Source organism: Pseudomonas sp. BNK-44-b (assembly GCF_047456245.1).
Lineage (GTDB): Bacteria > Pseudomonadota > Gammaproteobacteria > Pseudomonadales > Pseudomonadaceae > Aquipseudomonas > Aquipseudomonas machongensis.
The window spans coordinates 1,081,145-1,138,815 of the sequence record NZ_CP179908.1 but is presented as its reverse complement, the minus strand read 5'-3'; the positions used below and the strand labels follow the sequence as shown (position 1 = coordinate 1,138,815).

The window sequence follows — 57,671 nt, the reverse complement described above, 5'->3', positions numbered from 1 at the left end:
TTCGAAGAAAAAGCCCAGGCGCGCAATACACTGAATTACCTGAAGTCAGATCTTGGGATCGATGGGCTTGTGACGTGGCGATCGGTGTCGAGGGAGCAAGAAGCCTGAGCATTCGCGCCTCCACTGAAAGGTAAGTCCATTCGGGCTACGACATGAACTTTCAGCGCCCCTCAGACCTCAACCGGATAACCCCGCCATGAGGCCAAGCTCATGAACACTCTATGCCGCATCACCCTGCTCGCCACCCTGTCCTGCGCCCTGCCCGCCTGGGCCTGCACACCGGAAGAAGCCACGCAAAAGCGCGAGGAACTGGCCAAGCTGGTGACTCAACTGACCGAGCAGAACCCGCAGAAGGCCAAGGAGATCAACGACGAACTCCAGAGCATGGAGCTGGGGACGGCAAGCAAGGACTTGCCGGACAAATGCCAACTGATCGACAAGCGGGTGAAGGAGTTGAAAGAGGCGGAGCAAAAGGCGGGCTGAATCAAGCAGCCTGACAGCCTTTGTGGGAGCGGGGTTCGGCGCCCCGACTTGTCCCACGCTCGGACGCGAAGCGGCCGCAAACCAGGCAGCCGGGATGTTTCTGGAACACCACGGTGACTGGGTTGCGGCCGCTTCGCGCCCGATCGCGGCACAAGGCCGCTCCCACAGGGGTGGGGGGGGGTTATTCTGCCTTCGGCGTACGCTTCTTCAGCGGTGCCAGGCCATCGGAGCTGGCCAGCGGCGCGTTCGGGCGCGGCTTGGCGGTTGGTTTGCGCTTGGCGGCGGTCTTCTTCTCGCCGGTCTTCTTGTCGACCTTTTTCTTCTTCGCGCCCACTGCCTTGCCCGAAGCCTTGACCTTCTTCGGCCCGCTGTAGGTGCCCTTGACCTCCTTGATGACGCGGCGCTCGAACTGCTGCTTGAGGTAGCGCTCGATGCTCGACATCAGGTTCCAGTCGTTGTGGGTGATCAGCGAGATCGCCAAACCTTCGCCACCGGCACGGCCGGTACGGCCCACGCGGTGCACGTACTCGTCACCACTGCGCGGCATGTCGAAGTTGATCACCAGGTCCAGGCCGTCGATGTCCAGGCCACGGGCCGCCACGTCGGTGGCCACCAGCACCTTGGAGCTGCCCTGCTTGAAGCGCTCGATGGCCAGCTTGCGGTCCTTCTGGTCCTTCTCGCCGTGCAGGACGAAAGCCTTCACATCCTTGGCCACCAGGTGACCATAAATGCGGTCGGCCAGGGCGCGGGTGTTGGTGAAGATGATCGCCTTGTCGAAGGTCTCGTTGGCCAGCAGCCACTGCACGATCGCTTCCTTGTGCTGGTCGTGGTCGGCAGTGATGATCTGCTGACGGGTGCCTTCGGCGAGTTGCGAGACGCTGTTGAGCATCAGGTGCTCAGGATCCTTCAATACCTTGCCGATGATGTCGCGCAGCGCCGCACCGCCGGTGGTGGCGGAGAACAGCAGGGTCTGCTCGCGGTTCTCGCACTCCTTGCACAGGCGCTCCATGTCTTCGGCAAAGCCCATGTCGAGCATGCGGTCGGCTTCGTCGAGGATCATCACCTGCACGTGGGAGAGGTCGAGGTTGCCGGCATTGAGCTGTTCGAGCAGGCGACCTGGCGTGCCGATCAGCACGTCCGGCACCTTGCGCAGCATCGCCGCCTGTTCCTTGAAGTCTTCACCGCCGGTGACCAGGCCGGACTTGATGTAGGTGAACTGCGAGAACAGTTGCACCTGCTTGAGGGTCTGCTGCGCCAGCTCGCGGGTCGGCAGCAGGATCAGCGCACGGATCTCGACCCGTGGCCCGCTCAGGTCGACCAGGCGGTTGAGCAGCGGCAGCACGAAGGCGGCGGTCTTGCCGCTGCCGGTCTGCGCCGTGACCCGCAGGTCACGCCCTTGCAGGGCCAGGGGAATGGCCGCCGCCTGCACCGGGGTCGGCTCGACAAATTTCAGCTCGGCCACGGCTTTGAGCAGGCGTTCGTGCAGGGCGAATTGGGAAAACACGGGTGTACCTCAGACAGATGCGGACAATTCGGTTGCATAGGGTAACGTTTTCCGCAGCTGTAGCCGAATTTCTTTTGGCAACATTCGCGGTTTCCGCGCTCTAATGGCGCTCCGTTCGACCCACTGAATGCATTGATTACATGGATATCCAACGAATCTGGCACGACACCCTGGACCTCTGGGGCACCCTCGACCAACACCCAATGCTGCACGCCTCCCTCGGCGTGCTGGTCCTGCTGCTGGTCTCGCTGCTGGTCGGCCGCCTGGCGCGCTTCCTGCTGCTGCACAGCACCCGCCTGCTGGCCCGCCAGCCGCCGCTGCGCTGGCTCGACGACCTGCGCCACAACAAGGTCTTCCACCGCCTGGCGCAGACCACGCCGTCACTGATTCTGCAGTTCGGCCTGAAACTGGTGCCGGAGCTCTCGGCCACCGCCCAGCATTTTCTCGGCAACCTGGCCCTGGCCGTCACCCTGCTGTTCCTCACCCGCGCCCTGTCGTGCCTGCTCGACGGCCTGCTGGACATCTACGCCCGTACCGAACACGCCCGTACCCGCTCGATCAAGGGCTATGTGCAACTGGCGAAGATGGTGCTGTGGGTGTTCAGCGCCATCGTCATCGTCGCCACCCTGATCGACCGCTCGCCGCTGTTGCTGCTGTCGGGCCTGGGTGCGATGTCGGCGGTGCTGTTGTTGGTGTACAAGGACACCCTGCTGTCGTTCGTTGCCAGCGTACAGCTCACCAGCAACGACATGCTCCACGTCGGCGACTGGATCGAAATGCCCCAGGTCGGCGCCGACGGTGATGTGATCGACATCACCCTGCACACGGTCAAGGTGCAGAACTTCGACAAGACCATCGTCTCCATCCCCACCTGGCGCCTGATGAGCGAGTCGTTCCGCAACTACCGCGGCATGCAGCAGTCCGGCGGCCGTCGCATCAAGCGCAGCCTGTTCATCGACGCCACCGGCGTGCGCTTTCTCACCCTCGAAGAAGAACAGCGCCTGGGCGGCGTACGCCTGCTCGGCGACTACCTGGCCACCAAGCGCAAGGAGCTGCACGACTGGAACGAAGCCCAGGGCCTGGTCGCCGAACTCTCGGCCAACCGCCGCAAGCTGACCAACATCGGCACCTTCCGCGCCTTCGCCCTGGCCTACCTGAAAAACCACCCCGACGTGCATCCGAACATGACCTGCATGGTCCGCCAGATGCAGACCAGCGCCGAGGGTGTGCCGCTGGAGATCTACTGCTTCACCCGCACCACGGTGTGGGCCGAGTACGAACGGATCCAGGGGGATATCTTCGATTATTTGCTGGCGGTGTTGCCGGAGTTCGGCTTGAGTCTGTATCAGCAGCCTAGCGGCAGTGATATGCGCTCGGGGCTGGCGGCGCGGGTTGAGCGGATGAGCGAGGTCTGAAAGCCTCTGTGGCGAACATTGTGGGACCAACTGCCTTGTTCAAAATCTAAAGACCAGCCCAATCCCTGTGGGGGCGGCGGTTCGGCGTCCCGACTTGTCCCGCGAAAGAGCCGCAACGCGGCCCCCTGCAATCAAAAGCCAAGCATCACTAGCCAGGCTGCCCCACCAATTCAATCACCCTTCCACACTCCTCCGCCGTCAACCGACTGATGATGCGGATCGCCTGATGAATCCCCGCTGCACCTCGAACACTCAATTGCGGATTGTGCTCGCACTCCAGCAACTCATCCTGCTGAGCCAGGGCCTCGCCCAGTAGCTCCAGGGTCCACGCGTAAGATTGGATTGTGGAAAGCCGTTCATGGTCAGTCATGAGGCACCTGCTTCGCTTCGCGCGTGAACGGGCTGTGAGGGAGGTAGAAACGATGGGCTCGCGATACCGGAAGCGGTAAGCAGTGGCGGCGCGCGAATGCGAGGATCCTCGACGGATGTGCAGTGGTCATGCATGAGTTCCTTTCGTTGTGGAACTGCCACCGCTCGCGGCCAAGCAAGTTGAGGTGGCAGCAGTACGCGGGTTGGCCGACCGGGACGAAAGGAGCCCGGCACACCCGAAGGTGTCCCGCGCACCACTGCCATGACTCGACATCACGGGCACAAAAAAAGCGCCTGCGATGACGATTTGGCGCTGATGCGCCTTTCGATTCCGACCGGCCAAGGTCGTATCGCCGATGCTTCGGCGACTGGGGGAATTTATCTGGGTGTGGGGGATGGTGCAAGTTGGGAATGGTGAGGAGGGAAAGAATCGTCGCTCCAATCAAGTCAGGGCAGATGATGGCGTTTGGCCTTGCTTCGAGATAAGCTCGAGCTTCAGATCATTCAAGGAAGACTATGAACAAGTTCATTGCTGTGGTTGGAATGTGCCTTATGCTGGGTGCTTGCGCTACTTCCCATTACACCGCAGGCCGCGACTTTCCCTCGGCGAGTGTAGCGAGCATTACCAAAGGCAAGACCACGACTACTGAGCTGAAAGCGCTTTTCGGTGAGCCTTACATGAAGAGTGCCGTGAGCGAAACCGACGAGAAGTGGATCTATACCTACACAAGTGGCTCTGCCCATGCCCAGAGCTACGTGGTGACAATGAACGTCACCACCACAGGCACACAGAAGACACTCGATGTCTTGATCCGGAATGATGTAGTCATCAACTACACATTCAGCGAAGGCCCCGCTCCTGGCAGCAGTACAGCCACCTATTGATGAGGAAGGCACCGGATTGGACAGAACGTATGCCTATGTTGATGAGTCAGGAAACCCTGACCTAGACACATCAAAGGCTGGTAGCTCTGGCTTTTTCGTAGTTTGCTCCATTCTCGTGGCGGAGGAAGACCTCCAAGCGGCCTACAAACATGCCGAGGAGCTTCGCCACCAGCATTTCCAGACAGGCGAAATCAAGTCTAATAAGGTACGAGCCAAGGACGCTGAGCGACGTGCTCGTATCTTGGCCGACCTGGCAAAGCTTCCGATCAAACTCTATTTCTTGGTCGTTGATAAGGAGCGCATTTACAAAGACGGAGGGCTGCAATTCAAGACCTCATTCGTAAAGCATATCAACGGATTGCTATACGGGCGGCTTTTCAGGAACTGCCGTAATCTACAGATGGTCGTGGATGAGCATGGTGGAGTTGAGTTTCAGGAGAGTCTGAAGGCATACGTCCAGGATCGCTACGTAGATGACCTCTTCGGAGACGACCAAGCGTTCCAGACGAAATCCAGCAAAGACGATGTCCTGATTCAGGTCGCTGATTTCTTCGCGGGTTCGATAGCCCAAATCTACGAAAAGAAGACTGTTGGTGATATGGCTGAGGTCTACAAAAAGATACTCCGCGAGCAAACCCTAGGCCTTCTGGAATGGCCTCCAAAATTCAATTCGTTACTAGCTCCAGCGATGGATGAGTCCAGCTACGCGGACTACCAGGTACATCAGGAAGCTCTCCGCCAGGCAGGCCTCTTCATAGAGAAGGCCGGCCAGTACCCGGACGAGGATGAACGTCTGCAGATCAGCATTCTGGACTACCTTAGATTCCAGAGCGAGTTCGTCACGAAGGACTACATTCCTACAGCCGAAATTCTGGCTCATCTGGGTGAAAGAGGCTTTGGCGACCTGTCGGAACAGCGGGTGCGGTCAAGTGGTATTGCGAAACTTCGGGACGCTGATGTCATCATCACGAGTACATCTAAAGGCTATAAAATCCCCCAGACAAGAGCTGACATCAATGACTTCATGGAAATGGCGTCTGGTGTAGTAGTGCCGTATCCGATCCATAAACCCCACCTGCCCACCAGTGGCGTAGAGGTTTACCGTGGCATCTCTGGCGAGCAATTCCGTGGCAGCAGAGCTTCGTAGTCCGCTACGGACGAGGCGTGCGGCAAACGTTCCAGTACGTGGCGCAGCCACGTATACGGCTCTTGGCCATTGATCTTGGCGGTCTCGACCAAGCTATAGATCTTCGCGCTGGCACTGGCGCCGTTAACGGTATCGCTGAATAGCCAAGCCTTGCGTCCGATCACAAACGGCTTGATCGCTCTTTCGGCGGCATTGTTGTCGATCGGCAAGTAACTCGCTTCGACATAACGCTCCAGCCGACTCCAGTGGTTCGCCAGATAATGCACTGCCTTGCCTAATGCGCTCTGCGGCGTCACATGCGATTGGGTTTTGTCCAGCCAGCTTTTCAGTTGCGCCAGGATCGGCAGACTTTTCTCCTGTCGACCGGTAAACCGCTGTTCATCGCTGACATCCTTAAGCTCGCGCTCGATCCCGTAAAGCTTGTTGATCATCGTCAGCGCGATATCGGCACGTCCGGTTTTACCCTTGGGCTGAACTTTTTGAGCGTCCACGAACTTGCGTCGCGCATGAGCCATGCACGCCAAACGTTCCACGCCCGGCTGCAGCGCCAAGGCGTTGTAGCCGGCGTAATCGTTGGTCATGACATACCCGCGATAGCTTTCCAGCAGGCGCAGCGGCACGTCCTGCGCTCGACTGGAGGTGTAATCAAACAACACGACTTTGCGATCCGGTGGGCCGCTGGCCTGCACCCACATCCAGGACTGACTGGTAGGGTCTCGATCCGGTTCTTTCAACACCTGGACGCGGGTTTCATCGCAGTGGATCACCGGACTTTCCAGTAACCGATCACGCATCAGGTTCAGCAGTGGCTGAAAATGTTCGCTGCACTGGATCACCCAGCGAGCCAAAGTCTGTCGCGGGATCTCGATGCCGTGGCGGCTAAGTACCGTTTCAAACCGATGCAGCGGTAAACCGTCGACATACTTGGTGGTCAGCAGCATGGCCAGCACGCTGGGGCTGGCCATGCTTTTCTCGATCAGTTGAGCGGGCTTGTCAGCCGTGACCGGCGCTGCTTCGCAGCCCCGGCATGCGTAGACCCTGCGGATATGTTTGATGACGCGGATCTGCATCGGCACAATATCCAACTGTTCGCTCGTTTCTTCCCCGATGGCATGTTTGCGGCAACCGCAGGCACAAGTCAGTTCGTGCTCGGGCAGTTCGTGGATGACTTCGATACGCGGCAGATCGGCTGACAACGGCTTGCGTTTGCCCCGCCGTGCTGTCGGTACAACGACTTCCTCATCAGCGTCACCGACTGACGGCATCGGCTCGCTTTCAGGTTCGTTGAACAAGGCCAATTGCGGCGTATTGGGCTCCGCGGTTTGCTCGGACTTGCGCCCAAACAGGCGGTCGCGCAACAGTTTGATCTGTTCTTTCAGGTCGACGATGTGGGTCTGGTAAGCCTGAGCCGATTCCTGCTGGCGATTGAGCGCCTCAAGCAGCAGTTGCTTGAGTAAGACAGGATCATCAGGAAGGTCATCGGGCAGAGAAATCATGGCCCGGATTATACCGGGTCATGCGACGTAGCGCGGCGTCAAAACTTGATGAGGACGATTGCGCCAGAGATCAAAACCGTCGAGCAGCCAGTTGAGTTCCTGGGCGGTCAGAATGATCGGCTCGTCGGTGGCATCCGGCGATGTTTTGAAACGCTCGGACTCAAGGCGCTTGAGCCAAAGGCAGAAGCCGTTGCGTTCCCAATACAAGATCTTCACGCGGTTGCGAGATTTGTTGAGAAAGACGAAAAGCACCGGATCGAATACCGCCACTTTTATGTCCAGCTCGACCAACGCTGCGAGGCCGTCTATGGATTTTCGGAAGTCCACGGGCTTGGGGTAGAGGTACACTTTTCCACGTTGGTATCGGGTCGCATCATGGTGTGCGGGCTCCAGAAAGAGATCGGGAGCACAGCATCGGAGATCAGATGAGCGCTTTGAATGTGGGGTTCATGGAGCGCTTACAGAGCAAATGATGGGGTCGTACGGTGTTTACATCGAGAGGTTGACCAAGAAGGTCGAAGCGCGTCTGCAGGATATCGAAGCGATCTACAACCTCGACTTGGGCGTCGAATTCGAACTCGCCCTTTGCGCCTTGCTGGAGGATGTGTTACCTGCAAAGTATGGGGTTAGCTTGGATGAGTTTTGCGCGCTTTAAATGTCGGAACCCTGCATGCGAACCCGTTCGTACCGCAGCCAAGAACAGCTCTACGTCGAATGGCTTACCGCACACAGGCGGCCTACGCTCTGCGATGGTTAATGCTGGCCACACAATGGGAGAAGTGGAATGACGAAGGACGCCGAACACCCCCTCACTGAGCTGATCTCCATCGCAGCCAAGGCTGGAATTGGATTGCTCCCCGGAGGAGGTTTGCTGACAGCGGGCTATGAAGGGTTGCAGCTGCTTAGTAACCAAGCGGCTGCGCAGATGGAGCGCCGGGCTGAAAAACGTTACCAGGAATTTATCCAAAGCGTCTTCGCTGGGGAGGTTACTCCAGAGGTCACGGAGCACCTGACAGCAGATGACTACACCGCTTTGCTGTCAGGTTGCATGGCAGATATGGAAAACGAGAAGGCCAAGTACTATGGGCGCCTGGCTGCAGCCATTGGTCGTGGCGAGGTACGAGGGAAGAGCAGACGTTTCCTGATCATTACGCTCAGTCAGGTTTCGGAGGAGCAACTGCAGATGCTCCGCAGATCCTATGTCGCGATCCGCTTTGACCTGAAACCGAGCCGAGGTAACGGTCATGTTGATCCTGTTGATATACTGCACCTGAGTGACCCGGTACAAAAGCATGAATACGATGAGCTGGCTTCAAGGTTGATGTACGTTGATAAAAAACTGACTGAACTAGCTGAGGAATTGGTTCGGGCATGTTTTACAACTGAAGAGCTCAAACCATCCGCCATTGGATATGTTGCCTGGTTCCCAAAGCTTGTGGATATTATCTTCGACTCAAACCAATTCACTTTGGTTGAGTCGTTAATAAACGGTTTTTGGTTGGAGGCAATTCGCACCTCAAACCGTTCAGTTGCCGTAATTGATCGTCCTGCAATTGCGAATTTTGCCTCTCCGCACGTCATGGTGGTGGGATCGGAGGCTGCACCTGAATATCTGATAGCGCTCAAGGCACGCCTAAAAAATAATGATGTGTTGTTTGTATGCTTGCATGACCATGTGTTGCACATACAAGCCCATTATCCAGACAGCACCATTATTAATGCCGAAGGGTGGAGTATTCCTCAAATCACTGAAGCAGTGGTGGATCATGTGAAAACGACCAATGGCCTGTTAGAAGTCGGATAGCGAGGGCGCAGATGCTGAATCGCGGGCGTTGAGAAATAGATAATGCGAGGCGGGGAGGTATGCAGCTGTTAAGGGATTGCAGTTGGCATCCACCGCCCTATCCAATATCGGCCAAAAAGCAGCTCTTGATGCGACTGCGCTCTGCCGTTAGGAGCCCATCCTGACGGGCTTCTAGGGTCGATAGCGGACGTTTATGGGTTACCCCTCACTCCGCTAGATACCTGCATGAGACACTTCGACCTCAGCAGACCTAATCCTGCCGTGCGGCGTAACCCACTTGCAATAGACACGCTCAGTGCGAATCGAGTAGTTTCTTAGAGATCTTAGATTAATCGTTATGGACAATTTGATTCCGGAAAAGGAGTGAAGAAATTAGAAATTGGTATATCTATATTTTAAAGCTTGAGCTGAACTCATGGTACGTGGGTACAGCTAAAGGGTTGAGATCAAGGCTGCGAAGCCATGGTAAAAAAAGCCCTTACTCTACATTAAATAACAATGGCGCCATCAAATATACAGAGCGCGGCCTCACGGGAAAGAGAAAAGCAACTCATTTACATGCGGTCTTTAGATCAATTGGCGACTGTTACTGGGTGACAGAAATTGAAAATACCATCACTGTAGCCATGGGACAAAAGTATGGCTTCGATAAAGTTAGGGGCGGATCTATAATTCACCCTTGGAATCAAAGGCTAAGCGACATTAAAATGGAAGACCTAATTCGACGATTTAGTTGCAGTGATATTAGGCTTAAATACAAGCTAAACGAAATAAATTTAACTCAAGAAAAGCCATTTATCTTCCCGCTTACTCGGCGAAGGAATACATAGCAAGGCATTCAAGCACGCTCGCCGTACGCGCTTTCAGCGCGCCAGCCCAGTCCCAGTGAGACTGTCCGCCTTTGGCCGTTTGCCGCCCTGAACGAAGGGCAGCTTCGGGCCATTTCCTGCCGGTCAAGACGTAGGCGTGCGCTGGATACATCCGATGCAAATGGCTGATCAAGTCGAATGCAAACAGGTGGTCAAATCAGTGCAATTACGCTGCTAAGAAACCGTTCATAGAAATCCTGGGTTAGCTGGACGGCTTGATCATACTGAAAATGCTGTCAACTCTACGCACCTCAACGGCGCGTATCCGAGCCCACTGAGCAAGGCTCTGCTCCAGCGTATTCATTCGCAGCCAACCTTGAAGCGTAAGAACGTCGGTGGGTTCCAATGCAAAGGGAGCAATTGGACGAGGAGTGCCGGAACCATCTCAGGGCGCGGAGCGCACAGTATATCGTCACACGTAAGAAAATGAACTAACCGCTCACGACGCTGGCGGGGATACACCGAGGCACCGTCAATGCTGCCGTTTAACAACGGACGGGTATTTTCTAATAAACTCATATCAAGAGCTTATTGGAGTCGCCGCAATGCCCAAAGCATACGCCTACGTCAGATGGTCAACCGCCGAGCAAGGGGAGGAAGGCCGGGACAGTCACGACCGCCAGACCAACCCGCTCGGAGCCTTTACGAAGACCACAGGCATCCCCGTAGTAGAAACCATCATCGACAAGGGAGTCTGTGACTTCAAGGGTGCCAATGCCCGTATAGGCCAGCTAAAAGGTTTGTTGGAAAGGATCGAAAGCGGCGAGATCGACCGTGGTGAAACGATTCAGTTGAACTCATCCAGTCGACTCTAAAACAAGGCATTAGCCTACACACCGTCATCGATCAAAAGATCTAGCCTAACAACCGGTTCAAATCTTTCGCTACACTCACTGACACCGGCTAAAACCTTCCTGAAATTAGTACACACCGCATAGTTTAGAAGTGAGCCACTATGAACGTAGAAGATATTTTTGAAATAGCATTCGAAAATGCCGTAGAGAAGCACGGGGGATCTTCATGTGAATATATTTCCGACTGCCTAGAGCAATCCGGCTACATCGCAACATTCCACTACTACAGAAATGAAGATAATAAATCATGCGTAAAATTCTTGCTGCAGAATTTTAATCGAGATGATGTTTTTTTTGATAACTTTTACGCAACAAGAAAGTCAAAAGACGAAAAAAGGCAAGACACCATTGATTATTTAAAGAAAGAATGGGGCATAGGTCTTCCAACTTCGTATGAAGACATGAATGAATTGGATGGCATGGCAGGACTATCAAAATACATATCTAATTCATACTTAAGAAATACAGACCCCGATGAAATAGAATATCTATTTCTAGCAGTAATTCACCCTTTAATAGATTATATAAAAACCAGCCTAACTTACTTGAAAGATGGGAAAGAATTTTTCTCTGATTACGAAAAAATAGTAGGCATCTTCCTTAATATATACTTCATGTCCGAAGGCTTTAAAGTGATTCGGCAAGTGTCAGATGCTACGAGCCAGCACAGAAGAGACTTTCATGTACGTATAAAGGATACGGACAGCCGTCTTTTCAACAAGTTAATTGACGATACTGGATGTAAGTCAATAATCGTAGAATGCAAGAACTCGAAAAAATTAGAGCAATTGATGATCGCAGTAAATCAAATCAACCGATACTCAAACTCAGCTCGCTTCGGAAAATTCGGCCTTATATTTGTCAGGAGTAAAGGCAATCCATTTAAACTGACCGACTACGTACACAGCCCTTGCACCAATTTGATATTTGACGACCAGGACATACTAAATATACTGAATGACATTGAATCGGCACTTAATAGATTTAAACGCCACAAAGACAAAAACACTTTAAGTAGAGATATAAGTGCTTGCTCTGACATATATGATCGTTACCAAGAGCTTTGTGAAAAAGCTCATTAGCACTCTTTAAGAACAATTACTCCTGAATTAGTGAAAGAAAGCTTTATCTCACAGGCAGCAAGCCTCCGAGTTTCTAGTTTCCCGAGCTCTTGATTAATTATCTTTTTTTAATCACGCTCAGCTTTGCCATATGTACCGAGCTGATGATGGCCACTGCGGTTTTTGTCCACTTGAACGGCTTAGCTGAATGCTCGTTATGAGCACTGATGAACTGGCGGATCACACTGGTGAGACACCTCGATACAGCGCGCGTCTCTCCAGCTGTGAAAACCAGCCTTCCACCGCGTTTAGCCAGGACGCACTGGTCGGCGTGAAGTGCAGCTTAAAGCGTGGGTGTTTTTCCAGCCAGGCCTTGATCGCTGAGGTTTTGTGGGTCGAACTGTTGTCCAGGATCACATGGAGATCCAGCTCGGCAGGCGTGTTGTTATCAATCTGGCGGAGGAAATCCAGGAGCTCCTTGGCCCGATGCCGCTGGTTAATCCGGCCCATGACTTCACCGGTCATGATGTCGAACGCGGCGTTTAGGCTCGCCGTGCCATGGCGCTTGTAATCATGGGTTCGCCGCTCGATCTGTCCAGGCCGACGTTGCAGCATTTGCTGAGTACGATCCAGTGCCTGGATCTGAGTTTTCTCGTCAACCGACAGCATTATGGCGTTGTCCGGAGGGCGCAGATAGAGCCCGACCACATCAATGACCTTCTCAGCGAAATGCGGATCGTTTCTGATCTTGAATGTCTTCAGACGGTGCTGTTTGAGATCGGACGCAGCCCAGATCTGCCGGACTTGCCAGGTGGTGACGCAAGCGTACTTGGCCATCAACCGGACGCTCCAGTGCGTGGCTGCCTTGGGAACCCGACGTGTGGTCGGGATCAGGATTTCTTTGATTTTCTCAGCGCCCAGCTTCAAAGGCTGGCCGCCGCGCGGCAGGTCGTTCAGGCCCTCGATGCCCGCCTCCAGATAACGCTTTCGCCACTTGGACACGGTCGGTGTCATGATCTGTAACTGCCTACAGATGGCTATGGGCGTCACCCCGTCATTGAGCAAAAGCAGTATCCGAGCCCACTGAGCAAGCCTCTGCTCCAACGCACTCATTCGCAGCCAACCTTGAAGCGTAAGAACGTCGGTGGGTTGCAATGCAAAGGGGGCGATTGGACGAGGAATGCCGGAACCATCTCAGTGCGAAGAGCGCACAGTATATCGTCACACGTAAGACAATGAACTAACCGTTCACTACACCAGGCTGAAACTATAACTAATGGAGATAAATTAATAGAAAGCTGACGCCTCTGAAGCCAGTTACACAAGGCAGCTTGCAGTTGCAAGTTCAAATTCTTTGCACATCAAATTTTCCCTATAGAAAGCATCTTGCTAACAAAAATAGCCAACAGAATAAGGGTAACCAAAGAAAAAACCAAAAGAATCACTTTATCTCTCTTTGACATCTCCAAGTTTAATACCTGAAAGAAAGCGCGATTAATCCCCAACCAATAAACAACACCACCGATGCTCATTAAGGACAACCCGAGACCCCATCCATACCTAGCATAATATATAATGCATGACGCTAGAGAGACAAGCCCCATCCCGACGAAGAAATTTGTACACTTAATAACTCGTTCAAGAACATAAGTCCTAATTTTTCCTTTTGGAACCATGCCTATTATTAGGGCTACTAACATACACGAGGCTCCAATCACAGCGCCCCATGAAATCAATATTTCCGAGGCATTAGCCTCTACAAAACTTTCGAATTTTAAAAAAATGAACAACCAGCCTAAACCTATTCCGATAAGGAACGGCTTGAAGCTCACCAGAACGTATTTGTCTAAAAATTTTGACTTCATGACCATCCCTAGCTTTATTTGAATTTTCAGCATTATACCCATGATGATGGCATACCGGCAGCACATCGCCCTCATTGCGCAGGGCCTAGTGAATGGTTCCTAGTCTCGTATACGCACCCTGCTAACGCCCTGGGGGTCACTAGCTCCCGGTGGTGGACTGAATCGCCCCTGGTTTCGTAGACACCTCCAAGCCTCATAATGAGGCCCAAATAGGAGGTGCCATGAGTCGTCAGCGTCACCCTGAAGAATTCAAGATCGAAGCGGTCAAGCAAGTGACCGAAAAAGGCAAACCTGTCGCCGAGGTCGCCCAGCGCCTGGGCATGTCCGTGCACAGCCTTTACGCCTGGATCAAGGTCTACAGCAAACCCCAAGAGCAGCGTCAGCAAGACAATGATCAGCAGGCTGAACTGCGCAAGCTACGCGCTGAACTCAAGCGGGTGACAGAAGAGCGAGACATCTTAAAGAAGGCCGCCGCGTACTTTGCCAAGGAGTGCGGCTGAAGTACTCCTTCATCAACAAGCACTCGACGGATTACCCAGTGCGTCGCCTTTGCCAAACCCTCAAGGTGCATCCCAGCGGCTACTACGCTTGGTTGGCCGAGCCTCAATCTGCCCGAGCCAAAGAAGATCAGCGCCTGCTTGGCTTGATCAAGCAGGCCTGGTTAGGAAGCGGCGGCGTGTATGGCTATCGCAAGATTCACGATGACCTGCGAGAGCTAGGAGAGATCTGTGGGCGAAATCGAGTCGGTCGCTTGATGCAGGCAGAGGGGCTGCGTTCGCAAACGGGCTATCGCCGTCGTCCTGGGTTTTATGGCGGAAAACCAACAGTGGCATCGCCCAACCATCTGGCCCGGCAGTTCAAGGTCTGTGAGCCGAATAAGGTCTGGGTGACCGATATCACCTACATCCGCACCTATGAAGGGTGGCTGTACCTGGCGGTAGTGCTGGATCTGTTCTCTCGCCAAGTCATTGGTTGGTCAATGAAGCCCAGGATGAGCAGCGACCTGGCCATCGACGCCATGCTGATGGCCGTGTGGCGAAGCAAGCCACAGCAGCAAGTGATGATTCACTCAGACAGTAAGAATGTACTGGCCAGTGTTTCCATATGGTCTGACTCGCACAGCGATAGACCGATGATGGATGATCTGGTCGTGGAGTGTCCCGGGTGGACTGACCCACACTCCGATCGACCCTTGTGTCTTTCCCTGGACCTGTCGACCATCCGGGAACACTGCACGTCAAGGTGACCGCCTTGCCGATACGTGTGACCCAAGAAGGGCCTGACGCCACGTCACTTTACTGTCTTGTCCAGGTGTCCGGTTGGTGCGGTTTAGTTCGTGCTCGAGAACCGGAGCGGCCAGCCATGCGTAACGTTAAAGTCAGCTGTGTTTCCAGACAGGTCGTAGGCGGTGTAGATACCCATAAAGATCTGCACGTCGCAGCAATCGTAGATGAACAGGATCGTATCCTGGCCAGTGAGAGCTTTGCGACTACTCGTCAGGGCTACAAACAAATGCTGACGTGGATGCGCTCCTTTGGTGAGGTGGTGCGAGTGGGCATCGAGTGCACAGGTACGTACGGCGCTGGTCTATTACGCTACTTGGAACAGGCTGGAGTCGCCGTCCTTGAAGTGACTGCGCCTGATAGAAGTGATAGGCGCAAGCGGGGCAAGGATGACACCCTTGATGCTGGAAATGCCGCACATGCGGCCTTCGCTGGTATTCGTACAGTTACCCCAAAAAGACGAGACGGCATGGTCGAATCGTTACGTGTGCTCAAAGTGTGTCGCAAGACTGCCATACAGGCGCGGCGCATTACCTTGCAACTGATCCAGAACACTGTCGTTAGTGCGCCTGATGAGCTACGTGAGTCATTACGCACGTTGACCCGCATGCAACTGATCAGAACGCTGGCAGCATGGCGTCCAGATCTATCAAGCTATCGTCAAGTCGCGTCCGCCTACCGGATTGCCCTGAAGTCGCTGGGGCGGCGTTATCTCGAACTGCATGACGAAATAGCGGACTTGGATGTGATGATTGCAGCTTTGGTTGACGATCTTGCGCCAGAGTTGGTTTCCCGAAATGCCATTGGTTACGAGTCCGCTGCCCAACTGCTACTGACAGCAGGCGACAACAGCGATCGTTTCCGCTCTGAGTCCAGCTTCGCGGCTTTATGTGGGGTTAGCCCAGTCCAGGCCTCTTCAGGGAAGGTCACCCGACATCGCCTCAATCGAGGTGGTGATCGTGCCGCGAACAGTGCGCTGCATATCATCGCAATTGGACGGCTTCGGACAGATGCCCGAACCCAGGCTTATGTCAGTCGACGTCTCGCAGAGGGACATTCGAAGCTGGAAGCTATCCGCTGCCTAAAGCGCTACATCGCACGGGAGGTCTACGGCATCATCCAGAGGCGAAATAGCATCATCAACCAAAGCGCAGTATCCACTTGACACTTAGAAGGGCGTCCAAGGCAGTCAGTTCAGTAGCTCAGATTGGCAAAGCTTCCTGAAGGCCAACAATGTGATCAGCAGCATGAGCCGACGGGGAAACTGCCACGACAATGCCGTAGCCGAGAGCTTTTTCCAGCTTTTGAAACGGGAGCGAATCCGACGGAAGATCTACGCAACGCGTGACGAAGCCCGAAGTGATATTTTCGATTACATCGAGATGTTCTATAACCCCAAGCGTCGACACAGCAGTGCAATGCAGCTGTCTCCAGTAGAGTATGAGAAACGCTATTTCCTGAGCTTGGAGAGTGTCTAGGAAACCAGGGGCGATTCAGGTCATAGCTAGTACTTTCCTTATCTACTATCTTGCCCCTTCCCCCGGCCAACCTGAACAAGGCAACGCTTGGGTCAACGCCTAATGAAGGGGATGGATCAAATCCCGCAATCGATACGGTCAGTGTCTCTGAGCACAAATCGTCGAATAGGCGCATCGATTGCAGTGCTTGCCTCGGCTCGCTTTACGCTCACCAGCACGCAATGCCGCGATCGCCTTAAACACACTGGTACTGCTCGCTCTTGCAGACGGAACTGCGTCTTCAGAAAGGCCCGTGACGAGCGAATGAATAGACATTCGGTTGCAGCGTCTGCCTCCCAGGTTCTCCAGGATGGGTCGAACATTTCGCGCTACGGTACTCAGGCCTACCCCCGTGCGCAGCCAGATCACATCACCACTCGCATCACGAAGCATCCAAGGCATGGTTATGGCCTGGCCATTCACGCTGGCAGTCGTTTCGGGAACGTAAGACGCGCTGCCCGGCTGCCATGCAGCACCTCGACTGAAGGCGATCCAGGCATGCTCAATCAGCATTTTGTCCTCCTCCCATGTCGGCAACGGCTTCTCGCCCCACGCTTGCAGGAAGGCATCATCGGTCTTCATTCCATCGCGGTAGACGTACTCAAGCCCTGCCAGCACTGCTCGACGAGCCCGAATTGAGACATCCAACTCCTGCTCGATCGGAAGGCCCAATTCGTGGGCATAGTGATATTGCAGGGAGCAGGTCATGAATCCATTAAGGGCGGCGTAGGTCATCGCCACGGGTGGTGTCATGGATACGCGCGAGACAGGCGCCGCTACTGGAGCAGAGGCTCGCGCGACACTGGCAGGGATGGCTGAAGGATCACACAAGGGGTCGGGAATCGTCGCTGCGTCAGTGCCGCCGTAGACCTTCAACCGATCTTTCGCCCTGGACAGGCCAACGTACAACAGATTGTTCCGCTCGATTGCCTCACCTTGGAGCCGCAGGGCTTGCGTGCTGTGCAACGCTTCAGGGGGCAGCAGCAACGCCTGGCGCTCATCAAAACGTGGCGGTGCCTCTGCGCCAAACTTGCTCTTTTCCACGTTGGCCATGTGCACGACGTCGAACTCAAGCCCTTTGCTGCCATGGACGGTCATGAGCCTCACAGCGTCGATCGCAGCCGCCTCGGGTGGAAGCGCGCGCTCCGTCGAGCGTTGCCCGATGTAGCGCCGAAAATCTTCTCTGACCAAAAACTTCGATAACGTCGCCTGGCTACCTACGCCATCGCTGTTGCGAACCCCGTAGAGGAATTGCCACAACGCCAGGCGATTGATCTGCGCCGCAGCAGACTGGTCAGCCAGCGACTCCAACCCAAAGCCTTTTTCAAACAGGAGGTCACAGACAAACACCCAAGGGCGAGAGCTTCGCGTTGCACCTTCCAACAAATCACTCAACTCCTGGACAACCTGCCGCCCTTGCGCCGAGAGGCCTGCAGTGGGACGGCTCAGCCAACGACCACGCTGGTGGTTGAAACCGAGCTTAGACTGGTTCGTCAGCGTCTCGATGTCTGCCGCCGGCATCCTCAAGTTTGCACGCCCGAACAAGCCGAGGAGCGCTCCAGGCGAACGCTGCGTCAGCAGTTGCATCAGGCACATGAATTCTTTGACTTCAGCCCTCTGATTCAGCTCACCCAGGTGCAACACAGGAATGCCAGCCGCCTCGATGTCTTGAGCTAGCTTGTCTACTTGGGCATTCGTTGAGCTGATGATGCCTTGACTGCCGTACGAGTGCCCTGCCGCTCGACACTGAGTAATCTCGCCGACGATGACGCTGCTCTGAGCATCTCTTTGGGTGTGGAATAAAGCTGGCATGACCCCGCTCACGGAGCGAGAAGGTGATACAGGATCCAGGGGCACGAATGGCTGCAACACATGGTAGGTTCCAGCCCGCTCAACCAGACGAAGAATCTCTGGAGAGCTGCGCCGATTGATGTCCAAGCTGTACCGCCTGATAGAGGCGGCCTGTCCTCTAGCAACGTACGCCTCGTCAAACTTGAGCAAACTTTGGATCGACGCACCACGCCAGTGATGAATAGCCTGACGAATATCACCGACCACCCACAGGTAACGTTGCGGCGATCCGATCTTTTTGACGAACTCGATCATCACATGATTGACGTCCTGGTACTCATCTACCAAGACGTGATCGTACTGTTCTAGGAAGGCAGCCAGGGACGAACGATCATCACGAGCCTGTACAGTGGGTCGAACCAGAAGGTCTGCATAGTCCACCCACCCTTCCCGCCGTAGTACGGCTTCGTAGGCCCTGTAGAGGGTCACTATGTCGTTCCGCTCTCGCTCGACATCGGGCTCAACCGCCGGCAATGCTCGAACAATCGCAGCGTATTCGTCCGGGGTGACCAATTCTTCTTTGAGACGATGGATGATCCTCAACACATCAGGCAACCAGTCATACGGGTTGCTCAACCTGAAGAAATATTCGAGCTGCAGGGTGGGCAGTTCTTCGACCATCATCCTGACTTGCTGCAGCGCGTCAGCAATCTTGATCTGAGGTGTCAGACCGAAGAGAAGGTGGTGCTTTCGCAGGAGCTCAAGTCCGAACGAATGGAAGGTGCCAGCCCATACCTGTGAAGCATTCGGAACATTGGCTGCCGTCAGCCGCTCGACAAGCTCCTGGGCGGCGCGGTTAGTAAAGGTCATCACCAAAATTCTATTGGCGGGCACCCCACTGGCAATCAAATGGGCCACTCGGTGTACCAACGTCGTGGTCTTGCCGGTACCTGGGCCCGCAACCACGTTGACGAACTTCTCTGGAGCCTCAGCCGCAAGACGCTGGGCATCGCTTGGGGGATGTGCGGGAGCCGGAGGAACTGGAGGGACATCGGGTAGCAGCAGCGCGTCAGCCAATTGCTGCCTTACGACTTCTAGCGGCAACAGAAAGTGCGTCGCTATCAATCGAGAACGCCATCCTGCTGACCACAATGCCCTGGCCGCCGTCCTGGGGAGCAACAGCTCTCGCGCAAAGACGTTTGCTTGGAGCTCATTGCGCTCCCATGCACCATACCCCTCCACCACCGCACTTCCGGGACTAGTGCTGCTGGGGTTGCTAGTAGCAGTGGTGGTATCAGCTTCATCGTCGGGGTCGGCGATGAAAGACACGGTAGAGGTACCCGGAGCAGGTTGGGGTGAGTCGAGATACCAATGGCCCAGTTCGTGAGCCAACAGGTAAGCCTTCGCCTCCTGTCGAACGTCATCACGAATCAGGATCGTGCGCATCGACCGCTGCAGGAGCGCATCTGCCCCGCCCAGCGCATAGTCATCGGGTGACACCCACTCGATCGCAATGCCTAACGTCGCTTCAGCAACGTCAATCAGTTGCTGGCTGGTTGGATACTGTTCACCGCACGCAGCGATGATTTTCGCCCGTGCATTGATAGCCTGAATTCGTGCACGGTCGAAAGGATTCATATCAGTCCCCTAAGGCCAACAGTTGCGCCTCTTCGTCATGAGGTAAGTGGAGCGCCCTTACCGCCTCTTCCCAAGAAACAGGCTCTGTTAGCATCCTCGGCTGGCCATTGGGCGCTTTAAAGGAAGGTGCCGCTAGCTGACGGAAATTCAGACTCACCGCTTCATTCATCGCTTCTGGCGAAACCTGGAAAAACTCGGCGACATTTCTCATCAAGACGCCAGGAGCACGAACTATCCCAACCAGCACCTCGTTGACCAATCTGCGCTTGCCGGGCAGGCCCAGGTGATTGGCCAGCCCATTGGCTTTAGGGCCTACAAGACCTGCAATCGCGGCTTGAGCACGTACCACCTCAGCTGGATCAGCGATTACTCGGGCAGCAGTAGTAGAGACTGCCTGAGCAGTGCCGGAGGCTGCCTGGGCAGTGGCAGAGGCTGCCTGGGCAGTGGCAGAGAGGGATGAAGCAACCGTCTGGGCTTGTGGGCAATGAGAAAGCTCCTCAGCCAATAGCCCACCCACGATTTGAGAAGCAGACCGTCCGTATTCTTTCGCGGTCAACTTGAGCTCCAGACTGAGCTTGCGATCGAGTCGGGCCATCCATTGTTCGGACTGGCCATCATAGCTCGCCACCTTCTGCTCATAGCTGTCGAGCACCTTTCTCCCGCTACGTTCTTCGATCGCATCCTCAAAACGCTCGTAGCCACTCTCGACCATCTCTCGAACGAGCACAGAGAATTTCTTGCCCTGCTCCTCCGCAACGGCCTTAAGCGCTTCATGCATAGCTACCGGCACATATACACCTACCGTCTGCAATGTGCCCTTGGTGCTGGACACGGGTGCAGATCGCGGCGCCTGCGATGCACGAGGCAAAGCGGGTTCGTAATGACTGCGCATAGACACCTCCTGTGGCGACGCTTGGGTTTGTAGACCTTCGGGAATCATGGGCCTGGGTTCGTCCTGCCCTGGCTCAACTTGCTGCAGTTGCTGTTGCTCCTGGTGCTGCTCCAGTAGTTTCGGGTGTTTCGGTGCATCTTGAAGGGATGATGTTCCTGAGCGATCCATGGTCGGCGGTACCACCATGTTGGCAGTCAGGTCGGCCATGACCTGCTTGGCCAGAAGATCTGGAGTCGCTGCCTGCACCTCTAGGGTCTGTCCCTCCGGCATCGCAACCGTACACTGACAAACGCCGCCTACCATCTGAAAATCCGCCGTCGCAGACACCCATCCCAGGTAATCCGACCACGCCCTAAGCGGAGCGTTGAGGGCTGGAGACGGCAAATTGACATTACGTTTCATGGTAGACTCGGGGCATCTGGACGGAAGCAGTGGCGCGCCCAAAGGCGCTTGTATATCATCTTTATATCACTCGCGACGGTAGGGACACAATTGATCGACGCTCATTTTTCCAAGGCTATCCGAGGTTCAGTGAGCCAATGGATGCACGATAACTCGCTCGAATCCTGCCTCGCAGCGCTCGACAATCCAGTGCAGCTTGGCGCCCACCTGTTACCCCAGGTCATCGCTGCTCTCACGGCTGTCGACGTCGACCTGCACGACGTCCAGCGCAGTGCTTGGACGAATCCGTTGATCCATCTGCGCGCTGTTTTTGACATTCACGATCTGCCAGAAACACCAACTGCGTTCATCCCCGTGCCTGACATTGCCACCACCGTCGCCGCCAGGGCCAGCGCAGTGGTCTGCCTCGCCGCGCTCAATTCGGACACCATTTCCTATGGCTCCGAGAATGACGGCCACCTGTTCGTGAACCTGGTGGTGCTTCCGGGCGACGGTGACTTTGCTGACAAATCAAAGAGCAAAATGCGCGGCCACACCGACGGTGTGTCGTTCCCGGTTCGAGGACAGCCGCATGAGTTTGACCAGCGCGTAGCACCTTCCCCTGACTTCGTTTGCCTGAGCGGTCTTCGTAATCCCAACAGCACTGCCACCACGGTCATGCCCCTCTCAGCTGTCCTGCAGAAGCTGACGAGCGAGGAGATCGAAGAGCTGACGAAGCCTCAGTACATCCTCCGCCCCCAAAAAACTTTCAAACTTGGGCTGCGCAAGCTCTTGGGCAAGGACAGCCCTCTGCTGGAGGTAATGGTGGACATCCAGCTGCTGTTCGAAACCCAGGATGGACACTGGATTCGCTACAGCCACAGTGCGGCAGATACCGATTTTGACTCTGAGCTTGCGAGCCAAGCGATCAAGAGTTTCGAGCAGGCCTGCCAGGAATGCTCCGCGTCGGTGATCATTGCACCTGGCGATATCCTGCTCGTGAACAATCGCGTGGGACTGCATGGACGCGGTGTCGTGGGCGGCGAGGCAGGTGGCGACTCACGGTGGCTGCTGCGTACCTATGGGCTGGATACGCGGGAGTTGCGGGCTGAACAGCGCTATCCCGACAGTACCTTCAAGCTCTACCCATAAATTAGGAGTGGAATGCTGTGTGTGGCATCCCGCTCCATTTCCTAGCGCTGGCCGGTTTTTTCACTCAGTAAGATCAGGTCATGGCGACAGACTGACCATACGAGTTTCGTTCGTCGTTGTAAGCGGTGCATAGCACGTGGATCACGCTTTGAGTATCTTCTACAGTCCAATCTGAATTTGGTCGCCACGTGGAGTCATAGAGACCCATCAAGGTATCCTCCTGCCATCCAAACTCGGAAAACACTACCGCACCGGTAGGAAACTTCACGTACTCATCCACAAACAGTCCATGCTCAGTCATATGGCCTTCCAGCCCTGGAGCACCCTCAAAGTCTGGCATCCTGAAAATTGGCCAACCCATCTTGGCAAAACAAGCGTTCCAGAGTTCACCAGACACTACGGCATCACCTCCTCGCTCGAAGTACTGAGGAGCAACGCTATGGTTGCCACCAGGAATCATCAATCGATCACAGAGCATGAAAGCAAAAGTAGGCCCTTGGGCAAACTGAGACTTCTTGAAGGCACCCCTCGCCTTTTTCATCAACGTATTAATCACTAACAACAAAGAACGCGGGTCGTATGACCCATCATCAAACGGTGGCTTAAACGGAGCAATCTCCCTTTCTGCCATTGCTACCTTATTACCTTGCAGAAGTTGGTCTTCGATTTCGATATTCTGATTCATCGCATCTTCATGCATCTGATCTGATCGAAGCGGAGCCTGTACGAGATCCAAAGACTTCAGTTCAACATAGAATGCTTTCCCATCCGGTAGAACGCAAACGAAGTCAGGCATCGAGTCCTGCTTGGCCACGATCCGCTTAGTATTGAAGTGCTTGCTGAGCTTTGAATATACAAGAGCCTCGCCGTAGTATTCAAACACCTGCCTCAAGCCTTGGCTATCAGACACATCCTTCACACGACCGAAGGACAACTTCAGCTCTTGAACAAGGGCCTTCAGCTCATCATCCGCATACGACTCTTCCTCCAGCCTTTTCAGATGATCCCAAGAAATAGATCTCAGGCTGTGATCTTCCGAAAGCCCATGAAACTGGTGGCACCAGTAGAGATACTTATCGTTTACGGGAAAGACCGTTTTATGGGTGCGATTATAAATTTCTCTTATCTCAGTCGCTTGCTCAGGTGTGAGAGTTGTTTGGGACGCGCCCGTTAGAAGACTGAGTAGCGCGCTTAGATCTGGCTTGAGAGAAGGTAAATACTGTTCTACCACTCGGGTTATGGCATCGAGGCTTTCAGATGTAAGCGCGCCCAAGTAGGTGGTGCGTTCCTCTCGCGACAGGGTGCGCTGGTTCTTCAGGGCAGATCTAAGAGCCAGTGAAAGAGCTGACACGCCTTCAGGTTGAGGGTACGGGGCTTGGTGGGGCTGTGGGGTTTGGCGAGCTTCTGACGGGGGTGGGCTGGGCTCTGTGGAGGCTGGCTTTGGCACCAAGGATTTCAGATTCTGCTCTGGTGGCAGGGCCGGAGGATTGCTGGGTGATTCCATTCGGGGTAGCTCCTTGTAGGGGTCTCTGGGCTTAGTACTTAGTACATAGTTTGTGGAGATCGGGTCAAGGCCCAGGGAGACATGCTCGGTTGGCAACCTGAGTTGATGAGAGGATTGGTTGTTTTTTGGGCGTTTCGGGGGATAAGGAGCTGCGTGGGGCTGTGGGGAAGGTCTAGATAGTATGAAAATTTACCGGTTGTAATACCGTGGCATGCAGCAGTCCGGCGGGCGGCGCATCAAGCGCAGCCTGTTCATTGACGCCACCGGCGTGCGCTTTCTCACCCTCGAAGAAGAACAGCGCCTGGGCGGCGTGCGCCTGCTCGGCGACTACCTGGCCACCAAGCGCAAGGAGCTGCACGACTGGAACGAAGCCCAGGGCCTGGTCGCCGAACTCTCGGCCAACCGCCGCAAGCTGACCAACATCGGCACCTTCCGCGCATTCGCCCTGGCCTACCTGAAGAACCACCCCGACGTGCACCCGAACATGACCTGCATGGTCCGCCAGATGCAGACCAGCGCCGAGGGTGTGCCGCTGGAGATCTACTGCTTCACCCGCACCACGGTGTGGGCCGAGTACGAACGGATCCAAGGGGATATCTTCGATTATTTGCTGGCGGTATTGCCGGAGTTTGGCTTGAGTCTGTATCAGCAGCCTAGCGGTAGTGATATGCGCTCGGGGCTGGCGGCGCGGGTTGAGCGGATGAGCGAGGCCTGAAAGCGCTGACTTTGTGAGAGCGGCGGTTCGGCGCCCCGACTTGCCCCGCGAAAGGGCCGCAAAGCGGCCCTCTGCAATGAAAAGCCGCATCCAATAACCAATGGAAGCTCAAACTCTTGGGTTTCTACCTAAAAGCCGCATAGCAGCTCGCGCCTCCCTGCCAGTACCTCGCTTGCGCAACGCGTAGCTGCACTTATCGGTTGCCCCTTTTAAACCGCAAATGATCTGCGTGCTGAGCGATCATGTGCCGAACCATTTGAGCAAGCCCTATGTCAACGACAGAGCCGCGTACAGATAGGGGCGCGCTGGCCTACAGTGCAGGAAGTGCTTTGGACTGATGGGCATCAGACGGCTGCTTTATCAGCCCTGCGCGCGACCAGTAACTGCCCATCGCGCTCCCCCCTTGTTTTTAGAGACTGCGTCCATGGAACACTCAAGCTGCGCCGCTTCGCACGACCGTGCCCTTGACTGGCTGAACTTCTTCCTGGCTGACGTGCGTGACGGACTCGGGCCCTACCTCGCCATCTACCTGCTTGCCGTGCACCAGTGGCAGCCGGCGAGCATTGGCCTGGTGATGAGCCTGGCAGGCATCGCTGCACTGGTGGCGCAAACTCCGGCTGGAGCCTTGATTGACCGCACGACAGCCAAACACGCGGTGGTCGTGACCGCCGCCGTGCTGGTGACCGGCAGCTGCCTGCTGCTGCCGTGGATTTCGTCGTTCGCCGGGGTGGCCTTGACCCAGACGATCGGTGCCATAGCAGGCTCGCTGTTCGCTCCGGCGATTGCTGCCATCTCGCTGGGCATCACAGGCCCCAAGGCCTTTACGCGAAGGGTGGGTCGCAACGAGACGTTCAACCATGCGGGCAATGCCTGCTCAGCATTGCTGGCCGGTGGCTTGGCGTATCTGTTCGGCCCGGTGGTGGTGTTCTATCTCATGGCGGTCATGACCGTAGCCAGCATCGGGGCGATGTGGCGTGTGCCAGCAGCCGCCATCGACCACCAGGTGGCTCGCGGCCTTGTCCATGGTCCGGGTTGTGCTGAAAACCTTGCCAGGTTCAGGGTCCTCCTGCACAACCGCACGCTCTTGGTATTCGCTGTGTGCTGCGCGTTGTTCCACTTGGCCAACGCGGCGATGCTGCCGCTGGTGAGCCAGAAGCTATCGCAAGTCGACCTGCGCTTGGCCACTCCACTCACATCCGCCTGCATCGTCGCAGCGCAGTTGGTGATGGTGCCGATGGCGCTGCTCGTGGGGGCAAAGGCCGAGACCTGGGGGCGCAGGCCGTTCCTTCTGGCCGGCTTTTTCATCCTACCGCTGCGCGGAGCCCTGTACGTGGCGTCCGACAATCCATTCTGGCTGGTTGGCGTGCAATTGCTCGATGGAATCGGCGCAGGCATCTTCGGAGCATTGTTCCCGATCGTGATCAAGGACTTGACCGAAGGCACCGGGCGCTTCAATTTCAGCCTTGGCGCGCTGACGGCGGTGTTCGGACTGGGCGCTGCGCTCAGCCCTGGGATTGCCGGGCTGGTTGTTCAAGCAGCCGGCTGACGATGCGGCATTCCTGACCTTGGCCGGCATTGCCGCGGTCGCCTTCGCAATAGTGCTGATGGCGCTGCCGGAGACTCATCCGGGCGTCGCGCCATCGCCCCTGCCTACCCCTGCCGGAAACTAGACGCCTCATGCCTTACAGCGAAAACGCCTCGATCATCTGGACGGTAGCCGCTCTGGCAACCTGCGGAGTCATCCTGCGCCCCTGGCGGATCCCGGAATACGTCTGGGCCATGGGCGGTGCGCTGCTACTGACAGGCCTAGGCCTGATCACACCGCGCAGCGCTCTGGCGGCAGTGGCCGAAGGCGGCGACGTGTACCTCTTCCTGATCGGCATGATGGTACTGGCCGAGCTTGCACGCCAGGAGGGGCTGTTCGACTGGCTGGCCCGCTACGCGGTCCGCCACGCCCGAGGTTCGGGGCAAAGGCTGTTCGACCTGGTATTTCTGGTGGGTACGCTGGTCACCGTGTTCCTGTCCAACGATGCAACGGCGGTGGTGTTGACTCCTGCGGTGTATGCGGCGTGCAAGGCTGCCAAGGCCGAGCCTTTGCCCTACCTGTTGATCTGCGCCTTCATCGCCAACGCCGCCAGTTTCGTGCTGCCGATTTCCAATCCGGCCAACCTGGTAGTCTTCGGCAGCCAGATGCCCCCGCTACTGGAGTGGCTGAGGCAGTTCAGTTTGCCATCGCTTGCGGCAATCGCTGTGACCTATCTGGTGCTGCGCCTGACCCAACGCCGGCAGATCCGCCAACCGCTGACCCTGAATGTGGATAACCAGCCGCTGTCTCCGGGCGCCCGTCTATGCGCAGTGGGCATCGTGCTCACCGCAATCCTGCTGCTGGGAGCCTCAGCGCTGGACCGGGCACTAGGCCTGCCGACCTTCTGTGCAGGCGTGGCAACCACAGCACTGATCCACTTACGCCAGCGGCGCAGCCCGATGCCGGTGCTACGCCATGTAGCGTGGGGTGTGCTGCCGTTGGTGGCGGGCTTGTTCATACTGGTCGAAGCTGTCGCCCAGACCGGCCTGATAGTGCAGCTTGCCCAGGGGCTGGCTGCTCTGGCCGCAGACTCGACGATCGGGGCGAGTTGGGTGGGAGGCGTGGGCGTGGCCATCGCCAGCAACCTGATGAACAACTTGCCGACTGGACTGATGGCCGGGTCCATGGGGTCGCTGGTGGCCCTGCCGCAGCCGGTGACCGCTGCGCTGCTGATCGGCGTCGACCTGGGGCCGAACCTGTCGATTACCGGATCACTGGCCACCCTTTTGTGGTTGGTGGCGATCCGTCGCGAAGGGGCGCATGTCAGCGCCTGGAACTTTTTACGCCTAGGGGTGCTGGTGATGCCGCCTGCACTTGCAGCAGCACTGCTGGCGCTATAGCGTCGGGCCCCGTGCAAGGGCAACTTGATGGCGGCGAGCGGTCCCAGACGATTTTTTGGGGGAATACAGCACATCCACGAAGGTCAACTTTCTACCTGTAGATGCCATTGGTGGGGAGAAAGTAAAACATTCTTAATCGCTGATTAATCACAACTTTGAGCTTCGCCCAGGTAGGATTTTGCGCGTATACCTGTGGAGAAAGCTCCGATGTTCCGAATGCTGTTCTGTGCCACCCTCTTAACCACTTCATTCGCCTGCTCGGCTGCTGACGTTGTACACGGCGGTAAGGAAACACTGACCGTTCTGAGTTCCGGCGGGATCATGGGCGCCATCCGGGAAGTAGCGCCAGCGTATGAGAAGAAATATGGCGTGAAGCTGGAAATTCTAGCCGCCCCATCGATGGGGGATACCCCACAGGCCATCCCGAACAGACTCGCTCGTGGTGAGCAGGCGGATGTTGTGCTGATGGTTGGTTCGGCCCTCGACAACTTGGTCGCCAGTGGACAAGCCGACAAAACGAGTCGAATAGATCTCGGGAAATCTTTCATTGCCATGGCCGTTCGCAAAGGTGAACCGAAGCCGGACATAAGCACCATGCAGACCTTACGCAAAGTGCTGCAAGATAGCAGCTCTGTCGCTTACTCCGACAGCGCAAGCGGGGTATATCTTTCCAAGACGCTGTTCCCTCGCATGCAGCTTGGTGAACAGTTCGAATCCAAGGCTCACATGATACCTGCCGAGCCCGTAGGCGCAGTGATCGCTCGCGGCCAAGCACAGATCGGCTTTCAACAGCTCAGTGAGCTTAAGCCAGTAAAAGGTATCGACATCGTTGGTCTGATCCCGGCAGAAGCGCAGAAAATGACCCTGTATTCGGGCGCTGTCGTCAACAAGAGCCAGCATCACGCCGCAGCCCAGGCGCTGCTCGATTACCTGGCCTCACCAGAAGCCGACGCAGCGATCAAAGATAGTGGCTTGACGCCGCTACCTCATGCAGCAAGCTGACGACGCGCGCCGACATTGACAACCCGGCTACGCAAGACACGACGGTCTTGCCTCGGCCTTCGCTGCGCGAGTGTCGGCTTTGGGTCGAGAGCATTCCGTCACGACCCGCAAGCCGCCGCTCGCCTTCAACCCTGTTTCAGTTGGCCGCATAGACTCGCTGAATGGCCCATATCCTCGGCCGTTCCTACAGACGCGGGCTTGTACCGCGATCATTTCGTAGCAGTCAGCCCGCCACACCCAGCAGGTACATGAGCCCGGTCAGGGTCAGCAGCGAAGCCACCGTCGACAGCAGGATGGTGCGCGAAATGAGCCCCGCCTCGCGGTTGTAGTACTCCGCCAGCATGAACGGCCCGGTCCCGGTCGGCAGCGCCGCCAGCAGCACCGCCGAGGTCGCCCACATGGTCGGCAGGCTGAACACCTTGAAGGCCAGCACCCAGGTCAGCGCCGGTTGCCCGACCAGCTTGAGCCCCACCAGCGGCCAGGGGCTGGCCTGCGCGCCGCTGCGTTTCTGCGCCAGGAATGCCCCCAGCGACACCAGCGCGCAAGGCGTGGTGGCCAGGGCGAGCATGTCGAGAAAGTGCATCACCGGCTCGGCCAGGCCCAGGCCGGACATGGCCCAGGCGGCGCCGGCCAGTGGCGAAATCACCAGCGGGTTCTTCGCCAGTGCCTTGGCCACCAGCATTACGGCGCGGCCGATCTGGCGTTCTTCCTGCAGGCCGATCTCGATCAGGGTCAGGGAAATCGCGAACACCAGGCAGACCACGATCAGCGACGAGATCAACGCCGGTTGCAACCCTGGCTGGCCGAACAGCAACAGGCACAGCGGGATGCCGATGTAGCCGGTGTTGGCATAGCCTGCACTCAAGCCATCGATGCTCGAGGCCACCAGGCTGTGGCCGCTGAACAGGCGCCAAGCGAGGGTGATGAAGAACATTGCCAGCGCGCCGGCACCGAAGGCGACGATGAAGCCGGGGTGCCAGATTTCGCTCCAGGTCGCGGTGGCGGTCACCTTGAACAGCAGCGCCGGCAGGCACAGCCAGACCACCATGCGGTTGATTTCGGCGGCGGCCTGTTCGCCGAGCTTGCCGGTCTTGCGGCATAGGTAGCCGACCAGGATCAGGGCGAAGATCGGCGCGACGATGACCAGGATGGTATGCATGGGCGCCTCAGGCCTTGCCGGCCAGCGCCGGGCTGCGGCGGTCGCCCAGGCGGCTCAGCCACACCGAGGCGAGGATCACCGCACCGCCGATGAACAAGCGCCCCAACGGCTCGTGCTGGTTCCAGATCAGCAGGTTGAGCAGCAGGCCCACCGGCACGTGCAGGTTGTTCATCACCGCCAGGGTGCCGCCGGAAACCAGGCAGGCGCCCTTGTTCCACCAATACAACCCCAGCGCGGTCGGGCACAGGCCGAGGAACAGCAGCACCAGCCATTGCACGTCGGTGCTCGGCAGGTGCTGGGCGTTGCCGAACAGCAGGAAGGCCGGCAGCACGACGATCAGCGCGCCCAGGTAGAAGTAGCCAAAGCGCTTGTAGTGCGGCAGGTCGCTGGGGTGGCGGGCGATCAGGTGACGGTACAGGACCTGCCCGGCGGCGTAGGTGAAGTTGGCCAGTTGCAGGAGCAGGAAGCCCATGAAGAACTCGCCGCTGATGCTGTCGAAGCGGATCACCGCTGCGCCGGCCACCGCGACCAGCGCCGCAAGCAGCGCCCAAGGGTTGAAGCGGCGGTTCAGTGCATCTTCGATGAGGGTGACGTGCAGCGGGGTGAGGATGGTGAACAGCAGCACCTCAGGCACGGTGAGCACGCGAAAGCTCAGGTACAGGCAGACATAGGTGATGCCGTACTGCAGCGCGCCGATCAGCAGCATCGAGCGCATGAAGCGCGGTTCGACCTGGCGCCAGCGGGTCAGCGGCAGGAACACCAGCCCTGCCAGCAGTACCCGGGCCAGCACGGCGAAGTAGCTGTCGACATGGCCGGCCAGGTATTCGCCGATCAGGCTGAAGGAAAACGCCTGGATCAGCGCGACGATAATCAGGTAGCCCATGGTTGCCTCTCGTGGATCAAGGCGGCGACCTTAGCGGGTACGGGGTGTTCTGGGCAACCGGGAGGAAGATGAAGATGCGGCGGTGGATGGCACCGGTTGTGCTGGTGTTCGCGGGACCAGCCCGCTCCCGCAACTCACATCCGTGAGTGCCACAGCGCCTTTGTAGGAGCGGGCTTGCCCGCGAACACCGGCGGAGCCGGTGCCATCCACCGCGGCGACCTTTTCGCGGGCAAGTCGGAGCGCCGAACCGCCGCTCCTACAGGGATTGGGCTGGTCTTTGGATTTTGAAAAAGACAGTTGCTCCAGCCAGAGCTTGCCTGTCAGCGCTGCGCGTCGAGCTCGGCCATCAGCACTTCGACCAACTGCGCTGCCGGCATCGCGCGCGCCCGGTGGGCGCCGGTACCGGCCCATTGTGCGGCGAAGTCACTGCAGCCCTGGGCAGTCGCCACGCTATTGAGCGCCTTGTTGGCATCGTAGGCGCGGGGATAATCCGGCACGCCCGCAGCGCTCGCCACCTCGAACGCGCGGTTGACCATGCCCCGCGCAGGCCGCCCGGAAATTGCGCTGGTGATCTGCGTCTGCCGCGCCCGAGGCCCGGTCAGCGCCTCACGATAGGCCGCGTTGGCCGCCGACTCCGGGCATAGCAAGAACGCTGTACCCAACTGCGCCGCACAGGCGCCCTGCGCGAACGCCTGGGCGATGTCTGCGCCGTCCATGATCCCGCCGGCCGCGATGATCGGCAGTTGAACGTGATCAGCCAGCAGGCGTACGAGTGCCAGGGTGCTCAATCGATCATCATGATCCTGGTCGAAGATCCCGCGGTGGCCGCCCGCTTCGTAACCCTGGGCGATCAGTGCATCGACCCCGGCTCGCTGTACCTGCAGCGCCTCCTCCACATTGGTCACGCAGGCCAGCAGCACGATACCGGCCGCCTTGAGCGCCTCGATGAACGACTGCGGCGGCAGACCGAAATGAAAGCTCACCACTGCCGGTTTTTCTTCCAGCAGCATCTGCAGCATCTCGGGGTCTTCGACGAACGAGCGATAGATTTCCCGCAGGCTCTGCGGCGGCTGGGCCTGGAACTCGGCAAAGGACGCTTCGAGCGCTTGCAGCCAGGCATTCTCGCGCACGTCATCTCGCAGCGCCGGGCGGTGGCAGAACAGATTCACGTTGAACGATTCTTGGGTCAGCGCGAAGGTTTCGCGTATGGACTGGCGAGCCTGCTCGACCGAGCACGCGCCGATCGCGATCGACCCCAAGCCACCCGCATTCGATACCGCCGCCGCCAGCGCTGGCGTAGAAACGCCCGCCATGGGCGCCTGGATGATGGGGAAACGCACGTTCAGCAAAGCCTGGATGTCAGTGGTCATGGAGGTTGCTCATCATGGATTGCTCATCGCAGCGCAGGCGACGGCGGGTGGCTCATGGCGGGCGCGCGTGTCCGTTGGCGTGGAGCGAGCCCAGGGTTGACCTTAAGCGCACCCATGGATTTTCACAAATGATGATAAATGATGAGTTCCATCACTGATCATGAAGCAGCAGACGGGACCGGTTGCCCCCAAGCCACTGGATAACCGTGCATGAAATGATGCATAAACATGCCATCAATCATAATCAGTGATAGGTAGACCTCATGGAAATGCGCCAGTTGAAGATCTTCTGCGCCGTGGCCGACCTGGGCAGTTTTACCGCGGCCGCAGCCAGGATCAACACCGTGCAATCCAACGTGACCATGCGCATCAAGGAGCTCGAGGCGGAGCTCAACCGCGAGCTGTTCATCCGCAGAAAGTCCGGCGTCGTGCTCACGGCCGCGGGCGAGACGTTTCTCGGGTATGCCCGGCGCATCCTGCAACTGACCGAAGAAAGCCGCAGCGCCCTGCTCGATACCGGCGTACCCAACGGCCCGCTGCGCCTGGGCTCGATGGAGACCACCGCCGCCATTCGCCTGCCGAAGATCCTCACCCGCTACCGCGAGCAGCATCCCGATGTGCAACTGTCGTTGCTTACCGGCACCACTGCCGAACTGATCAAGGCCATCGAGTCCCACCGGATCGATGGCGCTTTCGTCGGAGGGTTTCACCAGAATCCGATGCTTGCCCAGCAAGAGGTGTTCTGCGAGGAATTGGTGCTGGTCAGCAGCGACCAGTTCGATTCGCTCGACAGCTTGATGGGGCGAATGCTCTCGCAGACAGTGCTGGTGTTTCGCAGCGGCTGCTTCTACCGCTCCACCTTGGAGAACTGGTTCTACCGGGTTGGCCTGGTGCCCAACCAGATCATGGAAATGGGCACCCTGGATGGCATCCTTACCTGCGTGTCGGCCGGAATGGGCGTGACCCTGTTACCCAGGTCGGTGACGCAGAACTGCAGCGTGCGCCATGCGCTTCGCTGCCATGAACTGCCCGCGGAATTCTCTCGCGTGTCCACGGTGTTCATCCGTCGCCAGGATTCGCTGCCGACTTCGGCGATGAGCGCCTTCATGGAGATGGCGCAGCAGCGCAGGGAAGTGGCGGATCTGCACTGAGAGTTTTGCGCGCAAAAAAAACCCGGTCATGCACATGACCGGGCACATACACCCAAAGGAGCAACAGGTGTCAGGGTTGGGAATTCGTGGATGCCTCGCGCTTCAAGCCACTGCGGCCAGCTTCGCCTTGGCCTGGTTCAGCCCCTTCTCGTGGAAGTCGCCACTCATGTTCAGGCCCTCGGCGTGAATGAAGTTCACCTCGTGGATACCGATGAAGGCCATCACCTGGCGCAGGTAGGGTTCCTGGTGATCGCTGGTGGCGCCGGCATGGATGCCGCCACGCGCAGTCAGGACGATCGCACGCTTGCCGTTGAGCAGCCCCTGCGGCCCGGTCGGGGTGTACTTGAAGGTGATGTCGGCACGCAGCACGTGGTCGAGCCAGGCCTTGAGGGTGCTGGGGATGGCGAAGTTGTACATGGGCGCAGCCATCACCAGTACGTCGGCGGCCAGCAACTCATCGGTCAGCTCGTTGGAACGGGCCAGCGCTTCGATTTCAGCCGCGCTGCGCTGTTCCTCGGGTTTCATCCAGCCACCGAGCAGGTTGGCGTCCAGGTGCGGCACCGGGTTGACCGCCAAGTCGCGTACCTTGATCTCGTCGGCAGGATGCGCCGCTTGCCACTGCTGGATGAAGTCGCGGGTCAGTTGACGGGAAACGGAATCCTGCTGGCGGGCGCTGCTTTCGATGATCAGTACGCGGGACATGGGGTGCCTCCATCGGCAAAAAGGGTTGCGATTCAATGGAGGCGAGATTAAGGCTTGACCTATCGATAAAAAAGCGTAAAAAGTGGGACCAATCTATCGATTAATCTGTTTTATTCAGGTTTGCAGCTCAGGTCGATGCGCAGCTTGATGATCTGCCGGTTGAACTTGGCAGTGACGTCGACGCTCTTGCCGGCCGGCACATTGACCCGACGCACCCTGGGTGCTTCCGGGCCGTTGCGCATGTTGACCTTGCAGGCAGCCGGCACCTGTCCATAGTTGTTCAGGCTGATGCTGCCGATGTCGTAGGCGGTGTCGTACGCGGTGTAGTCGAGCTTGACCCCTTCGATCTCCTTTTGCACATCGATCGGATAGGCCATGGCGCTCAGGGGCAGGGACGTCAGCAGTACCGCAAACCATTTCTTCATTTCGCGCTCTCCTTGTAGTGAGCGCAGCTTAGGACAACAGGAGCCGAAGATGAAAGCGCCGCGCGTGACCCTGGATCAGTGGCGAACCCTGCAGGCGGTCGTCGATCACGGCGGCTTCGCCCAGGCCGCCGAAGCCCTGCACCGCTCGCAATCCTCGGTGAGCTACACCGTGGCACGCATGCAGGAGCAACTGGGTGTGCCGCTGCTGCGCATCGACGGGCGCAAGGCGGTACTGACCGAGGCCGGCAGCGTGCTGCTGCGTCGCTCGCGGCAACTGGTCAAGCAAGCCAGCCAGCTCGAAGACCTGGCTCACCACATGGAACAGGGCTGGGAGGCCGAAGTGCGCCTGGTGGTCGATGCCGCCTACCCCAGCGCCCGCCTGGTGCGTGCGCTCAGCGCCTTCATGCCGCAAAGCCGCGGCTGCCGGGTGCGCCTGCGTGAAGAAGTGCTGTCCGGGGTCGAGGAAGTACTGCACGAAGGCATCGCCGACCTTGCCATCAGCAGCTTCAACATTCCCGGCTATCTGGGCGCCGAGCTGAGCGCGGTGGAGTTCGTCGCCGTCGCCCACCCCGAGCACAGCCTGCACCGCCTGGGCCGAGAGATCACGTTCCAGGACCTGGAAAGCCAGTTGCAAGTGGTGATCCGCGACTCTGGCCGCAGCCAGCCACGCGACGTTGGTTGGCTCGGTGCCGAACAACGCTGGACCGTCGGCAGCCTGGGCACCGCGGCGACCTTCGTCGGCAGTGGCCTGGGCTTTGCCTGGCTGCCCCGGCACATGATCGAACGCGAGCTGCGCGAGGGCCTGCTAAAGCCTCTGCCGCTCGATCAGGGTGGCAGTCGCCACCCGCTGTTCTACCTTTACTCGAGCAAGGAAAAGACCTTGGGTCCGGCCACGCAGATCCTCATCGAGCTGCTGCGCAATTTCGACACCGCGCCACTGGACGTGCCCTTCGCAGCCCCCCCGCAAGCCTGAGAGGACCGCGCCCATGGCCTGTTTCGAACGTGACGGATGCCTGCTGCACCATGAGGAACATGGCCAGGGCGAGCCCCTGGTACTGCTGCACGGGCTCGGTTCGAGCAGCCAGGACTGGGAACTGCAGGTCCCCGAGCTGAGCCGTCACTATCGGGTGATCCTGATGGACATCCGCGGCCACGGCCAGTCGGCCAAGCCTCGCCACGGCTACCAGATCAAGACCTTCAGCGAAGACTTGCTGGCCTTGCTCGACCATCTAAACACTGGCCCGGTGCACTTCGTGGGCTTGTCCATGGGCGGCATGGTCGGCTTTCAGTTTGCCGTCGACCATCCGCAGTGGCTGCGCAGCCTGTGCATCGTCAACAGCGCCCCCGAGGTCAAGCGCCACAATCTCGAACACTGGATCTGGTGGGCCAAGCGCTGGAGTCTGGCACGCCTGCTCAGCGTCGAGACGGTCGGCCAGGGCCTGGCCGCGCGCCTGTTTCCCAAGCCCGAACAAGGCGAACTGCGGCGCAAGATGGCCGAGCGCTGGGCGCGCAACGACAAGCGCGCCTATCTCAAGAGCTTCGACGCCATCGTCGACTGGGGCGTGCAGGAACGCATTGGGCAGATCCAGTGTCCGACGCTGGTGATTGCCGCCGACCACGACTACACCCCGATACAACAGAAAGAACGCTACGTTGCCCTGATGCCCCACGCGACACTGGCGGTCATCGAGGATTCGCGGCACGCTACGCCCCTGGACCAACCCGAGGTCTTCAACCAGACCCTGCTGCGCTTTCTCGCAGCCGCATCCACCTCTCAAGGATCATTGAGCCCATGCTGAAGAAACTCCTGCTCACCGCCTGCTCGTTCGCCTTCGCCGCCAGTGTCATGGCCTCCGACAAGACCCCTCACGTGCTGCTGGACACCAGCTTCGGCCAGGTGGAGATCGAACTGAACGCCGAAAAAGCGCCGATCAGCACGAAGAACTTCCTGGCGTACGTCGACAGCGGCTTCTACAACAACACCATCTTCCACCGCGTGATCCCGGGCTTCATGGTCCAGGGCGGCGGCTTCACCGATCAGATGGTGCAGAAGAGCACCAAGGATCCGATCCGCAACGAAGCCAGCAACGGCCTGCAGAATACCCGTGGCACGCTGTCGATGGCGCGCACCTCGAATCCTAACTCGGCGACCAGCCAATTCTTCATCAACGTGGCCGACAACGACTTCCTCAACCCCGGCCGTGACGCCGGCTACGCCGTATTCGGCAAGGTGACCAAGGGCATGGAGGTGGTCGACCAGATCGTCAACTCCCCCACCACGGTCAAGAAAGGCATGCGCGATGTACCGGCCGATCCGGTCTACATCAAGTCGGCCAAACGTATCGACTGATCGCGGGTCTCACAGGATGTGAAGCCGCCCGCGAGCGGGATCAACAGGAGTTTCCATGCTGTACCGTCGCTTCGAGCAACTGATCGACATTTTCCGTGAGGCGCCCAGCGAGGCGCCGCCGAGCACGGTCTGGCCGTTCTACCTGTACTACCTGCGTCAGGTCTGGCCGAGCTTTCTCGCCTTGCTGGTGGTCGGCCTGGTCGCCTCGCTGATCGAGGTGGCCTTGTTCAGCTACCTGAGCCGGATCATCGACCTGGCCCAGGGCACGCCCAACGTCAACTTCTTCAGCGAGCACAGCACCGAGCTGATCTGGATGCTGGTGGTCGTGCTGGTGCTGCGGCCGGTGTTCTTCGGCCTGCACGACCTGCTGGTGCACCAGACCATCAACCCGGGAATGACCAGCCTGATCCGCTGGCAGAACCACACCTATGTGCTCAAGCAGAGCCTGAACTTCTTCCAGAGCGACTTCGCCGGGCGCATCGCCCAGCGCATCATGCAGACCGGCAACTCGCTGCGCGACTCGGCGGTGCAGGCGGTGGATGCGCTATGGCACGTGCTGATCTACGCGATCAGCTCGTTGGTGCTGTTCGCCGAGGCCGACTGGCGCCTGATGATTCCGCTGCTGGTATGGATCGTCGGCTATATCGCCGCGCTCTACTACTTCGTGCCACGGGTCAAGGAACGCTCGGTGGTGTCGTCTGACGCACGCTCCAAGCTCATGGGGCGGATCGTCGATGGCTACACCAACATCGCCACCCTCAAGCTGTTCGCCCACACCGACTACGAACAGCAGTACGCCCGCGAAGCGATCAGCGAGCAGACCGAGAAGACGCAACTGGCTTCACGGGTCATCACCAGCATGGATGTGGTCATCACCACCCTCAACGGCCTGCTGGTGGTCGCCACCACTGGCCTGGCACTGTGGTTGTGGAGCCAGTCGCTGATCAGCGTCGGCGCCATTGCCCTGGCCACCGGCCTGGTGATCCGTATCGTCAACATGTCCGGTTGGATCATGTGGGTGGTCAACGGCATCTTCGAGAACATCGGCATGGTCCAGGATGGCCTGCAGACCATCGCCCAGCCGGTTTCGGTCACCGACACGCCCAATGCCCCGGCATTGAAAGTCAGCCGTGGCGGTGTGCGCTTTGACGATGTGGATTTCCACTACGGCAAGGGTGGCAAGGTCATCGATGGGCTGAACCTGGATATTCGCCCGGGCGAGAAGATCGGCCTGATCGGCCCGTCCGGCGCGGGCAAGTCCACGCTCGTCAACCTGCTGCTGCGCCTGTACGACGTGCAGGGCGGACGCATCCTCATCGATGGCCAGGATATCGCCCAGGTCAACCAGGCCAGCCTGCGTGCGCAGATCGGCATGATCACCCAGGACACCTCGCTGCTGCACCGCTCGATCCGCGACAACCTGCTGTATGGCAGGCCGGACGCGAGCGACGAGGAAGTCTGGGAGGCGGTGCGCCGCGCGAGGGCTGACGAGTTCATCCCGCAGTTGTCCGACGCCCAGGGCCGCACCGGCTTCGACGCCCATGTGGGCGAGCGTGGGGTCAAGCTCTCCGGCGGCCAGCGCCAGCGCATCGCCATTGCCCGCGTGCTGCTGAAGAACGCGCCGATCCTGATCATGGACGAGGCGACCTCGGCGCTGGACTCGGAAGTCGAGGCGGCGATCCAGGAGAGCCTTGAAACCCTGATGCAGGGCAAGACCGTGATCGCCATCGCGCACCGCCTGTCGACCATCGCCCGGATGGATCGGCTGGTGGTGCTGGAGAAGGGGCGTATCGTCGAGAGCGGCAGCCATGCCGAGCTGCTGGCTCAGCAGGGGTTGTACGCCCGGTTGTGGCATCACCAGACGGGCGGGTTCGTCGGAGTCGATTGATATCGCCTCAAGGGCCTTTTCGCGGGTAAACCCGCTCCCACAGGTACCGCGCTGTCCGTCAGTGCAACGCGGTACCTGTGGGAGCGGGCTTGCCCCGCGATAGGGCCGACACAAACCCCACTCAACCCCGCCGATACGGCAGCATCTCCCGCGCCTGCAGCGCATACTCCCTTACCCCGTCCCGCTCCTGCGCCAGGAACTCGTCCACTGCCCGCCGCAACCCCGGGTGCAGCAGGTAATGCCACGAGCGCGTCAGCACCGGCTCGAATCCGCGAATCAGCTTGTGCTCCCCCTGGGCCCCGGCGTCGAACCGCTGCAACCCTTCGGCAATCGCATAATCCATGCCCTGGTAGAAGCAGGTCTCGAAATGCAGGCGGTCGAATTCGTCCAGGCAGCCCCAGTAGCGACCATAGAAACTGTCGCCGCCGACCAGGCTCAAGGCCATGGCCACGTCGCGGCCGTTCTGCCGTGCGACCACCACCCGCAGCGCCTCGGGCATGCGCTCGGCCAACAGGCTGAAGAACTCGCGGGTCAGGTAGGGCGCACGTCGCCGCACCGCATAGGTGTTGGCATAGCAGCGGTAGACGAAATCCCAGCGCGCCTGGTCAAGCTCATCGCCACGCAGCCACTGGAAGTCGATGCCCTGCCCGGCCACCTGTTCGCGCTCCTTGCGCATCTGCTTGCGCTTGCGCGAACTGAGGGTGTCGAGAAAGTCCTGAAAGTCCCGGTAACCACGGTTGCGCCAGTGGAACTGGCAGCCCAGGCGCTCCATCCAGCCCGGCTGGGCGAGCATCTGCTCGTCCAGGCTGCTGTCGGTGAAGTTGATGTGCGCACCGGACAGCTCACCCTTGACCAGGTACTCCGGCAACGCCTGCAACAACAGCAGGGCGTCAGCGGGGTCCGCGCTCAGCAGGCGCGGCCCGCTGACCGGGCTGAACGGCACTGCCCCGAGCAGCTTGGGGTAATAGGCGATACCCGCACGCTCACAGGCATCGGCCCAGCCATGGTCGAACACGTACTCACCGAACGAATGCCATTTACGGTAGGCCGGCAGTAACGCCCGCACCTCGCCGTCACGCTCCAGCACCAGGTGCTCGGCGGCCCAGCCGGTCTGGCGGCTGACGCTAACGCTGTCTTCCAGCGCACTGAGAAAAGCATGGCTGAGGAACGGCTGGCCGGCAGGCACCAGCGCGTCCCAGGACAGTGCCGGCAGATCACGCAGGTGGGCAAGGCTGTAGAGGCTGGTCACGACGTCGGCTCCCTGAACACAGGTCGCCAGTATCGCCAAAGGCGCCGGATCGCTCAAATGACGATGACTGTTCTTATAACCATGTGAGTAATTACTTAACAGCAGTGCCACTAAATAGACATTATTCTGTAATCCCCCCTCGCAATACTTGCGCCTGTTTTTCGGATGCCGAGAACCTGTCTAGTCAGGCCTTTTCCGGAGACATGCCAACTTGGGGGTGGGCGCACAAAAGCCTCCCCACAATTTTCCAATAGGGAGAACCTTATGCGTCTTGTTTCTACACTTACCGGAGTTAGCCTCACCGGCATGATGCTGGCCCTGAGCGCCCCGGCCAGTGCTGCAGTCGACGCCAAGCTGCTCGAAATGCTCCGCGCCAACGGCTCGATCAACCAGGCGCAGTACAGCGAACTGCAGGCCGATCTGGCAAAAGAAACCAAGGAAAAGGCCGACCAGAAGGCACAGTCCGAGCGCCTGAGCTCCTTCGAACAGAAAGTGGCATGGGCCGCCAAGACCCAGATCAAGGGTGACGTGCGCCTGCGTTACGAAGACGTCAACGTCGACAACCCACGCAGCGGCAGCGGCAACCAGGACCGCGAGCGCGTCCGTGCCCGCGTCGGCTTCTACAGCGAAATCAACCCGCAGGTCGACGCTGGCGTGCGTATCGCCACCGGCAGCAGCGCCGATGGCCGCTCGACCAACCAGAGCCTGGATAACTACTTCGAAAAGAAATCGCTGTGGGTCGACCTGGCCTACCTCGACTGGCACCCGACCGCCATCCCGAACCTGCACCTGATCGGCGGCAAGATGCAGCAGCCTTGGGTGAGCATGGGCGACATCATCTGGGATAGCGACCTGAACCCTGAAGGTGTGGCTGTCACCTACAAGACCAACCTGGGCGGCGCCGAGCTGTTCGGTAGCGCCGGTCAGTACACCCTCAAGGACAACGTCGACGGCGACGGCGTGCAGTTCAAGCACGACGCCCAGCTGTACCACGGCCAGTTGGGTGCTCGCTTCGCACCGGCTGATACCCTCAAGGTCACCGTTGGCGGCAGCATCTACGGCTACGACAACGACAAGGAATCTGCCGCTCTGCGTCAGTTCGGCAACACCACCACCGAGTTCAACCTGGTGGAAGGCTTCGGTCAGATCGACTTCACCGGCTTCGCCATCCCGCTGGCCGCCTACGGTCAGTACGTGAAGAACACCGACAGCACCGACGGCGAAGACAAGGCCTGGCTGGCGGGTGTGAAGACCAAGCTCGGCGCCTGGAGCCTGGACTACAACTACCGCGACGTACAGCGCAACGCTGTGGTCAGCGCCTTCACCGACTCCGACTTCGGCAACGGCTTCACCGGTAATCGTGGTCACAAGTTCAAGGTCGGTTACGAAATCGACAAGAACTTCGCTGTCGGCGCGGCTTACCTGATGGCCAAGACCGACCGTTCGCAGCTGCCGAACACCGACGCGGACGTCGACACCCTGCAGGTCGACCTGGAAGCCAAGTTCTAAAAGAACGCTCCCCTGCGTAGCTCAGCGGGAAGTGCCGACCCCATCCGGCGCTTCCCGCTTTTTTTCGTCTGCTGAAAATACAGCGGCCTTTTCACGGGCAAGCCCGCGAAAAGGCCGCAGCCGTTATCAGCGCTTGCGCAGAATCACACTGCCAATCGAATACCCCGCCCCGAACGAGCTCAGCACCGCCACCGATCCTTGCTCCAGGTCATCCTGGTACAGGTGGAAGGCAATCACCGAGCCGGCCGAACTGGTGTTGGCATAACGGTCGAGAATCACCGGTGCCTCCTGCTCGCTCACCTCACGTCCCAGCAGCTTCTTGACGATCAGGTGGTTCATGCTCAGGTTGGCCTGGTGCAGCCAGAAGCGCTTGACGTCGGACGGCTGCAGGTCGTTCTCGGCCAGGTGCTTGCCGATCAGCTCGGCGACCATCGGGCAGACTTCCTTGAACACCTTGCGCCCTTCCTGCACGAACAGCTTGTCGCGGGTGCCTTCACCCTCCTCCGCCGCACGGTTGAGGAAGCCGAAGTTGTTGCGGATATTGTTGGAGAACGAGGTCAGCAGCTTGGTGCTGACGATGTCGAACTGATGCTTCGATGTCGCCTGGTCGGCGCGCTCGAGCAACACGGCAGTGGCGGCATCACCAAAGATGAAGTGGCTGTCGCGGTCACGGAAGTTCAGGTGGCCGGTGCAGATCTCCGGGTTGACCATCAGGATCGCCCGGGCCTGGCCGAGCTGGATGCTGTTGGCGGCGTTCTGGATGCCGAAGGTGGCCGAGGAGCAGGCCACGTTCATGTCGAAGCCGAAGCCCTGGATGCCCAAGGCCTGCTGCACCTCGATGGCGATCGCAGGATAGGCGCGCTGCAGGTTGGAACAGGCGACGATCACCCCATCGACGTCGGCAGCGGTACGACCGGCGCGCTCCAGCGCCTGGCGGGCTGCAGCCACGGCCATTTCGCAAAGAATGGAGTACTCGTCATTGGAGCGCTCCGGCAGGCGTGGCTTCATGCGCTGCGGGTCGAGGATGCCGGCCTTGTCCATGACGAAGCGGCTCTTGATGCCCGACGCCTTTTCGATGAACGCCGCGTCGGACAGCGGCGCCGGCTCGACCTCGCCACGCTCGATGGCGGCGGCGTTGTCTGTGTTGAACTGTTGCGACCAGGTGTTGAAGGATTCCACCAGTTCTTCGTTGGAGATGCTCTGGGCCGGGGTATACAGGCCGGTGCCGCTGATCACGACGTTGTGCACGGTCGTTCCTCTGGTCTGTGGCCTGCGCCTGGCGGGCGTTGGCCGGGATGGGCTGTGATTAATGGCACTTTAGTGCCAACTTGAGATCGTCAGCGAGGGCTGCGCCCTCGATCGCGGGGCAAGCCCGCTCCCACAAAGTGAGAGCGGGGTTGCCATGCGATGGGCCGCAACGCGGCCCAAATTGCACCAATATTGCCACAACTCAGGGAATTTAGGCTTCCACCAAACTCCACTGCTTGCTCAATCGCTTATCGGAAACCGCCACTTTCGTCCCCAACTGCTGCGCGAACAGCGACACCCGGTATTCCTCCAGCAACCAGCGATACAGGGTCAGTTCGGCGTCACGCTTGCCCTCCTGGGCATGCTTGTCGGCGCGGGTCTTGTACTGCGTCCACAGGTTGCCCAGCTCGCCGCTCCAGACCCGGTCCTTCTGCACCTGCGAGCCCAGCTTCTCCAGGCGCAACTCGATGGCCTTCAGATAGCGCGGCAGTTCCTTGAACCACTGCGCCGGCGTCTCGCGCACGAAGCCTGGGTACACCAGGTTGCCCAGTTGCTGCTTGATATCGTTCAGTGCCACCGCCTGGCTCAGGTCGATCTTGCCCTTGAAGCGCTTCTGCAGGCCATGCCACAGCTTGAGCACTTCCAGGGTCTGGCGCGCCAGCCGCTCGGCATGCTCGGCCCAGTCGCCACGCTTGCGTTCGGCGAGCGAGGCCAGCGCGGCGCCGTCGCGCGGCAGTGGCGTCTCGCCTTCGAGTACACAGCTGTCGAGGCTGGCCAGCAGGATATCCTCGACCAGCGACTCGACCCGGCCCAGCTCGCGGTACAGCAGCCCCAGCTCGGTCAGCCCCGGCAGCTTGCCGCGCAGGAACTTGGCAGGCTCGGCCAGCTGTTGCAGCAACAGGCGCTGCAGCGCGCGGCGGTGCTGGAATTCAGCTTCGGCCTGGGTCGAGAAACGCCCCTCGCGCACCGCGCCGTTGTCTTCCACCAGTGCCGGATACACCGTCAGCGAAAGGCCGGCGATCTTCTGCTGGGCAGTCTGCGCCACCTGGGCGAAGGCCTTGGCCTGCACCGGCTGTTCGGTTTTCTCGCTACGTGGCAACGCCAGCGCGGCCTGGCTGGCAGCGACGAAGCGCGCGGTCAGCTCGGCCAGGTCGCGGCCTTCGCCGAGGAACTTGCCCTGGCCATCGACCACTTCGATGTTCATGCGCAGGTGTCCTTCGACCTGCCCCGCCGATTCGGCCCACGCCTCGTCCGAGACGCGCGCCCCGGTCATACGCAGCAGTTCCTGGCCCAAGGCCTGCGGCAAGGCGCCCTGGCCGAAGGTCATGCGCGACAACGCCGCCTTGACGAAGTCCGGCACCGGCACGAAGTTCTTGCGCAAGGCCTTGGGCAGATTGCGCACCAGGGCCACGCACTTGGCCTCCAGCAGCCCCGGCACCAGCCACTCCAGGCGTTCGCCCGGCAGGTTCGGCAACAAGGGCGCCGGCACCCGGACGGTGACACCGTCGCGTGGATGATTGGGTTCGAAGTGATAGCTCAGCGGCAGGCGCAGGTCGCCCACCTGCAGGTGGTCCGGGTACTGCGCGGCGGTGACTTCGCTGGCCTCACGGGCGAGCACGTCCTCTTCGCGCATGATCAGCAGGTTGGCGTCCTTCTGGCTGTTCATCCGATACCAGCTGTCGAAGGTCGCGGTCTGGTGAATCTCATCCGGCAGGCGCGCCTCGTAGAAGGCGTACAGCGTCTCTTCGTCGGCCAGGATGTCACGACGGCGGGCCTTGGCCTCCAGCTCATCGAGCTGCTCGAGCAGGCGCTTGTTGGCCGACAGGCACTTGGCCCTGGACTGGATCTCGCCACCGACCAGCCCCTCGCGGATGAACAGCTCGCGCGAGGTCACCGGATCGATCGGGCCGAAGTGCACCGGGCGTCGACCGACCAGGATCAACCCATACAGCGTGATCTGTTCATAGGCGACCACCTGCCCGCGCTTCTTCTCCCAGTGCGGCTCGAAATGGTTCTTCTTGATCAGGTGCCCGGCCAGCGGCTCGATCCAGTCCGGCTCGATCTTGGCGACCATGCGCGCATACAGCTTGGTGGTTTCCACCAGCTCGGCCGCCATCACCCACTGCGGGCGCTTGCGGCCGATGCCGGACGAAGGGTGCACCCAGAAGCGCCGCTGGCGCGCGCCCTGGTAATCACCCTCTTCGGTCTTGTGGCCGATCTGGCTGAGCAGACCGCTGAGGATCGCCTTATGCATGCGCTGGTAATCGGAGGCATCCTTGTTCACCGCCAACTGCAGGTCACGGCAGATCAGCGACAGCTGGCGGTGCGCATCACGCCACTCGCGCAGGCGCAGGTAGCTGAGGAAGTTCTTGCGGCACCAGTTGCGCAGCGGATTGGCGGTCAGCGCCTGGCGCTGCTCCTCGAAGCCGCGCCACAGGTTGACCAGCGCGGCGAAGTCCGAATCGACATCTTTCCACTGCGCGTGCGCCTGGTCAGCGGCCTGCTGGCGCTCCGGCGGACGCTCGCGCGGGTCTTGTACCGACAGCGCACTGGCGACGATCAGCACTTCCTGCAGGCTGCCCTGGCGGGCACCTTCGAGCAGCATGCGGCCCAACCGCGGGTCGATCGGCAGGCGCGCCAACTGGCGGCCCAGCGGCGTGAGCTGGTTCTCGCGGTTGACCGCCGAGAGCTCCTGCAACAGGTTGAAGCCGTCGCTGATGGCCTTGCCATCCGGCGGCTCGATGAACGGAAACGCGTCGATCTCGCCCAGGCGCAGGTGGAGCATCTGCAGGATCACCGCCGCCAGGTTGGTGCGCAGGATCTCAGGGTCGGTGAAGGCCGGGCGGCCGTTGAAATCATCCTCGCTGTAGAGGCGGATGCAGATACCCGGCTCGACCCGCCCGCAACGGCCTTTACGCTGGTTGGCGCTGGCCTGCGACACCGCCTCGATGGGCAGGCGCTGGACCTTGGCGCGGTAGCTGTAGCGGCTGATGCGCGCGGTACCGCTGTCGATCACGTAGCGGATGCCTGGCACGGTCAGCGAGGTTTCGGCAACGTTGGTCGCCAGCACCACGCGTCGGCCACTGTGGGACTGGAAGATTTTCTGCTGCTCGGCCGGGGTCAGGCGCGCGTACAACGGCAGGATCTCGGTGTGGCGCAGCTGCGCCTTGCGCAGGATCTCGGCGGCATCGCGAATCTCGCGTTCGCCGGGCAGGAACACCAGCACATCGCCCGGGCCCTTGCCCTGGCTGCGTTCGTGCTGGGCGATTTCATCCAGCGTGGCGAGGATCGCCTGGTCGACCGTGAGGTCGTCCTCGACCTGGTTGCCCTCCTCGTCCTGCTCGCTGGTCAGCGGGCGGTACCAGGTGTCCACCGGGTAGGTACGGCCGGACACCTCGATGATCGGCGCGCCATCGAAGTGCTTGGAGAAGCGCTCCAGGTCGATGGTCGCCGAGGTGATGATCAGCTTGAGGTCGGGGCGCCGGTGCAGCAGGGTCTTGAGGTAGCCGAGCAGGAAATCGATGTTCAGGCTGCGCTCGTGGGCTTCGTCGACGATGATCGTGTCGTAGCGTTCGAGGAAGCGGTCGTGCTGGGTTTCGGCCAGCAGGATACCGTCGGTCATCAGCTTGACCAGGGTGTTGGAGTCGCTCTGGTCCTCGAAGCGCACCTGGTAACCGACCAGCGCCCCAAGGGGTGTGCCGAGCTCTTCGGCAACCCGCGTCGCCACGCTGCGCGCGGCGATCCGGCGTGGCTGGGTATGGGCGATCAGGCCATGACTGCCGCGGCCCAGTTCCAGGCAGATCTTCGGCAACTGGGTGGTCTTGCCCGAACCGGTTTCGCCGGCGATCACCAGCACCTGGTGCTCGGCCAGGGCTTTCTTGATCTCGTCGCGCTTGGCGGCGATGGGCAGGCTGTCGTCGTAGCGGATGCTCGGCACGCTCTGCTGGCGCGCGGTGACCTGGGCGCAGGACGCCTGTACCTTCTCCACCCACTGCGCCAGCTTGCCCTCGTCGGGGCGCTTGCGCAGCTCGTGCAGTTGCCGCCGCAGGCGATGGCGGTCGGCGATCATGGCGTGGTCGAGGTTTTGCAGCAGTTTGTCGATGGCGTGGTCAGTCATGGGGCTTTCTGATGATGCAGGTGAGCCTGCTTTTGCATGATCGGCATTCTTGAGAATGCGCGATTGTCGCAGATTTGCCGGTTCTCTGCTGCCTGTACCGGCCTCTTCGCGGGCGAGCCCGCTCCTACAAGGACTGAGCTGGCTATCAGATTTTGAACAAGACAGTTACCCCCTACGCGAGCGTGCACCCCGGCAATTTCCGATCAGCCCCGATCCCGTTCGAAATACCGCGAACGCTTGAACAGCAGTCGTGTGCCAGCCATCGTGAAAAAGACGGTCCAGACCAAACCGTCGAGCAACAGGTTTTCGTGCTCACCCAGTTTCGTGCAACTCGTAATCGCTGCTGCCATGAAAACCAGATACATGAACACTCGGAGCCTGCTAGACCGGAACAGCCAGTCGACGCCTACCGCGAGAATGCAGATGAAGCCAATTGCAACGACGTCAGCCATCACTACCCCGGATTAAATGATCAGCATCAGGCTGCTGGACTGTGGCCCCCTATCCATTACGGTCTGAACATCTCGTAGGACTACTCCGAAACCCAATCACCAAGCGGCGCAAATGTTTAGCCAGTTCTGGAGTGAACGTCGCCATTCACTGCTTTAATCAACCTTATCCACCATGTGAGTATCCAGGGCATGATTCCCGACCCGATCACCGCGCCCCCGCTGTCACGCCCTTCGCTGCCGAAGGTCAGGGCCCGCGCCGGTGAAAATCCGTTGGTCCACATCATCCTCGCCTTCTGGGCCCTGTGGCACTGCCGCCATGCTCGCCCGCCGGATACCTCGCTCGCTGTCCATTGACGCCTACCGCAGCCCTGCGGCTGCCTGAATCCGTCCGACGCACCGCGCCAACCCGCGGTGGTCTTGTGCGCCCCTGAACGACAGGGGCGCGAGCGAGCCCCCATGCACTTTGCCAACCCCGAGCAAGCCCGCCGTTTCCTGGCCGAAAACCCCGACATCGACCTGATCGAACTGTTCATCCTCGACGCCAACGGCGTGCCGCGCGGCAAGCTGCTGCACCGTGACGAGCTGATGGCGGTATATGAAAGCGGCCGGCCGCTGCCCAGCACCATCCTTGGCCTGACCCTCAATGGCGACGATGTGGAAAATTCGGGCCTGGTCTGGGATGTCGGTGACATCGACTGCCGCGCCTACCCCCTGGACGGCAGCCTGGTACGCCTGCCCTGGCGCCGGGTGCCGACCGCCGCAGTGCAGGTCAGCATGCACCCCAGCGAAGGCCAGCCCGCCAGCATTGCCGACCCGCGCCATGTCCTGCTGCGCACCATCGAGGCCCTGAAGGCCGACGGTTATCACCCGGTGATGGCCTGCGAGCTGGAGTTCTACCTGCTCGACCAGCAGCGCGATGCCCAGGGCCGCCCGCAACCGGCGCTCGACAGCGACGGCGGCCGACCACGCAGCACACAGGTTTATGGCCTGCGTGAGCTGGAACAGATCGAGCCCTTCCTCGCCGACCTGTATGCCGCCTGCAAGGCCCAGGGCATTCCGGCACGCACGGCGATTTCCGAGTATGCCCCCGGCCAGGTGGAAATCACCCTGGAGCACGGCGATGCGCTGGCAGCGATGGACCAAGCCGTGCGCTACAAGCGCCTGGTCAAGGGCGTGGCCCATGCCCACGGCATGCAGGCCTGCTTCATGGCCAAGCCCTTCGCCCAGATCGCCGGCACCGGCATGCACATGCACCTGAGCCTGGCTGACAGCGAAGGCCGCAACCTGTTCGCCAGCGAAGACCCGGCCGGTACGCCGCTGCTGCGCCAGGCCGTGGCGGGCATGCTGCGCCACCTGCGCGATTCGCTGCTGCTGTTCTGCCCCAACGCCAACTCGTTCCGCCGCTTCCAGGCCAACAGTTATGCGCCGCTGGCGCCGACCTGGGGTGTCGACAACCGCACCGTGAGCCTGCGCGTACCCGGCGGCCCGGCCCCCAGCCGACACATCGAGCACCGTATCTGCGGCGCCGATGCCAACCCTTATCTGGCTGCCGCGGCCATTCTCGCCGCCACGCACCAAGGCATTCGCGAACAACTGGACCCCGGCGCTCCGGTCGAGGGCAACGGCTATGCCCAGGCCACCGAGCACCTGCCCACCGACTGGCTCACCGCCCTCGATGCACTGGAGCACTCGGTTTGGGCTCGCGAAGCGCTGGGCGATGCGTTCCTCGGGGTATACCTGAAGGTCAAACGCGCCGAATACCGCCAGTTCATGGCCGAAGTCAGCGAACAGGACTGGCGCTGGTACCTGCACCAGGCCTGAGCCCTACCCTATTCAGAACAAGGAACACCCCATGAACGCAGCACTGAACAACGGCCCGGCCCAGCGCGCACCGTCCTACTACAGCGCCACCCTCAACGATCGGACCGAGTACCCGACGCTCAACGGCACCGAGCAGGTTGATGTGGCGATCATCGGTGGCGGCTTCACCGGCGTCGCCACCGCCGTGGAGCTGGCCGAGCGCGGGCTGAAGGTCGCCATCGTCGAGACCAACCGCATCGGCTGGGGCGCCAGCGGGCGCAATGGTGGCCAGGTGACTGGCAGCCTGTCCGGCGACGAGGCCATGCGCACGCAGATGCGTGACCGGCTCGGCAGCGAGGTAGACGATTTCATCTGGCACCTGCGCTGGCGCGGGCACCAGATCATCGAACAGCGCGTGGCGCGCTACGGCATCCAGTGCGACCTCAAGCGCGGCCACCTGCATGCCGCAATGAAGCCGTCGCACCTGGAGGAACTGCGCGCCTTCGAAGCCGAGGCCCAGCGCCGTGGCATGGGCGACCAGGTGCAACTGCTCGACCGCCAGGGCATCTCGCGCCACCTGCAGAGCCCGCTGTACCTCGGGGCACTGAAGAATACGCGCAACTTGCACCTGCATCCGCTCAACCTGTGCCTGGGCGAGGCGCGGGCTGCGCACAGCCTCGGCGCGCTGATCTTCGAAAATTCGGAAGTGCTGGATATCGTCCACGGTCCGAGTCCGGCAGTGGTTACCGCCAATGGTCGAATCGAGGCGCGCCAGATCCTGCTGGCGGGCGATGTGTACCACAAGCTCGAGCAGCGCCAGCTCAAGGGCAAGATCTTCCCGGCCATGGGCGGGATCGTCACCACCGCGCCGCTGGGCGAGCTGGGCGAGCAGATCAACCCCGAGGACCTGGCGGTGTACGACTGTCGCTTCGTGCTCGACTACTACCGCCTGACCGCCGACAAACGCCTGCTGTTCGGAGGTGGCGCCAACTATTCAGGGCGTGATTCGCGGGACATCGAAGCCGAGCTGCGCCCTTGCATCGAGCGCACCTTCCCGGCGCTCAAGGGCGTGCCGATCGAATTCAAGTGGAGCTGCGCCATGGGCATCGTGGTCAACCGCATCCCACAACTGGGCAAGCTGTCGGACAACGTCTGGTACTGCCAGGGTTACTCCGGGCATGGCATCGCGACCAGCCACATCATGGGCGAGATCATGGCCGAGGCGTTGACCGGGACGCTGGAGAAGTTCGACACCTTTGCCGCGTGCAAGCACATCAAGGTGCCGATGGGGGATGTGCTGGGCAATCCGCTGCTGTCGGTGGGGATGTGGTACTACCAGATGCTGGAAAAGTTGCGCTGAAACCAAAACCGGCCCGCTCTTGCAGGAGCGGGCCGGTGTGAATCAGGCGATCTTCTTCAGCCCCAGCTTCTTCATCTCTTCGTCGCGCAACTCACGACGCAGGATCTTGCCGACGTTGGTGGTCGGCAGGGCATCGCGGAACTCGATGAACCGCGGCACCTTGTAGCCGGTGACGTTGGCACGCATGTGCTCCATCACCTGTTCCTTGGTCAGCGTGACACCTGGCTTGGCGACGATGAACATCTTGATCACCTCGCCCGACTTCTCGTCAGGCACGCCGATCGCGGCACATTGCAGCACGCCCGGCAGGGCGACCAGCACGTCTTCCAGCTCGTTGGGATACACGTTGAAGCCCGAGACCAGGATCATGTCCTTCTTGCGGTCGACGATGCGCATGTAGCCGTCGGGCTGAATCACCGCGATGTCGCCAGTCTTCAGCCAGCCTTCGCTGTCGAGGATCTCGGCAGTGGCGTCTTCGCGCTGCCAGTAGCCCTTCATCACCTGCGGGCCCTTGATGCACAGCTCGCCGACTTCGCCCAGCGGCAGTTCCTGGCCGCTGTCGTCGATGACCTTGCACAGGGTGGACGGCACCGGGATACCGATGGTGCCGATCTGGTTGGCTTCGGACGGGTTGACCGCCGCCACCGGGCTGGTCTCGGTCATGCCGTAGCCTTCGCAGATGGCGCAGCCGGTGACCGCCTTCCAGCGCTCGGCCACGCTCAGTTGCAGGGCCATACCGCCGGAAAGGGTCACCTTCAGCGCCGAGAAGTCCAGGCTGCGGAAGGTTTCGTTGTTGCACAGGGCGACGAACAGGGTGTTCAGCCCGACGAAACCGCTGAACTTCCACTTGCCCAGTTCCTTGACCATCGCCGGCAGGTCGCGCGGGTTGCTGATCAGCACGTTGTGGTTGCCGATCAGCATCATGGCCATGCAATGGAAGGTGAACGCATAGATGTGGTACAGCGGCAGCGGCGTGATGATGATCTCGGAGCCTTCCTGCAGGTTCGAGCCCATCAAGGCGCGACACTGCAGCATGTTGGAGACCAGGTTGCGGTGGGTCAGCATCGCGCCCTTGGCCACACCCGTCGTGCCGCCGGTGTATTGCAGCACAGCCACGTCATTGGCTTGCGGGCTGGCCTCGATGACCGGCTGGCCGCGGCCCTTGGCCAGTGCGTCGTTGAAGCGCACCGCCTGGGGCAGGCTGTAGGCCGGCACCATCTTCTTCACATACTTGATGACGCTGTTGATCAGCACGCGCTTGAGCGGTGGCAGCAGGTCGGCCACCTCGGTGACGATGACGTGCTTGACCTGGGTCTTGGGCAGGACCTTCTCGACCAGGTGCGCCATGTTGGCCAGGCACACCACGGCCTTGGCACCAGAATCGGTGAACTGATGCTCGAGTTCACGCGCGGTGTACAGCGGGTTGGTGTTGACCACGACCAGGCCGGCGCGCATGGCACCGAACACAGCGACGGGATATTGCAGTACATTGGGCAGTTGCACGGCGATGCGATCGCCGGGCTTGAGGTCGGTGTGCTGTTGCAGCCAGGCCGCGAAAGCGCCGGACAGGGTATACAGCTCGCCGTAGGTGAGGGTCTTGCCGAGGTTGCTGAACGCCGGTTTGTCGGCGAAACGCTGGCAGGATTGCTTCAGTACGGCCTGGATGTTGGGGAATTCGTCAGGATTGATTTCCGCCGTAATTCCGGCTGGGTATTTATCCTTCCAAAAATGTTCGATCATGGAAGCCCACTCCTTTAGCAACAGCGAATTCTTCACGCGTCGATGCGTTTATTATTGATATGAGATGAAGGGATTCATTGCAAACCGCATCATCTGAAAGCGCGCCGAGAGTAACAGCTTTGCCTGGGGTCGCCTAGAGGGCTTAGCAAGCCTCAATAGTCACCAAAGTGACTCAATGAACTCTATAAGTCATTTCTAGAGTATTTAATCAAAATGTCGCATTGCGGTGCGTGCTGCAACCGACTCGGTCCCTGTAGGAGCGGGCTTGTCCCGCGATCGGGCGCGCAGCGGCCGCAAGCCAGACGGTCGAGATCGTCCTGATAAATCTCGCTGCCAGGTTCTACGGCCGCTCCGCGCCCGATCGCGGGACGAGCCCGCTCCCACAGGGATTGGGCTGGACGTTAAATTTTGAGCAAGACAATTGCTTCCACTGGTGAGGTGGATTTCAGGCGATGTCGCGCAACTCCCGACGCAGGATCTTGCCTACCGGCGTCATGGGCAGTGAATCGCGCAGCACGATGTGCTTGGGCACCTTGTAGCCGGTGAAGTTGGCCTTGCAGAAGGTCTTGAGCTCCTCGACGCTGACACCGCCCGCCCGAGGAACCACGAACAGTTTTACCGCTTCGCCGGAGCGTTCGTCGGGCACGCCGATCACCGCGCAACTGGCCACCTGCGGGTGTCCCATGACCACGTCCTCGATCTCGTTGGGATACACGTTGAAGCCCGAGACGATGATCATGTCCTTCTTGCGGTCGACGATGCGGGTGAAGCCGTCCGGGTCGATCACCGCGATGTCACCGGTCTTGAACCAGCCGTCGGCATCCAGCGCCTGGGCTGTCGCCTCCGGCTGTTGCCAATAGCCCTTCATCACCTGCGGCCCCTTGATGCACAGCTCGCCGCGTTCGCCCAGCGGCATCTCGTTGCCGTCGTCGTCGATGACCTTGAACGCGGTGCCGACCACCGGGATGCCCACCGTACCCAGCCGCGCCAGTTGCCCGTAGGGATTGGTACTCGCCACCGGGGAGGTTTCGGTCAGGCCGTAACCCTCGACGATGCGACAGCCGGTCAGGCTCTCCCAGCGCTCGGCGGTGGCCTTGACCAACGCTGTGCCGCCCGAGTTGGTGACCTTCAGCGCCGAGAAATCCAGCGACTTGAAGCCCGGGTTGTCCATCAGCGCGACGAACAGGGTGTTCAAGCCCAGCAATGCCGAAAAGCGCCACTTGCCCAGCTCCTTGATGAAGCCCGGAATGTCGCGCGGATTGGTGATCAGTACGTTGTGATTGCCCGTGACCATCATGCACATGCAATTCGCAGTGAAGGCATAGATGTGATACAGCGGTAGCGGCGCGATCATCACCTCCTGCCCTTCCTTGATCAGCGGCTGGCCGTCGGGCCCGTGCTGGGCGAAGCAGGCCAGCACCTGCAGCATATTGGCGACCAGGTTGCCGTGGGTGAGCATCGCGCCCTTGGCCAGCCCCGTGGTGCCGCCGGTGTATTGCAATACGGCGACATCCTCGAGCGTCTGCACCACCGGCTTGTACGTGAGTTCACGGCCCTCGCGCAGTACCTGCTTGAACGACACGGCCTGGGGCAGGCGGTAGGCCGGCACCATCTTCTTCAGCTTGTCGACCACCGTGTTGACCAGCCAGCCCTTGGCGGCCGGCAGCAGGTCGCCCATCTTCGCCTCGATCAGGTATTCGATGCCGGTGTCGGGCAACACCGTCTGCACGCGCTGGCCGAACATGTTCAGGTACACCAGCGCACGGGCGCCGGAATCCTTGAACTGGTGGCGCATCTCGCGCTCGGTGTACAGCGGGTTGGTGTTGACCACGATCAGCCCGGCGCGCATCGCGCCGAAGACGGCGATGGGGTATTGCAGGACATTGGGCATCTGCACGGCGATGCGATCACCGGGCTTGAGATCGGTGTGCTGTTGCAACCAGGCCGCAAAGGCCGCCGAATGGCGCTCCAGTTCGGCGTAACTGAGGGTGACGCCGAGGTTGCTGAACGCCGGGCGGTCGGCGAAGCGCTTGCAGGAACGCTCGAACACTTCGATGACGGATTTGTAAGCAGTGATGTCTATGGTGGAAGGCACGCCCGCCGGGCGCTTGTCATTCCAGAAGTCGGCTTGCATTTATTGTTGTTCCTCAGCCTGAACCGTCCATGACCTGATTGCCCAACGGCAAAAAGGCGTTGAGCCGACGTTAGCAGGTAAGCCGGAGGTGGCAAATACGCCAAGGGCTGCCATTAACATTGTGAATCTTATTTGTGCCCCTGCTGCAATCCTGGTCATTGTGCATACACTGAGCTCAATCCCGTGCACAAAGGATTTTCCATGGCCCACGACGCCTTCTGGCTGCCCGCCAGCGAGCACTGCAGTCTGTACGTCCACCAGTGGCTGCCGCAGACCCCGGTCAAGGCCGTGGTGCTGCTGGCCCATGGCATGGCCGAGCACGCCGGGCGCTACCGGCGCCTGGGCCATGCGCTGAACGATGCCGGCTTTGCCCTGTTCGCCCCTGATCTGCGTGGCCACGGCCGCACCGCAGAGCTAGGTAGCCTCGGCCTGTTCGCCCACCACCACGGCTGGAACACGGTGGTCAACGACCTGGGCCTGCTCAGCCAGCACATCGGCCAGCAGTTCCCCGGCACGCCGCTGTTCCTGTTCGGCCACAGCATGGGCAGCTACATCGCCCAGGCGTACCTGCTGCACCACAGTGGCAGCCTGCACGGGGCGGTGCTCAGCGGCTCGAACTTCCAGCCGGCTGCGCTCTATCGCGCAGCACGCCTGATCGCCCGCCTGGAGGCCTGGCGCCAGGGGGTGGAGGGCAAGAGCGCGCTGATCGACTGGCTGTCGTTCGGCTCGTTCAACAAGGCCTTCAAACCCAACCGCACGGCGTTCGACTGGCTCAGCCGCGACCCGGCCGAGGTCGACGCCTACGTCGACGACCCGCTGTGCGGCTTTCGTTGTAGCAACCAGCTGTGGCTCGACCTGTTGCAAGGCCTGGCACAGATCAGCCAGCCGCGCCATCTGGCGCAGATCGATCCGAACCTGCCGATGCTGGTGATCGGCGGCGAATGTGATCCGGTCAGCGCTGGCAAGCGTCTCACCCACCTGGCCAACGCCCTGCGCGCGACCGGCAATCGCCATGTACAATTGCGCGTCTACCCGCAGGCACGCCACGAAGTGCTCAACGAAACCAATCGCGACGAGGTCACCCACGACATCATTGCCTGGCTGGAGCAGGCACTGGCCCTTGGCCGCCCTGCCCGCAGCGAATGATGTGCACCACCTCGTCCCTCCAAGGAAGCCCTGATGACCCAGGTCACCAACACGCCCTACGAAGCCCTCGAAGTCGGCCAGAAAGCCAGCTATGAAAAATCGGTGGAAGAACGCGACATCCAGCTGTTCGCCGCCATGTCCGGTGACCACAACCCCGTGCACCTGGACGCCGAGTTCGCGGCCAAGAGCATGTTCCGCGAGCGCATCGCCCACGGCATGTTCAGCGGCGCACTGATCAGCGCTGCGGTTGCCTGCACCCTGCCAGGCCCCGGCACCATCTACCTGGGGCAGAAGATGAGCTTCCAGAAGCCGGTGAAGATTGGCGACACCCTGACCGTACGCCTGGAAATCCTCGAGAAGCTGCCCAAGTTCAAGGTGCGCATCGCCACCAATGTGTACAACCAGAACGACGAACTGGTAGTCGAGGGCGAGGCCGAGATCCTGGCACCCCGCAAGCAGCAGACGGTGGAGCTGGTATCGCCGCCGAACTTTGTCGCCGGCTGACCGAGCAGTATCCTGTCGCGGATCTACCTGCGACAGGGCTCCAACGCCCTCAGGCAGCGCTCGATATGCCGCCGCTCAGGTTCCTGGCGGGCCAGCGCCAGCGCCCTGACCCACGCCTCCCGGGCCTGCTGCACATGCCCCAATTGCCCGTGCAACTGAGCCTGTGCCGCGTGGGCCAGATGGTAGTCGAGCAACTCGCCCCGCCCCAGAATCGCCTCCACCTCTGCCAGGCCCGCCGCCGCGCCGTCACGGCTGGCCAGCGCCACTGCGCGGTTGAGTTCGATCACAGGTGACGGCCAGTGCCGCAGCAACACGTCATACAGGCCGACGATCTCTGCCCAGTCGGTCTCCTGGGCGCTGGCGGCCTCGGCATGCACCGCAGCGATCGCCGCCTGCACGCTGTAGGGCCCGATATCACGGCTGCCCAGCGCATGACGCACCAGGGCGCACCCCTCCTCGATCTGTGCCTTGTCCCACAGGCTGCGGTCCTGCTGGTCGAGCAGCACCAGCTCGCCTTCGCCATCAGTGCGCGCCCGCAGCCGCGAGGCCTGCAACAGCATCAACGCCAGCAGGCCGAACACCTCCGGGTCTGGCAGCAGTTGCGCCAGCAGCCGCCCCAGGCGAATCGCCTCGTCGCACAGGTCGCGCTGCACCAGGTCTTCCCCTGCCGATGCCGAATAGCCTTCGTTGAACACCAGGTAAATCACCCGCAACACACTTTCCAGGCGCTCTGCCAGTTCGCCCATGGCGGGCACCTGGTAGGGAATTCGTGCATCGCGGATCTTGGCCTTGGCCCGCACGATGCGCTGGGCGATGGTCGAGGGCGATTGCAGGAACGCGCGGGCGATCTGCTCGGTGGTCAGGTCGCACACCTCGCGCAGGGTCAAAGGCACCTGGGCATCGGCGGACAACGCCGGGTGGCAACAGGTGAAGATCAAGCGCAAACGGTCGTCAGCGAGCAGCTCCTCCTCGCTCGGATCCTGCGCCGGGTCTTCGAGTTGCATAATCAGCTGTGCCTGCGAGCGGTCGAAACGGGCGCGGCGGCGCAAGGCATCGATGGCCTTGAAACGCCCGGCCGAGACCAGCCAGGCCCGCGGGTTGGCCGGCATGCCGTCGCGCTGCCAGCGTTCGACGGCAATGAAGAAGGCATCATGCAGGGCCTCCTCGGCGAGGTCGAAATCACCCAACAGACGGATCAGGGTCGCCAGGATGCGCCGCGAGTCGCGGCGGTAGATAACCTCGACCTGGGCATGCAGCTCATCACCCGTCATCGTGTTGCGGTCCGCGGCGTCATCTTGGCTGACCTCCCGTCATCAGGGTTGCAGTTCGCGCACCGGCCTCACTTCGACACTGCCGACCCGCGCCGCCGGAATACCTTTGGCGATGTTCAGTGCCTCGTTGAGGTCGCGGGCATCGACCAGGTAGAAGCCGGCCAGTTGCTCCTTGGTTTCCGCAAAGGGCCCGTCGGTCAGGCTCATCTTGCCAGCGCGCATGCGCACGGTGGTGGCCGTCTGCACCGGCTTGAGCGCCTCGGCCGCAAGCATCCGCCCTGAGCCATGCAGGGACTCGGCATAAGCCATGCACTCGGCGTCTTCGGGGCTGTCGGGCAGGCTGTGCAGCAGCCCCTCGTCACAATAGACCAGGCACAGGTATTTCATGATCGTCTCCAGCTGACGTACGGTTCAGGGCTTGAGGTCGAAGCGAGCCTTCTGGGTTTCCATGTCGAACGGTGCCGACCAGTGCTCATGGATCACCTGCCAGCGCCCTGCACTACGACGATAGCCCACCGTGACGCGCATGAAGCCGCACTGGCTTTCATCGTCGGCCGGGCCGCAGCGGTTGAGCCAATGCGCCAGGGCCAGGTCGCCATCGGCCTGAACGTCCAGCTCGGCCACCTCGAAGACCATCGGACCGGTGCAAAAGCCCATGCAC

The 57,671-nt window shown here is 59.9% G+C and carries 44 protein-coding genes and 5 pseudogenes (2 of these 49 running past the window's edge); 26 read left to right on the top strand and 23 right to left on the bottom strand.

Annotated features, from left to right (window positions below; all coding sequences use genetic code 11):
- Both ACMGGG_RS05475 and ACMGGG_RS05470 read left to right on the top strand, forming a co-directional pair.
- Positions 1-108 carry the final stretch of an SPOR domain-containing protein gene (locus ACMGGG_RS05475; protein WP_414155022.1) on the top strand. It extends 408 nt beyond the left edge of the window, so 108 of the gene's 516 nt are visible here — the last part of the coding sequence; its start codon lies off the left edge, out of view; it ends in the stop codon at positions 106-108.
- A gap of 102 nt (positions 109-210) precedes the next feature.
- Entirely contained in the window at positions 211-483 is a 273-nt protein-coding gene (locus ACMGGG_RS05470) for a hypothetical protein (protein WP_414155021.1), read from the top strand.
- A gap of 181 nt (positions 484-664) precedes the next feature.
- On the opposite strand, the gene ACMGGG_RS05465 is transcribed toward ACMGGG_RS05470, so the two are convergent.
- Positions 665-1,987, bottom strand: a complete 1,323-nt coding sequence (locus tag ACMGGG_RS05465) for a DEAD/DEAH box helicase (protein ID WP_065861475.1) — start codon at positions 1,985-1,987, stop codon at positions 665-667.
- Positions 1,988-2,127: 140 nt separating this feature from the next.
- Here ACMGGG_RS05465 and ACMGGG_RS05460 point away from each other — a divergent pair, with 140 nt between their 5' ends.
- Positions 2,128-3,402 carry a mechanosensitive ion channel family protein gene (locus tag ACMGGG_RS05460; protein WP_414155020.1) on the top strand — a complete coding sequence of 425 codons (1,275 nt, stop codon included), beginning with the start codon at positions 2,128-2,130 and terminating at the stop codon, positions 3,400-3,402.
- 148 nt (positions 3,403-3,550) lie between these two features.
- Here the strand turns inward: ACMGGG_RS05460 and ACMGGG_RS05455 are convergent, their stop codons facing one another.
- Complete coding sequence (locus tag ACMGGG_RS05455) at positions 3,551-3,772, bottom strand: hypothetical protein (protein ID WP_414155019.1); 222 nt, start codon at positions 3,770-3,772, stop codon at positions 3,551-3,553.
- A gap of 515 nt (positions 3,773-4,287) precedes the next feature.
- On the opposite strand from ACMGGG_RS05455, the gene ACMGGG_RS05450 reads away from it, so the two are divergent.
- The gene (locus ACMGGG_RS05450) at positions 4,288-4,656 is read left to right on the top strand and encodes a hypothetical protein (protein ID WP_414155018.1); all 369 of its coding nucleotides are present in this window, start codon (positions 4,288-4,290) and stop codon (positions 4,654-4,656) included.
- Positions 4,657-4,672: 16 nt separating this feature from the next.
- Positions 4,673-5,803, top strand: a complete 1,131-nt coding sequence (locus tag ACMGGG_RS05445) for a DUF3800 domain-containing protein (RefSeq protein WP_414155017.1) — start codon at positions 4,673-4,675, stop codon at positions 5,801-5,803.
- Here the strand turns inward: ACMGGG_RS05445 and tnpC are convergent.
- Both tnpC and tnpB read right to left on the bottom strand, forming a co-directional pair.
- Entirely contained in the window at positions 5,755-7,299 is a 1,545-nt protein-coding gene (gene tnpC / locus ACMGGG_RS05440; protein ID WP_414155016.1) for an IS66 family transposase, read from the bottom strand. The genes ACMGGG_RS05445 and tnpC overlap by 49 nt on opposite strands.
- 18 nt (positions 7,300-7,317) lie before the next feature.
- Positions 7,318-7,647: an IS66 family insertion sequence element accessory protein TnpB gene (gene tnpB, locus ACMGGG_RS05435; protein ID WP_414155015.1), complete on the bottom strand. Its 330-nt coding sequence runs from the start codon at positions 7,645-7,647 to the stop codon at positions 7,318-7,320.
- Between the two features lie 436 nt (positions 7,648-8,083).
- On the opposite strand from tnpB, the gene ACMGGG_RS05430 reads away from it, so the two are divergent.
- The 3 genes from ACMGGG_RS05430 to ACMGGG_RS05420 all read left to right on the top strand — a co-directional run bounded on the left by ACMGGG_RS05430 (position 8,084) and on the right by ACMGGG_RS05420 (position 11,908).
- Complete coding sequence (locus tag ACMGGG_RS05430) at positions 8,084-9,103, top strand: hypothetical protein (RefSeq protein ID WP_414155014.1); 1,020 nt, start codon at positions 8,084-8,086, stop codon at positions 9,101-9,103.
- Between the two features lie 1,414 nt (positions 9,104-10,517).
- On the top strand, positions 10,518-10,787 hold the full coding sequence (locus ACMGGG_RS05425; RefSeq protein WP_414155013.1) for a recombinase family protein: 270 nt from the start codon (positions 10,518-10,520) through the stop codon (positions 10,785-10,787).
- Between the two features lie 140 nt (positions 10,788-10,927).
- Positions 10,928-11,908, top strand: a complete 981-nt coding sequence (locus ACMGGG_RS05420; protein ID WP_414155012.1) for a hypothetical protein — start codon at positions 10,928-10,930, stop codon at positions 11,906-11,908.
- Positions 11,909-12,005: 97 nt separating this feature from the next.
- Here ACMGGG_RS05420 and ACMGGG_RS05415 read toward each other — a convergent pair.
- A pseudogene (locus tag ACMGGG_RS05415) lies at positions 12,006-13,069 on the bottom strand (IS630 family transposase).
- Between the two features lie 179 nt (positions 13,070-13,248).
- Complete coding sequence (locus tag ACMGGG_RS05410) at positions 13,249-13,794, bottom strand: hypothetical protein (RefSeq protein WP_414155011.1); 546 nt, start codon at positions 13,792-13,794, stop codon at positions 13,249-13,251.
- Positions 13,795-13,973: 179 nt separating this feature from the next.
- Here ACMGGG_RS05410 and ACMGGG_RS05405 point away from each other — a divergent pair.
- The 3 genes and pseudogenes from ACMGGG_RS05405 to ACMGGG_RS05395 all read left to right on the top strand — a co-directional run.
- Positions 13,974-14,848, top strand: a pseudogene (locus ACMGGG_RS05405) (IS3 family transposase); the annotation flags it as partial.
- Between the two features lie 266 nt (positions 14,849-15,114).
- Positions 15,115-16,200 (top strand): IS110 family transposase, encoded by a 1,086-nt coding sequence (locus ACMGGG_RS05400; protein ID WP_414155010.1) that lies wholly within the window; start codon positions 15,115-15,117, stop codon positions 16,198-16,200.
- A gap of 16 nt (positions 16,201-16,216) precedes the next feature.
- Positions 16,217-16,513 (top strand): annotated as a pseudogene (locus tag ACMGGG_RS05395) (IS3 family transposase); the annotation flags it as partial.
- A gap of 138 nt (positions 16,514-16,651) precedes the next feature.
- Here the strand turns inward: ACMGGG_RS05395 and ACMGGG_RS05390 are convergent.
- Together ACMGGG_RS05390 and ACMGGG_RS05385 are read right to left on the bottom strand one after the other, a co-directional pair.
- Complete coding sequence (locus ACMGGG_RS05390; protein ID WP_414155009.1) at positions 16,652-19,981, bottom strand: UvrD-helicase domain-containing protein; 3,330 nt, start codon at positions 19,979-19,981, stop codon at positions 16,652-16,654.
- A 1-nt stretch (position 19,982) separates the two neighbouring features.
- A complete protein-coding gene (locus ACMGGG_RS05385) occupies positions 19,983-21,275 on the bottom strand; it encodes a hypothetical protein (RefSeq protein WP_414155008.1) in 1,293 nt (430 codons plus the stop codon).
- Between the two features lie 141 nt (positions 21,276-21,416).
- Between ACMGGG_RS05385 and ACMGGG_RS05380 the strand changes: the two genes are divergently transcribed.
- Positions 21,417-22,406, top strand: coding sequence for a taurine catabolism dioxygenase TauD (locus tag ACMGGG_RS05380; RefSeq protein WP_414155007.1), 990 nt, complete (start codon positions 21,417-21,419; stop codon positions 22,404-22,406).
- 73 nt (positions 22,407-22,479) lie between these two features.
- Here the strand turns inward: ACMGGG_RS05380 and ACMGGG_RS05375 are convergent, their stop codons facing one another.
- Positions 22,480-23,910 (bottom strand): hypothetical protein, encoded by a 1,431-nt coding sequence (locus ACMGGG_RS05375; protein ID WP_414155006.1) that lies wholly within the window; start codon positions 23,908-23,910, stop codon positions 22,480-22,482.
- Between the two features lie 202 nt (positions 23,911-24,112).
- On the opposite strand from ACMGGG_RS05375, the pseudogene ACMGGG_RS05370 reads away from it, so the two are divergent.
- From ACMGGG_RS05370 to ACMGGG_RS05355, 4 genes and pseudogenes are all read left to right on the top strand, one after another.
- A pseudogene (locus ACMGGG_RS05370) lies at positions 24,113-24,625 on the top strand (mechanosensitive ion channel family protein); the annotation flags it as partial.
- A 424-nt stretch (positions 24,626-25,049) separates the two neighbouring features.
- Positions 25,050-26,295: pseudogene (locus ACMGGG_RS05365) on the top strand (MFS transporter).
- Between the two features lie 7 nt (positions 26,296-26,302).
- Positions 26,303-27,550, top strand: coding sequence for an arsenic transporter (locus ACMGGG_RS05360; RefSeq protein ID WP_063543738.1), 1,248 nt, complete (start codon positions 26,303-26,305; stop codon positions 27,548-27,550).
- 207 nt (positions 27,551-27,757) lie between these two features.
- Positions 27,758-28,552, top strand: coding sequence for a substrate-binding domain-containing protein (locus ACMGGG_RS05355; RefSeq protein ID WP_063543736.1), 795 nt, complete (start codon positions 27,758-27,760; stop codon positions 28,550-28,552).
- A gap of 223 nt (positions 28,553-28,775) precedes the next feature.
- On the opposite strand, the gene ACMGGG_RS05350 is transcribed toward ACMGGG_RS05355, so the two are convergent.
- The 3 genes from ACMGGG_RS05350 to ACMGGG_RS05340 all read right to left on the bottom strand — a co-directional run bounded on the left by ACMGGG_RS05350 (position 28,776) and on the right by ACMGGG_RS05340 (position 31,964).
- Positions 28,776-29,711 carry an AEC family transporter gene (locus ACMGGG_RS05350; protein WP_065861469.1) on the bottom strand — a complete coding sequence of 312 codons (936 nt, stop codon included), beginning with the start codon at positions 29,709-29,711 and terminating at the stop codon, positions 28,776-28,778.
- A gap of 7 nt (positions 29,712-29,718) precedes the next feature.
- Positions 29,719-30,594: a carboxylate/amino acid/amine transporter gene (locus ACMGGG_RS05345; protein WP_054893292.1), complete on the bottom strand. Its 876-nt coding sequence runs from the start codon at positions 30,592-30,594 to the stop codon at positions 29,719-29,721.
- Positions 30,595-30,914: 320 nt separating this feature from the next.
- Entirely contained in the window at positions 30,915-31,964 is a 1,050-nt protein-coding gene (locus tag ACMGGG_RS05340; protein WP_414155004.1) for an NAD(P)H-dependent flavin oxidoreductase, read from the bottom strand.
- 263 nt (positions 31,965-32,227) lie between these two features.
- Between ACMGGG_RS05340 and ACMGGG_RS05335 the strand changes: the two genes are divergently transcribed.
- The gene (locus ACMGGG_RS05335; RefSeq protein WP_063543728.1) at positions 32,228-33,115 is read left to right on the top strand and encodes a LysR family transcriptional regulator; all 888 of its coding nucleotides are present in this window, start codon (positions 32,228-32,230) and stop codon (positions 33,113-33,115) included.
- 102 nt (positions 33,116-33,217) lie between these two features.
- On the opposite strand, the gene ACMGGG_RS05330 is transcribed toward ACMGGG_RS05335, so the two are convergent.
- Positions 33,218-33,817 carry an FMN-dependent NADH-azoreductase gene (locus ACMGGG_RS05330; RefSeq protein ID WP_414155003.1) on the bottom strand — a complete coding sequence of 200 codons (600 nt, stop codon included), beginning with the start codon at positions 33,815-33,817 and terminating at the stop codon, positions 33,218-33,220.
- Between the two features lie 110 nt (positions 33,818-33,927).
- Complete coding sequence (locus ACMGGG_RS05325; RefSeq protein ID WP_414155002.1) at positions 33,928-34,242, bottom strand: 3-phosphoglycerate kinase; 315 nt, start codon at positions 34,240-34,242, stop codon at positions 33,928-33,930.
- Between the two features lie 49 nt (positions 34,243-34,291).
- Here ACMGGG_RS05325 and ACMGGG_RS05320 point away from each other — a divergent pair, with 49 nt between their 5' ends.
- The 4 genes from ACMGGG_RS05320 to ACMGGG_RS05305 are packed head-to-tail and all read left to right on the top strand — an operon-like array spanning position 34,292 to position 38,480.
- Positions 34,292-35,215, top strand: coding sequence for a LysR family transcriptional regulator (locus ACMGGG_RS05320; RefSeq protein ID WP_054893297.1), 924 nt, complete (start codon positions 34,292-34,294; stop codon positions 35,213-35,215).
- A gap of 13 nt (positions 35,216-35,228) precedes the next feature.
- Positions 35,229-36,041 (top strand): alpha/beta fold hydrolase, encoded by an 813-nt coding sequence (locus ACMGGG_RS05315; RefSeq protein WP_063543724.1) that lies wholly within the window; start codon positions 35,229-35,231, stop codon positions 36,039-36,041.
- Positions 36,035-36,592 (top strand): peptidylprolyl isomerase, encoded by a 558-nt coding sequence (locus ACMGGG_RS05310; protein ID WP_063543722.1) that lies wholly within the window; start codon positions 36,035-36,037, stop codon positions 36,590-36,592. Before ACMGGG_RS05315 ends, ACMGGG_RS05310 begins: the two co-directional genes overlap by 7 nt.
- Before the next feature lie 55 nt (positions 36,593-36,647).
- Complete coding sequence (locus ACMGGG_RS05305) at positions 36,648-38,480, top strand: ABC transporter ATP-binding protein (RefSeq protein WP_054893300.1); 1,833 nt, start codon at positions 36,648-36,650, stop codon at positions 38,478-38,480.
- Positions 38,481-38,601: 121 nt separating this feature from the next.
- Here ACMGGG_RS05305 and ACMGGG_RS05300 read toward each other — a convergent pair whose 3' ends face one another.
- Positions 38,602-39,729 (bottom strand): GNAT family N-acetyltransferase, encoded by a 1,128-nt coding sequence (locus ACMGGG_RS05300; protein WP_063543720.1) that lies wholly within the window; start codon positions 39,727-39,729, stop codon positions 38,602-38,604.
- 264 nt (positions 39,730-39,993) lie between these two features.
- On the opposite strand from ACMGGG_RS05300, the gene ACMGGG_RS05295 reads away from it, so the two are divergent.
- Positions 39,994-41,238 (top strand): putative porin, encoded by a 1,245-nt coding sequence (locus ACMGGG_RS05295; protein WP_054893302.1) that lies wholly within the window; start codon positions 39,994-39,996, stop codon positions 41,236-41,238.
- A gap of 126 nt (positions 41,239-41,364) precedes the next feature.
- On the opposite strand, the gene ACMGGG_RS05290 is transcribed toward ACMGGG_RS05295, so the two are convergent.
- The 3 genes from ACMGGG_RS05290 to ACMGGG_RS05280 form a co-directional block, all read right to left on the bottom strand.
- Positions 41,365-42,486, bottom strand: a complete 1,122-nt coding sequence (locus ACMGGG_RS05290; protein ID WP_125930473.1) for a beta-ketoacyl-ACP synthase III — start codon at positions 42,484-42,486, stop codon at positions 41,365-41,367.
- A gap of 211 nt (positions 42,487-42,697) precedes the next feature.
- On the bottom strand, positions 42,698-46,603 hold the full coding sequence (gene hrpA / locus ACMGGG_RS05285) for an ATP-dependent RNA helicase HrpA (protein ID WP_414155001.1): 3,906 nt from the start codon (positions 46,601-46,603) through the stop codon (positions 42,698-42,700).
- Positions 46,604-46,806: 203 nt separating this feature from the next.
- Positions 46,807-47,055, bottom strand: a complete 249-nt coding sequence (locus ACMGGG_RS05280; RefSeq protein ID WP_065861458.1) for a hypothetical protein — start codon at positions 47,053-47,055, stop codon at positions 46,807-46,809.
- Positions 47,056-47,511: 456 nt separating this feature from the next.
- On the opposite strand from ACMGGG_RS05280, the gene ACMGGG_RS05275 reads away from it, so the two are divergent.
- Both ACMGGG_RS05275 and ACMGGG_RS05270 read left to right on the top strand, forming a co-directional pair.
- On the top strand, positions 47,512-48,876 hold the full coding sequence (locus tag ACMGGG_RS05275) for a glutamine synthetase family protein (protein WP_414155000.1): 1,365 nt from the start codon (positions 47,512-47,514) through the stop codon (positions 48,874-48,876).
- A gap of 31 nt (positions 48,877-48,907) precedes the next feature.
- Positions 48,908-50,215 carry an NAD(P)/FAD-dependent oxidoreductase gene (locus ACMGGG_RS05270; RefSeq protein ID WP_414154999.1) on the top strand — a complete coding sequence of 436 codons (1,308 nt, stop codon included), beginning with the start codon at positions 48,908-48,910 and terminating at the stop codon, positions 50,213-50,215.
- Between the two features lie 42 nt (positions 50,216-50,257).
- On the opposite strand, the gene fadD1 is transcribed toward ACMGGG_RS05270, so the two are convergent.
- Together fadD1 and fadD2 are read right to left on the bottom strand one after the other, a co-directional pair.
- Positions 50,258-51,955: a long-chain-fatty-acid--CoA ligase FadD1 gene (fadD1, locus tag ACMGGG_RS05265; RefSeq protein ID WP_065861455.1), complete on the bottom strand. Its 1,698-nt coding sequence runs from the start codon at positions 51,953-51,955 to the stop codon at positions 50,258-50,260.
- A gap of 445 nt (positions 51,956-52,400) precedes the next feature.
- Complete coding sequence (gene fadD2, locus ACMGGG_RS05260) at positions 52,401-54,089, bottom strand: long-chain-fatty-acid--CoA ligase FadD2 (protein ID WP_414154998.1); 1,689 nt, start codon at positions 54,087-54,089, stop codon at positions 52,401-52,403.
- Positions 54,090-54,290: 201 nt separating this feature from the next.
- Here fadD2 and ACMGGG_RS05255 point away from each other — a divergent pair, with 201 nt between their 5' ends.
- Both ACMGGG_RS05255 and ACMGGG_RS05250 read left to right on the top strand, forming a co-directional pair.
- Positions 54,291-55,235 carry an alpha/beta hydrolase gene (locus ACMGGG_RS05255; RefSeq protein ID WP_054893310.1) on the top strand — a complete coding sequence of 315 codons (945 nt, stop codon included), beginning with the start codon at positions 54,291-54,293 and terminating at the stop codon, positions 55,233-55,235.
- Between the two features lie 33 nt (positions 55,236-55,268).
- Positions 55,269-55,739: a MaoC family dehydratase gene (locus ACMGGG_RS05250; RefSeq protein ID WP_054893311.1), complete on the top strand. Its 471-nt coding sequence runs from the start codon at positions 55,269-55,271 to the stop codon at positions 55,737-55,739.
- Between the two features lie 23 nt (positions 55,740-55,762).
- Here ACMGGG_RS05250 and ACMGGG_RS05245 read toward each other — a convergent pair whose 3' ends face one another.
- The 3 genes in view from ACMGGG_RS05245 to ACMGGG_RS05235 are tightly spaced (at most 42 nt apart) and all read right to left on the bottom strand, a layout consistent with a single transcriptional unit that may run on beyond the window.
- Positions 55,763-57,010, bottom strand: a complete 1,248-nt coding sequence (locus tag ACMGGG_RS05245) for an RNA polymerase sigma factor (protein WP_054893312.1) — start codon at positions 57,008-57,010, stop codon at positions 55,763-55,765.
- Positions 57,011-57,052: 42 nt separating this feature from the next.
- On the bottom strand, positions 57,053-57,397 hold the full coding sequence (locus ACMGGG_RS05240; protein WP_063543704.1) for a YciI family protein: 345 nt from the start codon (positions 57,395-57,397) through the stop codon (positions 57,053-57,055).
- A 24-nt stretch (positions 57,398-57,421) separates the two neighbouring features.
- Positions 57,422-57,671: the 3' portion of a YybH family protein gene (locus tag ACMGGG_RS05235; RefSeq protein ID WP_054893314.1), read on the bottom strand. Its footprint extends 176 nt past the window's final position; only the last 250 of its 426 coding nucleotides appear in the window; the start codon falls outside the window, past its right edge; it ends in the stop codon at positions 57,422-57,424.

Excerpts from the sequence above, each read along its gene's own strand:
- ACMGGG_RS05470 (WP_414155021.1), top strand. The coding sequence starts at position 211 with ATGAACACTCTATGCCGCATCACCCTGCTCGCCACCCTGTCCTGCGCC.
- ACMGGG_RS05460 (WP_414155020.1), top strand. The coding sequence starts at position 2,128 with ATGGATATCCAACGAATCTGGCACGACACCCTGGACCTCTGGGGCACC.
- ACMGGG_RS05455 (WP_414155019.1), bottom strand. The coding sequence starts at position 3,772 with ATGACTGACCATGAACGGCTTTCCACAATCCAATCTTACGCGTGGACC.
- ACMGGG_RS05450 (WP_414155018.1), top strand. The coding sequence starts at position 4,288 with ATGAACAAGTTCATTGCTGTGGTTGGAATGTGCCTTATGCTGGGTGCT.
- tnpC (WP_414155016.1), bottom strand. The coding sequence starts at position 7,299 with ATGATTTCTCTGCCCGATGACCTTCCTGATGATCCTGTCTTACTCAAG.
- ACMGGG_RS05430 (WP_414155014.1), top strand. The coding sequence starts at position 8,084 with ATGACGAAGGACGCCGAACACCCCCTCACTGAGCTGATCTCCATCGCA.
- ACMGGG_RS05425 (WP_414155013.1), top strand. The coding sequence starts at position 10,518 with ATGCCCAAAGCATACGCCTACGTCAGATGGTCAACCGCCGAGCAAGGG.
- ACMGGG_RS05420 (WP_414155012.1), top strand. The coding sequence starts at position 10,928 with ATGAACGTAGAAGATATTTTTGAAATAGCATTCGAAAATGCCGTAGAG.
- ACMGGG_RS05410 (WP_414155011.1), bottom strand. The coding sequence starts at position 13,794 with ATGGGTATAATGCTGAAAATTCAAATAAAGCTAGGGATGGTCATGAAG.
- ACMGGG_RS05400 (WP_414155010.1), top strand. The coding sequence starts at position 15,115 with ATGCGTAACGTTAAAGTCAGCTGTGTTTCCAGACAGGTCGTAGGCGGT.
- ACMGGG_RS05390 (WP_414155009.1), bottom strand. The coding sequence starts at position 19,981 with ATGAATCCTTTCGACCGTGCACGAATTCAGGCTATCAATGCACGGGCG.
- ACMGGG_RS05385 (WP_414155008.1), bottom strand. The coding sequence starts at position 21,275 with ATGAAACGTAATGTCAATTTGCCGTCTCCAGCCCTCAACGCTCCGCTT.
- ACMGGG_RS05380 (WP_414155007.1), top strand. The coding sequence starts at position 21,417 with ATGCACGATAACTCGCTCGAATCCTGCCTCGCAGCGCTCGACAATCCA.
- ACMGGG_RS05375 (WP_414155006.1), bottom strand. The coding sequence starts at position 23,910 with ATGGAATCACCCAGCAATCCTCCGGCCCTGCCACCAGAGCAGAATCTG.
- ACMGGG_RS05360 (WP_063543738.1), top strand. The coding sequence starts at position 26,303 with ATGCCTTACAGCGAAAACGCCTCGATCATCTGGACGGTAGCCGCTCTG.
- ACMGGG_RS05355 (WP_063543736.1), top strand. The coding sequence starts at position 27,758 with ATGTTCCGAATGCTGTTCTGTGCCACCCTCTTAACCACTTCATTCGCC.
- ACMGGG_RS05350 (WP_065861469.1), bottom strand. The coding sequence starts at position 29,711 with ATGCATACCATCCTGGTCATCGTCGCGCCGATCTTCGCCCTGATCCTG.
- ACMGGG_RS05345 (WP_054893292.1), bottom strand. The coding sequence starts at position 30,594 with ATGGGCTACCTGATTATCGTCGCGCTGATCCAGGCGTTTTCCTTCAGC.
- ACMGGG_RS05340 (WP_414155004.1), bottom strand. The coding sequence starts at position 31,964 with ATGACCACTGACATCCAGGCTTTGCTGAACGTGCGTTTCCCCATCATC.
- ACMGGG_RS05335 (WP_063543728.1), top strand. The coding sequence starts at position 32,228 with ATGGAAATGCGCCAGTTGAAGATCTTCTGCGCCGTGGCCGACCTGGGC.
- ACMGGG_RS05330 (WP_414155003.1), bottom strand. The coding sequence starts at position 33,817 with ATGTCCCGCGTACTGATCATCGAAAGCAGCGCCCGCCAGCAGGATTCC.
- ACMGGG_RS05325 (WP_414155002.1), bottom strand. The coding sequence starts at position 34,242 with ATGAAGAAATGGTTTGCGGTACTGCTGACGTCCCTGCCCCTGAGCGCC.
- ACMGGG_RS05320 (WP_054893297.1), top strand. The coding sequence starts at position 34,292 with ATGAAAGCGCCGCGCGTGACCCTGGATCAGTGGCGAACCCTGCAGGCG.
- ACMGGG_RS05315 (WP_063543724.1), top strand. The coding sequence starts at position 35,229 with ATGGCCTGTTTCGAACGTGACGGATGCCTGCTGCACCATGAGGAACAT.
- ACMGGG_RS05310 (WP_063543722.1), top strand. The coding sequence starts at position 36,035 with ATGCTGAAGAAACTCCTGCTCACCGCCTGCTCGTTCGCCTTCGCCGCC.
- ACMGGG_RS05305 (WP_054893300.1), top strand. The coding sequence starts at position 36,648 with ATGCTGTACCGTCGCTTCGAGCAACTGATCGACATTTTCCGTGAGGCG.
- ACMGGG_RS05295 (WP_054893302.1), top strand. The coding sequence starts at position 39,994 with ATGCGTCTTGTTTCTACACTTACCGGAGTTAGCCTCACCGGCATGATG.
- hrpA (WP_414155001.1), bottom strand. The coding sequence starts at position 46,603 with ATGACTGACCACGCCATCGACAAACTGCTGCAAAACCTCGACCACGCC.
- ACMGGG_RS05280 (WP_065861458.1), bottom strand. The coding sequence starts at position 47,055 with ATGGCTGACGTCGTTGCAATTGGCTTCATCTGCATTCTCGCGGTAGGC.
- ACMGGG_RS05275 (WP_414155000.1), top strand. The coding sequence starts at position 47,512 with ATGCACTTTGCCAACCCCGAGCAAGCCCGCCGTTTCCTGGCCGAAAAC.
- ACMGGG_RS05270 (WP_414154999.1), top strand. The coding sequence starts at position 48,908 with ATGAACGCAGCACTGAACAACGGCCCGGCCCAGCGCGCACCGTCCTAC.
- fadD1 (WP_065861455.1), bottom strand. The coding sequence starts at position 51,955 with ATGATCGAACATTTTTGGAAGGATAAATACCCAGCCGGAATTACGGCG.
- fadD2 (WP_414154998.1), bottom strand. The coding sequence starts at position 54,089 with ATGCAAGCCGACTTCTGGAATGACAAGCGCCCGGCGGGCGTGCCTTCC.
- ACMGGG_RS05255 (WP_054893310.1), top strand. The coding sequence starts at position 54,291 with ATGGCCCACGACGCCTTCTGGCTGCCCGCCAGCGAGCACTGCAGTCTG.
- ACMGGG_RS05250 (WP_054893311.1), top strand. The coding sequence starts at position 55,269 with ATGACCCAGGTCACCAACACGCCCTACGAAGCCCTCGAAGTCGGCCAG.
- ACMGGG_RS05245 (WP_054893312.1), bottom strand. The coding sequence starts at position 57,010 with ATGACGGGTGATGAGCTGCATGCCCAGGTCGAGGTTATCTACCGCCGC.
- ACMGGG_RS05240 (WP_063543704.1), bottom strand. The coding sequence starts at position 57,397 with ATGAAATACCTGTGCCTGGTCTATTGTGACGAGGGGCTGCTGCACAGC.